This is a genomic window from Veillonella sp. CHU594 (genome assembly GCF_003992265.1).
Lineage (GTDB): Bacteria > Bacillota > Negativicutes > Veillonellales > Veillonellaceae > F0422.
Genome location: NZ_RQVB01000010.1, coordinates 1 through 57,671, shown reverse-complemented (window position 1 = coordinate 57,671; position 57,671 = coordinate 1). Strand labels below are relative to the sequence as shown.

54 protein-coding genes and 1 tRNA gene (1 of these 55 running past the window's edge) are annotated in these 57,671 nt (G+C 38.6%); 25 read left to right on the top strand and 30 right to left on the bottom strand.

The features are described 5' to 3' along the window. From EO111_RS07395 to EO111_RS07345, 11 genes are all read right to left on the bottom strand, one after another. A protein-coding gene (locus EO111_RS07395) for a hypothetical protein (protein ID WP_127011159.1) crosses the window boundary here: on the bottom strand, positions 1 to 16 show its 5' portion. The gene continues 413 nt to the left of window position 1, outside the view; the window shows 16 of its 429 coding nt (coding positions 1–16); it begins with the start codon at positions 14 to 16; its stop codon lies beyond the left edge, outside the window. 7 nt (positions 17 to 23) lie between these two features. After that, complete coding sequence (locus EO111_RS07390; protein ID WP_127011158.1) at positions 24 to 371, bottom strand: hypothetical protein; 348 nt, start codon at positions 369 to 371, stop codon at positions 24 to 26. A 114-nt stretch (positions 372 to 485) separates the two neighbouring features. Then, the gene (locus EO111_RS07385) at positions 486 to 941 is read right to left on the bottom strand and encodes an OmpH family outer membrane protein (RefSeq protein ID WP_009353765.1); all 456 of its coding nucleotides are present in this window, start codon (positions 939 to 941) and stop codon (positions 486 to 488) included. Positions 942 to 1,093: 152 nt separating this feature from the next. Beyond that, positions 1,094 to 1,444, bottom strand: coding sequence for a GerW family sporulation protein (locus EO111_RS07380; protein ID WP_009353763.1), 351 nt, complete (start codon positions 1,442 to 1,444; stop codon positions 1,094 to 1,096). Positions 1,445 to 1,480: 36 nt separating this feature from the next. Beyond that, the gene (locus EO111_RS07375; protein WP_126940985.1) at positions 1,481 to 2,335 is read right to left on the bottom strand and encodes a hypothetical protein; all 855 of its coding nucleotides are present in this window, start codon (positions 2,333 to 2,335) and stop codon (positions 1,481 to 1,483) included. Positions 2,336 to 2,398: 63 nt separating this feature from the next. Next, positions 2,399 to 2,977 carry a cob(I)yrinic acid a,c-diamide adenosyltransferase gene (locus EO111_RS07370; protein ID WP_126940986.1) on the bottom strand — a complete coding sequence of 193 codons (579 nt, stop codon included), beginning with the start codon at positions 2,975 to 2,977 and terminating at the stop codon, positions 2,399 to 2,401. Between the two features lie 9 nt (positions 2,978 to 2,986). Next, entirely contained in the window at positions 2,987 to 3,937 is a 951-nt protein-coding gene (locus EO111_RS07365) for a M23 family metallopeptidase (RefSeq protein ID WP_009353584.1), read from the bottom strand. A 12-nt stretch (positions 3,938 to 3,949) separates the two neighbouring features. After that, entirely contained in the window at positions 3,950 to 4,471 is a 522-nt protein-coding gene (locus tag EO111_RS07360; RefSeq protein WP_009353585.1) for a DUF4446 family protein, read from the bottom strand. An 11-nt stretch (positions 4,472 to 4,482) separates the two neighbouring features. Beyond that, the gene (hydF, locus tag EO111_RS07355; protein WP_127011157.1) at positions 4,483 to 5,700 is read right to left on the bottom strand and encodes a [FeFe] hydrogenase H-cluster maturation GTPase HydF; all 1,218 of its coding nucleotides are present in this window, start codon (positions 5,698 to 5,700) and stop codon (positions 4,483 to 4,485) included. A gap of 11 nt (positions 5,701 to 5,711) precedes the next feature. Next, positions 5,712 to 6,581, bottom strand: coding sequence for a ParB/RepB/Spo0J family partition protein (locus tag EO111_RS07350; protein WP_164725687.1), 870 nt, complete (start codon positions 6,579 to 6,581; stop codon positions 5,712 to 5,714). Further along, positions 6,571 to 7,335 (bottom strand): ParA family protein, encoded by a 765-nt coding sequence (locus EO111_RS07345; protein ID WP_127011156.1) that lies wholly within the window; start codon positions 7,333 to 7,335, stop codon positions 6,571 to 6,573. The genes EO111_RS07350 and EO111_RS07345 overlap by 11 nt, the downstream gene beginning before the upstream one ends. Before the next feature lie 258 nt (positions 7,336 to 7,593). Here EO111_RS07345 and EO111_RS07340 point away from each other — a divergent pair, with 258 nt between their 5' ends. After that, positions 7,594 to 8,088 carry a hypothetical protein gene (locus EO111_RS07340; RefSeq protein WP_009353590.1) on the top strand — a complete coding sequence of 165 codons (495 nt, stop codon included), beginning with the start codon at positions 7,594 to 7,596 and terminating at the stop codon, positions 8,086 to 8,088. 226 nt (positions 8,089 to 8,314) lie between these two features. Here EO111_RS07340 and EO111_RS07335 read toward each other — a convergent pair whose 3' ends face one another. The 11 genes from EO111_RS07335 to EO111_RS07285 all read right to left on the bottom strand — a co-directional run bounded on the left by EO111_RS07335 (position 8,315) and on the right by EO111_RS07285 (position 24,473). Then, positions 8,315 to 10,741 (bottom strand): homocysteine S-methyltransferase family protein, encoded by a 2,427-nt coding sequence (locus EO111_RS07335; protein WP_127011154.1) that lies wholly within the window; start codon positions 10,739 to 10,741, stop codon positions 8,315 to 8,317. 202 nt (positions 10,742 to 10,943) lie between these two features. Then, entirely contained in the window at positions 10,944 to 11,639 is a 696-nt protein-coding gene (locus EO111_RS07330; protein ID WP_009353589.1) for a vitamin B12 dependent-methionine synthase activation domain-containing protein, read from the bottom strand. Positions 11,640 to 11,781: 142 nt separating this feature from the next. Beyond that, positions 11,782 to 12,495, bottom strand: a complete 714-nt coding sequence (gene rsmG, locus EO111_RS07325; protein ID WP_127011153.1) for a 16S rRNA (guanine(527)-N(7))-methyltransferase RsmG — start codon at positions 12,493 to 12,495, stop codon at positions 11,782 to 11,784. 1 nt (position 12,496) lies between these two features. After that, on the bottom strand, positions 12,497 to 14,371 hold the full coding sequence (gene mnmG, locus EO111_RS07320; RefSeq protein ID WP_127011152.1) for a tRNA uridine-5-carboxymethylaminomethyl(34) synthesis enzyme MnmG: 1,875 nt from the start codon (positions 14,369 to 14,371) through the stop codon (positions 12,497 to 12,499). Between the two features lie 8 nt (positions 14,372 to 14,379). After that, complete coding sequence (gene mnmE / locus EO111_RS07315) at positions 14,380 to 15,765, bottom strand: tRNA uridine-5-carboxymethylaminomethyl(34) synthesis GTPase MnmE (RefSeq protein ID WP_127011151.1); 1,386 nt, start codon at positions 15,763 to 15,765, stop codon at positions 14,380 to 14,382. Positions 15,766 to 16,195: 430 nt separating this feature from the next. Further along, the gene (locus EO111_RS07310; RefSeq protein WP_127011183.1) at positions 16,196 to 16,804 is read right to left on the bottom strand and encodes a hypothetical protein; all 609 of its coding nucleotides are present in this window, start codon (positions 16,802 to 16,804) and stop codon (positions 16,196 to 16,198) included. Positions 16,805 to 17,430: 626 nt separating this feature from the next. Beyond that, a complete protein-coding gene (narI, locus tag EO111_RS07305; RefSeq protein ID WP_127011150.1) occupies positions 17,431 to 18,102 on the bottom strand; it encodes a respiratory nitrate reductase subunit gamma in 672 nt (223 codons plus the stop codon). After that, positions 18,099 to 18,623, bottom strand: a complete 525-nt coding sequence (narJ, locus tag EO111_RS07300; protein ID WP_127011149.1) for a nitrate reductase molybdenum cofactor assembly chaperone — start codon at positions 18,621 to 18,623, stop codon at positions 18,099 to 18,101. Before narJ ends, narI begins: the two co-directional genes overlap by 4 nt. Positions 18,624 to 18,625: 2 nt before the next feature. Continuing rightward, the gene (gene narH / locus EO111_RS07295) at positions 18,626 to 20,050 is read right to left on the bottom strand and encodes a nitrate reductase subunit beta (protein WP_127011148.1); all 1,425 of its coding nucleotides are present in this window, start codon (positions 20,048 to 20,050) and stop codon (positions 18,626 to 18,628) included. Then, positions 20,040 to 23,714, bottom strand: coding sequence for a nitrate reductase subunit alpha (locus EO111_RS07290; RefSeq protein WP_127011147.1), 3,675 nt, complete (start codon positions 23,712 to 23,714; stop codon positions 20,040 to 20,042). Before EO111_RS07290 ends, narH begins: the two co-directional genes overlap by 11 nt. 72 nt (positions 23,715 to 23,786) lie before the next feature. Continuing rightward, on the bottom strand, positions 23,787 to 24,473 hold the full coding sequence (locus EO111_RS07285; protein ID WP_371413133.1) for a Crp/Fnr family transcriptional regulator: 687 nt from the start codon (positions 24,471 to 24,473) through the stop codon (positions 23,787 to 23,789). 314 nt (positions 24,474 to 24,787) lie between these two features. Here EO111_RS07285 and EO111_RS07280 point away from each other — a divergent pair, with 314 nt between their 5' ends. The 3 genes from EO111_RS07280 to EO111_RS07265 all read left to right on the top strand — a co-directional run bounded on the left by EO111_RS07280 (position 24,788) and on the right by EO111_RS07265 (position 27,284). Continuing rightward, a complete protein-coding gene (locus EO111_RS07280; RefSeq protein WP_009353948.1) occupies positions 24,788 to 26,125 on the top strand; it encodes an MFS transporter in 1,338 nt (445 codons plus the stop codon). Positions 26,126 to 26,303: 178 nt separating this feature from the next. Then, on the top strand, positions 26,304 to 26,492 hold the full coding sequence (locus tag EO111_RS07275; protein WP_127011145.1) for a hypothetical protein: 189 nt from the start codon (positions 26,304 to 26,306) through the stop codon (positions 26,490 to 26,492). A gap of 420 nt (positions 26,493 to 26,912) precedes the next feature. Then, positions 26,913 to 27,284 carry a cupin domain-containing protein gene (locus EO111_RS07265; RefSeq protein WP_038145013.1) on the top strand — a complete coding sequence of 124 codons (372 nt, stop codon included), beginning with the start codon at positions 26,913 to 26,915 and terminating at the stop codon, positions 27,282 to 27,284. Between the two features lie 365 nt (positions 27,285 to 27,649). Here EO111_RS07265 and jag read toward each other — a convergent pair whose 3' ends face one another. The 5 genes from jag to rpmH form a co-directional block, all read right to left on the bottom strand. Continuing rightward, positions 27,650 to 28,414, bottom strand: a complete 765-nt coding sequence (gene jag, locus EO111_RS07260) for an RNA-binding cell elongation regulator Jag/EloR (RefSeq protein ID WP_127011144.1) — start codon at positions 28,412 to 28,414, stop codon at positions 27,650 to 27,652. A gap of 10 nt (positions 28,415 to 28,424) precedes the next feature. Continuing rightward, complete coding sequence (locus EO111_RS07255) at positions 28,425 to 29,066, bottom strand: membrane protein insertase YidC (protein WP_127011143.1); 642 nt, start codon at positions 29,064 to 29,066, stop codon at positions 28,425 to 28,427. 109 nt (positions 29,067 to 29,175) lie between these two features. Continuing rightward, positions 29,176 to 29,403, bottom strand: coding sequence for a membrane protein insertion efficiency factor YidD (gene yidD, locus EO111_RS07250; RefSeq protein ID WP_009353977.1), 228 nt, complete (start codon positions 29,401 to 29,403; stop codon positions 29,176 to 29,178). Beyond that, positions 29,403 to 29,756 carry a ribonuclease P protein component gene (rnpA, locus tag EO111_RS07245; RefSeq protein ID WP_009353996.1) on the bottom strand — a complete coding sequence of 118 codons (354 nt, stop codon included), beginning with the start codon at positions 29,754 to 29,756 and terminating at the stop codon, positions 29,403 to 29,405. Before rnpA ends, yidD begins: the two co-directional genes overlap by 1 nt. Positions 29,757 to 29,826: 70 nt before the next feature. Beyond that, entirely contained in the window at positions 29,827 to 29,961 is a 135-nt protein-coding gene (gene rpmH, locus EO111_RS07240) for a 50S ribosomal protein L34 (protein WP_004692946.1), read from the bottom strand. A 523-nt stretch (positions 29,962 to 30,484) separates the two neighbouring features. Between rpmH and dnaA the strand changes: the two genes are divergently transcribed. The 11 genes from dnaA to EO111_RS07185 all read left to right on the top strand — a co-directional run bounded on the left by dnaA (position 30,485) and on the right by EO111_RS07185 (position 42,504). Continuing rightward, complete coding sequence (gene dnaA / locus EO111_RS07235) at positions 30,485 to 32,134, top strand: chromosomal replication initiator protein DnaA (protein WP_164727622.1); 1,650 nt, start codon at positions 30,485 to 30,487, stop codon at positions 32,132 to 32,134. 267 nt (positions 32,135 to 32,401) lie between these two features. Next, positions 32,402 to 33,514 (top strand): DNA polymerase III subunit beta, encoded by a 1,113-nt coding sequence (gene dnaN, locus EO111_RS07230; protein WP_062402241.1) that lies wholly within the window; start codon positions 32,402 to 32,404, stop codon positions 33,512 to 33,514. Between the two features lie 16 nt (positions 33,515 to 33,530). Next, positions 33,531 to 33,755 carry an RNA-binding S4 domain-containing protein gene (locus EO111_RS07225; RefSeq protein ID WP_126941295.1) on the top strand — a complete coding sequence of 75 codons (225 nt, stop codon included), beginning with the start codon at positions 33,531 to 33,533 and terminating at the stop codon, positions 33,753 to 33,755. Positions 33,756 to 33,757: 2 nt separating this feature from the next. After that, positions 33,758 to 34,849: a DNA replication/repair protein RecF gene (recF, locus tag EO111_RS07220; RefSeq protein ID WP_127011141.1), complete on the top strand. Its 1,092-nt coding sequence runs from the start codon at positions 33,758 to 33,760 to the stop codon at positions 34,847 to 34,849. Continuing rightward, on the top strand, positions 34,839 to 35,732 hold the full coding sequence (locus tag EO111_RS07215) for a DUF721 domain-containing protein (protein WP_127011140.1): 894 nt from the start codon (positions 34,839 to 34,841) through the stop codon (positions 35,730 to 35,732). Before recF ends, EO111_RS07215 begins: the two co-directional genes overlap by 11 nt. Before the next feature lie 108 nt (positions 35,733 to 35,840). Continuing rightward, positions 35,841 to 37,742, top strand: coding sequence for a DNA topoisomerase (ATP-hydrolyzing) subunit B (gene gyrB, locus EO111_RS07210; protein WP_127011139.1), 1,902 nt, complete (start codon positions 35,841 to 35,843; stop codon positions 37,740 to 37,742). 11 nt (positions 37,743 to 37,753) lie between these two features. Then, positions 37,754 to 39,196: an amino acid permease gene (locus EO111_RS07205; RefSeq protein WP_126941290.1), complete on the top strand. Its 1,443-nt coding sequence runs from the start codon at positions 37,754 to 37,756 to the stop codon at positions 39,194 to 39,196. Between the two features lie 306 nt (positions 39,197 to 39,502). Further along, positions 39,503 to 40,213, top strand: coding sequence for an AzlC family ABC transporter permease (locus EO111_RS07200; protein ID WP_127011138.1), 711 nt, complete (start codon positions 39,503 to 39,505; stop codon positions 40,211 to 40,213). Beyond that, on the top strand, positions 40,210 to 40,539 hold the full coding sequence (locus EO111_RS07195; protein WP_062402260.1) for a branched-chain amino acid transporter permease: 330 nt from the start codon (positions 40,210 to 40,212) through the stop codon (positions 40,537 to 40,539). The genes EO111_RS07200 and EO111_RS07195 overlap by 4 nt, the downstream gene beginning before the upstream one ends. Before the next feature lie 83 nt (positions 40,540 to 40,622). Next, entirely contained in the window at positions 40,623 to 40,940 is a 318-nt protein-coding gene (locus EO111_RS07190) for a YbjQ family protein (protein ID WP_062402264.1), read from the top strand. Positions 40,941 to 41,154: 214 nt separating this feature from the next. Further along, complete coding sequence (locus tag EO111_RS07185) at positions 41,155 to 42,504, top strand: hemolysin family protein (protein ID WP_127011137.1); 1,350 nt, start codon at positions 41,155 to 41,157, stop codon at positions 42,502 to 42,504. Positions 42,505 to 42,585: 81 nt separating this feature from the next. Here the strand turns inward: EO111_RS07185 and EO111_RS07180 are convergent, their stop codons facing one another. Together EO111_RS07180 and EO111_RS07175 are read right to left on the bottom strand one after the other, a co-directional pair. Then, complete coding sequence (locus tag EO111_RS07180) at positions 42,586 to 42,846, bottom strand: Txe/YoeB family addiction module toxin (protein ID WP_127011136.1); 261 nt, start codon at positions 42,844 to 42,846, stop codon at positions 42,586 to 42,588. Next, positions 42,846 to 43,094: a type II toxin-antitoxin system Phd/YefM family antitoxin gene (locus EO111_RS07175; protein WP_127011135.1), complete on the bottom strand. Its 249-nt coding sequence runs from the start codon at positions 43,092 to 43,094 to the stop codon at positions 42,846 to 42,848. The genes EO111_RS07180 and EO111_RS07175 overlap by 1 nt, the downstream gene beginning before the upstream one ends. Positions 43,095 to 43,312: 218 nt before the next feature. Between EO111_RS07175 and EO111_RS07170 the strand changes: the two genes are divergently transcribed. Then, the gene (locus EO111_RS07170; RefSeq protein WP_009353965.1) at positions 43,313 to 43,627 is read left to right on the top strand and encodes a hypothetical protein; all 315 of its coding nucleotides are present in this window, start codon (positions 43,313 to 43,315) and stop codon (positions 43,625 to 43,627) included. A 554-nt stretch (positions 43,628 to 44,181) separates the two neighbouring features. Further along, a tRNA-Arg gene (locus EO111_RS07165) sits at positions 44,182 to 44,258 on the top strand. Positions 44,259 to 44,341: 83 nt separating this feature from the next. Here the strand turns inward: EO111_RS07165 and EO111_RS07160 are convergent. Beyond that, positions 44,342 to 45,685, bottom strand: a complete 1,344-nt coding sequence (locus EO111_RS07160) for a PepSY domain-containing protein (RefSeq protein ID WP_127011134.1) — start codon at positions 45,683 to 45,685, stop codon at positions 44,342 to 44,344. Between the two features lie 231 nt (positions 45,686 to 45,916). Here EO111_RS07160 and EO111_RS07155 point away from each other — a divergent pair, with 231 nt between their 5' ends. The 8 genes from EO111_RS07155 (at position 45,917) to ilvC (ending at position 56,649) form a co-directional block, all read left to right on the top strand. Then, the gene (locus EO111_RS07155; protein WP_062402273.1) at positions 45,917 to 46,720 is read left to right on the top strand and encodes a MetQ/NlpA family ABC transporter substrate-binding protein; all 804 of its coding nucleotides are present in this window, start codon (positions 45,917 to 45,919) and stop codon (positions 46,718 to 46,720) included. Positions 46,721 to 47,052: 332 nt separating this feature from the next. Next, positions 47,053 to 48,387: an NAD(P)-dependent oxidoreductase gene (locus EO111_RS07150; protein WP_126941370.1), complete on the top strand. Its 1,335-nt coding sequence runs from the start codon at positions 47,053 to 47,055 to the stop codon at positions 48,385 to 48,387. A gap of 1,064 nt (positions 48,388 to 49,451) precedes the next feature. Continuing rightward, positions 49,452 to 51,122 carry a dihydroxy-acid dehydratase gene (gene ilvD / locus EO111_RS07145; RefSeq protein WP_009353988.1) on the top strand — a complete coding sequence of 557 codons (1,671 nt, stop codon included), beginning with the start codon at positions 49,452 to 49,454 and terminating at the stop codon, positions 51,120 to 51,122. 81 nt (positions 51,123 to 51,203) lie between these two features. Then, positions 51,204 to 52,430 (top strand): threonine ammonia-lyase, encoded by a 1,227-nt coding sequence (gene ilvA / locus EO111_RS07140; protein WP_127011133.1) that lies wholly within the window; start codon positions 51,204 to 51,206, stop codon positions 52,428 to 52,430. Positions 52,431 to 52,462: 32 nt separating this feature from the next. Further along, positions 52,463 to 54,184 (top strand): biosynthetic-type acetolactate synthase large subunit, encoded by a 1,722-nt coding sequence (gene ilvB, locus EO111_RS07135; RefSeq protein WP_127011132.1) that lies wholly within the window; start codon positions 52,463 to 52,465, stop codon positions 54,182 to 54,184. Beyond that, positions 54,177 to 54,671 carry an acetolactate synthase small subunit gene (gene ilvN / locus EO111_RS07130; protein WP_009353959.1) on the top strand — a complete coding sequence of 165 codons (495 nt, stop codon included), beginning with the start codon at positions 54,177 to 54,179 and terminating at the stop codon, positions 54,669 to 54,671. Before ilvB ends, ilvN begins: the two co-directional genes overlap by 8 nt. After that, the gene (locus tag EO111_RS07125; protein ID WP_127011131.1) at positions 54,671 to 55,474 is read left to right on the top strand and encodes an ABC transporter ATP-binding protein; all 804 of its coding nucleotides are present in this window, start codon (positions 54,671 to 54,673) and stop codon (positions 55,472 to 55,474) included. Before ilvN ends, EO111_RS07125 begins: the two co-directional genes overlap by 1 nt. A 164-nt stretch (positions 55,475 to 55,638) precedes the next feature. Further along, positions 55,639 to 56,649: a ketol-acid reductoisomerase gene (gene ilvC / locus EO111_RS07120; protein WP_127011130.1), complete on the top strand. Its 1,011-nt coding sequence runs from the start codon at positions 55,639 to 55,641 to the stop codon at positions 56,647 to 56,649. Positions 56,650 to 57,671: the final 1,022 nt, after the last annotated feature.

Here is a 57,671-nt window from a genome sequence, read left to right as displayed (position 1 = left end):
ACATTAACTTTTTCATACTTCACCTACCAAATTAAATCAACAATTTTTTCTATTGGTGAATTAGGTACAATAGGTCGGAACTCTTCATGTGGATCTAATTTTTGCTCTCCACCATCTCCTCGTAGCTCTGTGATAGTATAAGCCTTTCCATAGCGACTAACTAAAATATGCCCCCATACTTCGCTACCTTCATTAGTAACTATCTTTACCCATGCATAGGCATTCGTACCATACTTCTGAACTGTGTTTTTATCAATATAATATGATGTCCCACCTATAGTTCCCATATAAGACAAGTGACTTGCTGCCAAAGACATAGCACTTCCTAATGAGATCAGCAACACAGCCAATAGTAACACTCTTTTTAACATATCTGTTCCTCCCTTACTACCACACTAGTCTCTTGAATCTATACCATAAGAATACCATACTATGTACAAAAAAATAACCCTCAGACCTTTCGATCTGAGGGTTTTCTTTATATCTTATTTGTTGATACGTGCTACTACATCTGGCGTTAAGTCGATAACTTGATTACCTTCTTTAACAGCGCCAGCAGATGTTGGATTAGCCACTAATACATCGATATTTTTTTCTTTTGCAATAGCTTGAATTGCTTCTGCTACTTTTTTATCCAATGGAGCTAATACACTTGCTTCTTCTTGATTATATTTTTCTTGGATGCCACGAACACTTTTATCAAAATATGCTTGTTTTTCTGCATCTGTTTTAAAGTTATTTAGTTTTTTGAATTCACCTTCTAATTTAGGACCGTATTCAGCACGTAATTTATCAATTTGCATTTGGATAGCACCAAAGCCATTATAGCCCGTGTAGATAGCTTCTTCGTTAATTACGCCTACATTAGCAGCGTTAGATACTGTGAAAGCACCAACTACAGCTAGTGCACCTAAAGTTGCAATCTTTTTAGTTAAGTTCATGTATAAGCCTCCCTGTGAGAAATATTTTCATCTATTTATCTAGTATAGCAAAGTTATTTCCAATTAGCAAATCACCTTGCCCCCTTACTATACTTTATATATATGAAATCTAAATGAAATATATTCTACACATCCATATGATAAGTTAATTATTATTTATCCTCACTTACATAGACATATTCTTCTTTTTTCAATTTACTGATAATTTCTGGAACCATACCGATTAAACGATCAAAGCCAGTATATTTAGCAGATCCTTTGATATTGAATAATTCAATGCGTTCCCCTTTGATTACAAGCACTGCTGTTGGCTCTACTTTCGCTCCGCCACCGCCAGCTTTTTGGCATCCCCCCAAACCAAGGGATACATCCACAAATGGTACAATCGTAGTATCCCCTAACTGCACAGGTTCACCCACTACAGTTTCCACACGAATCATTTCTTTAAATTGCTCAAATAAAGGCTCTAAATTGTCTTTTAAGTTTGTAAGTTTAGTATCCATCATGACCTCCTACTATTCTTCAACTTCTGAAAGTTTTTATTTTGCACTTTGCTTACGACGTCGATACTGTACAAATGCTTTTACGCTGTCCAGTAGACACTCTCTAACTGCTTTTTTTACTATAAATAGAGTTCCATAGAAAGCAAATACACCTAGCTGCATATGTCCTTTTACTTCTAAACTGCCTGTATAGGCAAATTCCGTATAAGTGAAATTAACTTGTTCCACTTGTTTGGGACACACTGTATAGGCTGTTGCAGTAATGAGACCCATTTCATAAGGTTTAGGAATTCCAAAATCCCCTTCTAATCGGAATACTCTAGGACTAGCATGACTAGCACATTGCTTACTAACTATAAACAGTGCTTCATAGAGTTTAGGATTTGATACATGTTTCCACCACCAAAATGTTGGTAAATCTTTTGTATCTTCTTTCTCTTCCGTCGTTTCTTCTTGTGGTGATGTAGAATCTACTGGATCCAAGACATGTCCATTCGCATCAAATCGTACAGATGTTACTGGCTCTGGGCCCGTATATCCAGATAATGGATACGGATCTCTTTCTTCTTCCACGTGTTTTGTGTCTACATCATCTTGCTCGTCGTCCGTCGCTAAGGGATCTAGCTCTTCTTTTACCCTACGATTTAACCAATCCTCGTAATCACGGGCAGAGCCGACTTTCATAGACCCTAATACATAAACTTCCTTAAACAAGGAATGGCCTTGCTTATAGGCGAGATGCACCTTTAACACTCGGTACATCCATTCTAATCGGAAGTCAAATTCATAGGGCTTGCGTGAACTTACTTTCAGACTATATGTGATAGGAATACATAGAATGGCTATGATGACAGCTATTACCAATAGCAATAGAATCATCCATAGTGACACGATACCACCTACCTTTCAGTATGTTATACGATGTTAATACTTAAATTATAACATTCTTTACCCTTAATGCTCAATACCAAGACGTGCTTCTACGCCTTGATCATAATAATGACGATATGACTCCATAACAGTGACTAAATCCGCTTCGTCAAGAAGCCATTGTGGGGCACCACGGCCTGTAAATACCACTTCTACATTTGGATTTCGAGCTGCTAGGAGCTCACGCCCCTCTTCTTCTTCAATTAATCCAAAAAACAAAGCCATATTGTATTCATCTAAGATAACAATATCGAAATCGCCTGTTGCCACAGCCTGTAGAGCTCTTTCTTGACCTATGTGAATCAAATCCTTATATTCTTGTGGCGGCTGCCCCTTAGGAAACACGACTACATCATCTCCCCATCGACGCAACTCTTCATCGCTTTTCATGCCTTCAGGAATAATAAAAAAAGGTTTTCCTACTGTTTCTACTGTGATAGGGTCTAATTGATCTAATACAGCATGTTCTGAGTACACCTTAGATTTCATAAATTGAAGTAGTAGCACTTTCTTTCCTACTCCTGCAGCACGCACTGCTAGACCGATGGCTGCTGTTGTTTTCCCTTTGCCATCACCTGTATAAACTTGTACATAGGATTTCATAATTGCCTCCTATTGAATGGGCAAAAATAATAATGGATCCGTAGCCACACCATTCACCCTCACTTCGTAGTGAACATGACTACCCGTACTTTTACCAGTGCTACCCATAAGTGCAATGGATTGTCCTTTTTTCACAGTCATTCCCGCTTGTACTAAGAGTGCTGAGTTATGCCCATATTTTGTAATAAATCCATTACCATGATCAATTTCTATTAAATTGCCATACCCTCCAGCATAGGCTGCATAAGTTACAGTACCTGCCGCCGTAGCTACTATTGTTGTTCCTGTATCATTAGCAATATCTAACCCCTCGTGGAAGGCACCACCACCATAAACAGGATCTTGTCGCGCCCCAAAGGTAGAACTGATGACGCCTTTAGCCGGCCAGATTGATGGCATGTGGCTATTAGCATCACTAGCATCTCCTTCCATGGCTAGCAAAGATTGTAATTCTCTAATATCTTTGCCTACACCTTCTCTTAGCACATTATATAAGGTATACATAGATACCATACGACGTTGTGCTTGACGATCTAAGCTAGATATACGTGCAGATAGTTGAGTTGTTGTGAAAGTCTTATTTGAGCTTTTGGGAGAAGGGTCCTCTTTCTCTTCTTTATTTTGGGTGTTTCCATCTGCTTTCTGCAGTGTACCAGACTCTGTGCCTTTGATCATATTTCTAATATTTTGATCTAGCTCATCAAGAGTTTTCATTTTTTTATCCAAGACTTCTACTTTTTGGTCTAATAATCGTAATTGCTCTTTTTGTAATTGATTTTCTTGGCGCAATTGCAACACTTCTACTTGTCGCGCTATCCCCCAGATACCAAATCCCAAAAAGATAACTAAAATGGCAATTAATATAATGGCTATCGTCTTTATTTGTTGTTTTGTAAACTGCAAATTCCAGTCATTACCATCTTGTTTCAGATGTGACTGCAACCACTTAGGTATTTGCATATAACATCCTTTCTATGCTGACACAGAAGAACTTGCTAACACATCTCCATTGCTTCGTTGTCCCATAGCAGATTGCAAGCTAGCTAACTCTTCTTGTGAAAGACTGGCTAAACTTTTACCATTTACAATTGGTTTTGTAAAAATACGTGATTCATTTCGTCCATATACACTAGAGATGACAATACCATTGAAATTTCCATCTAATAACGTTAAGGAAAAGGACAATTCATTGCCAATATTTTCAAAAGCATTATATTTCACAAATCCAATATGCTGAAATGTTTGTGCTTGTGTAGATTGAATCACTTTTTGTTCTGATAAAATGGTTTCCCAAGTACTTGCCATATCTCGTAATTCTTTCACTTCAATAGCAAGACGTCGCTCAATACTTTGTCCATTTTCTCCATCCATAAAATATCGATACCGTTTGGTAAGGCGACTTACTCGTATATGTAAACTGAACGCATGTAATACTAACAATAAAACAATACTTCCTAGTATCCATGGTAACCAAGGTAATAGTTGTTCTAACACAATAATCCTTTCTATTCTAATTCATGTTCAAATGGCTGTATAGCACGTTGTAAGATGCCATGTAAGGAGGCTATCAAAACACCATAGTTAACAATTGGCACCCCTTGAACAGTGGCTACATCAATACGTCGTAACACCTCTCGACGTGTCAACATACAACCCCCACAATGAATGATAACATCATACTTAGATACATCATGAGGAAAATGTCCACCACTGGTCCACTCTAACTGTAAGTCTGTGTAGCCTTTTGCTGTTAGCCATCTTGGAATTTTTACTGTTCCAATATCTTCACATTGTTGGCGGTGTGTACAGCCTTCACTGATTAATACATGTGAACCCGCTCGCAATTGCTCTATAGCATGTACACCTGCCACTAAATCTTTTAATTTTCCTTTAAATCGTGCCATCAAAATAGAAAAGCTTGTTAAAGCTATATCCTTTGGCACAATTTGACTCACCGCCTCAAAGGCTTGGGAATCAGTAATAACCAATTTAGGTGATTTCTGCAATTGCTGCAATGTAGTGGCCAGCTCCTCTACTTGGCACACCATAGCCATACCATGATGATCCAAAATTTCACGAATCATTTGCACTTGTGGCAAAATAATACGACCTTTAGGAGCTGATTCATCAATAGGGCATACTAAAACAAATACATCTTTTTCTTCAATGTAACCACCTAACAAAGATTGTACCTCTTCATCAACTGGTTTTAATTTACTTAATGCCTCTAATAACACCATTCGACTTGTACTATCACTCACGTCTGCTACTATGACCTGTGATGTATAAGGTTGTAATTCCCCATGGGATTTAATAAAAACAGATCCCTTGCATCCTTTTACTTCGTTAATCACTACTAAGGTAGGAATATGTCTACTTTCTAATTGTTGTAACCACTCTATATCTTCCGGAATCGGCTCAACATCAGTACGCATCATATACACTGCTAGATCTATCGTTGATAATACTTGTTTCGTTTTGTCTACCCGTAACAAACCTAGTTCCGATGTATCATCAATACCCGCTGTATCTACAATCATCACTGGACCCAAGGGCAATAATTCCATCCCTTTAGACACTGGATCTGTCGTAGTCCCCGCAATGGGAGATACCAAGGAAATCTGTTGCTCTGTCAGAGTATTAATCAGAGTAGATTTACCTGCATTGCAACGCCCAAAAAAGCCTATGTGCAAGCGATTCCCTTTAGTTGTTTCTAATACCATAGACTTCCTTTCTATTCACCTTCAATATAGCTAATTAAACGCATTAGTTCTTCTTCACTTTTAAAAGAAACTTCAATAGTACCTTGCACTTTTTTAGTGTTCTTTAAGCGAATATCTACAGGAGCACCTAAACTATGTTTGAGCCTCTGCATTAACTTTCGTAACTCCGCCGTTGCTTTTGGTTGTGTAGATGTTAAACGTTTCTTCCCAGATTGTAGTTCTTTCACAAGTTGTTCTATTTGACGAGCATTTAAGCCTTTTTCCTTAATGCGTTCCAGCGCTTGTAGTTGCAAATGTTCTTCAGCTAATGCCAATAAAGGTCTAGCCTGACCCACTGTTAGCGCCCCTACTTCCAATTCCTCTTGTAAAAACTCTGGTAATTGTAATAATCGCACAATATTGGCTACATAGGAACGACTGCGACCTACAATAGTAGCAATTTCTTCTTGTGTTTTTTTGAAAGTATCCATTAAATATTGATACCCAAAAGCTTCCTCGATAGGGTTTAGGTTCTGTCTCTGTAAATTTTCTACTAAAGCAATTTCACTTACTTCTTCTGTGGTGTAGTCTCGCACCACCACAGGAATTTTAGTAAGTCCCGCCTGCTGACAGGCACGCCACCGTCTTTCACCAGCTACAATTTCATAATAATCATCTACCTTGCGAACCGCAATAGGCGCAATCAATCCATGAGCCTGAATAGAAGCTACTAAAGTCTCCATATCTTCTTCTGAAAAGCGTTTACGAGGCTGATTGGGATTAGGTTTTATTTTAGTAATATCAATTTCATAGCCACTTTTATGTCCATCTTTAAAAGAACCAGACAATCCAAAAGACCCTAGCCCTTTACCAAGTCCACCTTTTGTTTTTTTAAGCACCACGTTCTATTACCTCCCGCGCTAAAGCACAATATACTTCAGCTCCTTTGGATCGTTTATCATAGATAACAACTGGTAAACCATGGCTAGGAGCCTCTCCTAATTTCACATTTCGTGGTATTGTTGTTGTATATACAGACTCTCCAAAGTAATTTGTTACTTCTTCTGCCACTTGTACGGCTAGTTTGGTGCGTCCATTGTACATAGTAAGAACCACACCTTCTAACTCTAAATCTTCATTTAATTCTTCTTGTACAAGTTCGATTGTTTTGATTAATTGGCTAACCCCTTCCAGAGCATAAAACTCTGTTTGTATAGGAATTAACACGCTATTAGAAGCGGTTAAGGCATTAATGGTTAGCATACCTAAAGATGGTGGGCAGTCTATAAGGATATAATCATAGTCCTCTACGATAGGTGCTATGCACTGTTTCAAAGTATAGCCTTTATCTTCCATAGCTACCAAATCCACCTCAGCCCCAGCTAGATCTATCGTTGTTGGCGCAATTTGCAAGGTATCTATTACTGTAGATTCTATGATATCTGTGATAGATACATCATCTACAAGCATTTCATATACGCCTTGTTCAATGTTTTCTTTATCTATTCCTAATCCACTTGTAGCATTTCCTTGAGGATCTAAATCTAATAAGAGTACTCGTTTTCCCTCTACGGCTAAAGATGCGCTTAAATTTACAGCAGTTGTCGTTTTACCAACGCCACCTTTTTGGTTAGCTACGGCAATAATTCTAGCCATTATTTCACCTCTTTCTTATAGTCTTATCACATTATAACATATATTTTTGTATTTTATATGAAAGCTATGAGTATTTCTCCATCTTTTTATATATTTTTATGTTTCACGTGAAATATTATGACCTCTATCTAATTAATTGTTTCACGTGAAACATTTTCTCTATGAACTCACTATATAGACACTTTTAAACATTGACAAATAGTTTTATATACAGTACGATTTTCATATGATTTATAGTAACTATGAAAGGATAGGCTCATGATGAAACAACTACGTCCTTGGATACTTGTTATCGCCTTTTTATTCTCTCTCTTTTCCACTTCACAATTGCAAGCGATGCATGTAAAAGGAAATGAACTACCAGCAACAGACTTAATAGTAGCAGGCATCCCTGCAGGATCTACTACCGATGCTATTTATAAAAGTTTGGGGGACCCTACTGCTCTTAAACCAAATAGAGTAATTTACGGAGGCATCACCTTCCACGTAAGTAACAAACACTTTCCGGAAACAACAATGACAACTATAGATAACCGAGATGCTGTCACTGCTAGAGGTATCGCTGTCGGAGATAGTATAGCAGACATTTATACAAAATATGGTCAACCTAGTATGGTATATAATAAAGAAGGCGTTCACGTTCTTTTTTATGGCGTATATATGCCAACTTACGATTATAGAAAAGGAATCGAGTTTATTACAAATGGAAATTCTATCATAAGAATTAAAATACTCAGCGGTATTTCTCAGTAATGTTTCACATGAAACATCCTACAGGTTAATCACAATACACGTGTGATGGAGTCCGTATTCAACGCATATCTACATACAAATAAAAAGGAACATGGCATGATTTTGCCATGTTCCTTTTTATATATTTTTTTATAAAGGATTTTAAGCCATCTAATCCTTCTAGATACCTCATCTCATGGAGTAACTCTTCTGGGAATTCTGCCTACTAAGTGTTATAGTATGCTAACTATTCATCACCTAATAAGCCTTTCACTATATTCACCGCGGAGATACCATCTTTGGCATAGGAGTCAGCCCCGGCTTCATCTGCGTAGGCTTGTGACAATACAGCTCCACCTACCAGTACCTTCGCATCCACACCTGATTCACGGATAGCTGCGATGGTTTCATTGATCATCGGCATCGTTGTAGTCATCAAAGAGGCAATCCCAATAATCGGGGCATTATGCTCTTTTGCCGCTGCTACAATTTCTTCTGGAGATACATCTTTTCCTAAGTCCACGATCTGGTACCCATTGTTTTCTAATAAAGCAGACACGATGTTTTTACCTAAGTCGTGAATGTCACCCTTTACCGTAGCTAAGATAATCGTCGCTTTCTTCTCTGCTGTTCCTTCTGGCAGCACTTCTTTGATCGTTGTGAAAGCCGCTTGCATCGTTTCTGCTGCTAGCATAACTTGTGGCAAGAACGCTTTACCAGAGCCGAACTTTTCACCAACTACTGCCATAGCATCGGATAAACCTCTACGAGTCACCTCTAGTGGATCTAGGCCTTGTGCTAAGGCTTCCTTTACCAATGGCACAACCGCCTCTTTTTCCCCTTGTTCTACGGCATGTTTAATGCATTCAATAGGATCATCACTATGGAAGGCTTCTGCTGTAGCTTTTACCTTTTTCGTCACCACTGCATTTTCATCGTCATCACCATATTCAGCAATAAAATCCGCTGCAGCTGGGTCAAAGCCCATAAATGTGCGGCCTGTAATGAAAGCTTTTCGTACGATTTCATTCATTGGGTTCATGATAGGGCATGTCAAACCACTGCTCAATGCCATCGTCAAGAATTGTGCATTCAAGTATGCCCGTTGTGGTAATCCAAAGGATATGTTGGACAAGCCCATCACCGTTGGGAACCCAAATGTTTCTGCATAGAGTTTCAATGTTTTTAATGTTTCTCTTGCTGCATGTTGGCTACTTGCTAAGGTCAATACTAATGGGTCAAGCAATAAGTCATTTGGTCGCAATCCATAGTTGTACGCTTCTAAGACAATTTCTTTTGCTAAAGACACACGCTCTTCTGCCGTTTCTGGTAATTCTTTTTTACCTAATGGCAAGCATAATAACGCTGCACCATAGCGTTTTGCCAATGGTAATACTGCTTCCAATTGCTCTGGCTCTGCGTTCACAGAGTTCAACAATGGACGACCTGGATAGGCTTTCAAGCCCGCTTCCATTGCCACTGGATCCAATGTATCGATGGATAAAGGAACCTCCACAAGCATCGTTAATTCTTCGATAGCTCGTTTCATCGTTTCCCCTGGATCAACACCTGTGACACCCATGTTAACATCCAGCACGTCTGCCCCAGCTTCTACTTGGGCTAAAGCATCTTTTTTCACCATTAAGAAGCTACCCTTGCGAATTTCTTCTGCTAACACTTTACGGCCTGTTGGATTAATACGTTCCCCAATGATGATTGGTTTTTCTTGCAAACCTACTTTCACTACGCTAGTACGACTTGTGAAAGCCGTAAACGGTTCTACATGTGGTCGTTCTGCTGGTGTATGTGCTCGTGCCGCTTTGGCAATAGATTCAATGTGTTTTGGAGTACTACCACAACAAGCACCTAAATACGTTGCCCCTGCGTCGAGGAAACGAGGTGCATATTCGCCCATCTCTTCTGGCCCTAATGGGAAGATAGTTTCTTTCCCTACGAGTTGTGGCATACCTGCATTCGGCTGAATACTAATTGGCAAGTTCGTTACTGCTGCCATGCGTTCTACCAACGGCAATAATTGTTCAGGTCCTAAGGAACAGTTAATACCTACGATATCTGCTTCCATAGCATCCATCAAGATAGCTGCTGCTTCTGGTGGTGTGCCTGTAATAGTACGTCCATCTTCGCTGAAAGAGAACTGACAGATGATTTTCACATCATCTTTTGTTTTTCCTAACTCGTCACGAGCATCTTTCGCGCCCAATAAGGCAGCACGCATTTCTTGGATATCGATGATCGTTTCAATAATCAGGTAATCTACCCCTGCATCGATAAGGGCTCTTGCTTGATCTCTGAAAGTCTCATAAATCTCATCAAATTGAGCCACTCCTAATGGCGCCATAAATCGACCACTAGGACCCATATCACCTGCGATTTTTGCATTCGGATTAATCTTATCACGAGCCGCTTGTGCTACTTTCACGGCAGCACGATTGATTTCATCCATACGATGACCCAATTGGTATTCATCCAGTTTTAACGCTGTCCCACCAAAGGTATTAGTCGTAATAATATCACTACCATGACGTAAATATTCTGCATGGATATGCTCCACCACGTCAGGATGTTCTACGTTAAATAATTCTGGACAAGCCCCGTCACCAAGACCTGCCGCTTGCAGCATGGTACCCATGCCACCATCTATAATATATACCATATGTCCCTCACTTATGTATCAGGCACATTGCTCGCCCAAGGCAATATACTTCGTATAACGATGACTATACTCTTCCCCAGTATCAGTACATCACGCTACTTATCTATACATCAATTTATTATTTAAAAAAAGTATAACTATAATAAGGATATCCCACATAGGATACCTTTTCAGTACTATCTATCACAAACGATACGTTTGTTTAAATGCACGACGTCGTCCCCTTCTCTGGCAACTTACGAGATGCGCACTCTACTTGGCTACAAGATGTGCAACCTCGTTGTGTTTTTGGTCCTTCTTCATCTACTGTTTGACAGCCCACAATAGCCGTTACTGATTTACGTGGAAATAGCATGCTTGTGTCTGTCACCGTCAATCCAATTTCTTCTGTCTTAATAATCTTAGCAAATTCTTGTTGTACTGTGACAGGCCAATTGCCATAGCCTGGGCTAAAGCGCCATGTCGTTTTAAAACCTTGTTTTTTTGCCTCTCTGTCGATGAGTTCATTTACCTGATCTGCCACTTGTTCTACAGCGGTTGTAGCCGCTGCATCCACAAGAAGACCTAGTGTAGATTTGCCTTCTTTAAATAAAGCAGAACTGCGTTCTTCTACGGCTTCTCCTACTGTGACAGCGAGAACATATACTTTTTTAGCATTCCCTAAATGACGAATGATGCCTGTGGCATCCAGTACCATAGGCGGGTTACTAAGGATTGTATGTGTCTCCGCATCGTAATCATAGCATTGGTACACACCACGAGGTTCTGCCACTAATTGTACTTCTAGGGCAGCTTCTTTCACATACTGCTCTGGAAATCCCTCCGCATGCTTTAATCCGGAGTATCGTTTTATTTCATCTTCATTGAGTTTTGGTAATCGTCCGTTATAGATTGCCATTGTCTCACCTCAATCTTGTATTGCAAATATAAAACATGTGCGAACACAACGTGACCGCACATGTAAAGAGTACTCATTAAGTATATCATAGATATAACTTATAAGCATTTTTCTATATTTTATTATGAGTTATAGTGCATAGCTATAAAGGTTTTATTTTAATCTCTTTTGGTTTTCGAGGGTATTTCTTAGCCGTAGGTTTTACCTTTTTGATATACACAATAGCTCGTTTATCCTCTAAGGTCGGTAACGTCACTTCTTTGACCTCTACAATTTCACCGCCCAAGATGGATACAGCACGTTTACTTTCCTCTAATTCTTCTTGCACGATAGAGCCTTTTAATGCCACCATGTAGCCCCCTACTTTCACATAGGGAAGTCCCCATTCCAATAAGATGGATAAGCGAGCCACCGCACGGCTAGTGAGAAGATTGAAAGATTCCCGGTACTCTTGATGTGCCAAATCTTCTGCACGACCATGTAAAGTTTGTAATCCTTGTAAGTCTAAGTCCTCAATAACACCATCTAAAAAGCGGAGTCGCTTTTGTAAAGAGTCAAATAAAGTAATTTGCAAGGATGGATCGTATATACCCAAGGGAACACCTGGAAAACCTGCACCAGTCCCTAAATCGATAACCCTTGCACCTTTTGTAAAATACTTAGGGTCATAACAAGATAGAGAGTCTACCACATGTTTTAAGGCAAACTCTTCTGGTTCTGTAATACCCGTTAAGTTCATGTGCTCATTAGTAGTTACCACTTGTTCGTAAAACCGTTGTAGTTGGTCAATTTGTGCATCTGTGAGGTCCAACCCATAGGTGTTGGTGTGGGCTTTCACATAGTTTGAAAATGTCATATTAACCTCTTTCACGGTAGTACTGCTCAATTTGCACTAAGAGCACAGAAATGTCCGCAGGGGACACCCCAGAAATACGGCTCGCTTGACCAATGGAATGGGGGCGTACAGCGTTCAATTTTTGAATGGCTTCTAAAGATATACCTTTCATCGCTGTATAATCCCAATCTTGAGGAATAATCTTAGCCTCTAATTTGCGAACCTTTTCTACTTGTTCCATTTGTTTTTTTATATATCCATCGTAAGTAATGGTAATATCGATTTCTTCTTCTACTGGCGCTTCGTAGCGAGGCAATCCGAATGCCTCTGCCACTACTCCATAGGATAGTTCGTTACGTTTCACCAAATCGTAAGCCTTGATGCCCGTTTTTATGCGAGGTGTACCAATACAATCTAAGATTTGTTGCGTTTCTTCGCTAGGGTTTACAGGTGTATCCGCTAGTAATTGAATGGCTGCTTCAATTTTACCTTGTTTCTCTTTGAAAGCTTTATATCGTTCTTCCTTAACAAGTCCGATTTCATAGCCTTTTTCTGTTAAGCGCATATCTGCATTGTCTTGACGAAGTAACAAGCGATATTCACTGCGGCTCGTCATCATGCGGTACGGTTCTTTCGTTCCTTTCGTTACCAAATCGTCGATAAGCACACCGATGTAGCCTTCGGAACGAGATAAGATAAATGGCTCTTTTCCTTCTAACCATAAGGCTGCATTGATACCTGCCATCAAGCCTTGTGCTGCCGCTTCTTCATAGCCAGATGTACCGTTCGCTTGACCTGCAGAATACAAACCTTGGATATGCTTCACTTGTAAAGCAGGTGTCAATTGCAATGGATCTAAGCAATCGTATTCAATGGCGTAAGCAGGACGCATGATTTCTACATCTTCCAAACCAGGGATAGTGCGTAGGAACGCGTATTGTACATCGATTGGTAAACTTGTACTCATACCTTGGACGTACATTTCGTTGGTGTGATTGCCTTCTGGTTCCACGAATAATTGATGGCGTTGTTTATCTTCAAAGCGAACCACTTTATCTTCGATGGATGGGCAATATCTTGGGCCCGTCCCTTCAATGACACCCGTGTACATAGGGGCACGATGTAAATTGCCACGAATGATATCATGTGTATTTTGATTTGTAAAAGTCAACCAACATACTTGCTCATTGCGGTCGATCCAATCAGACATAAAGGAGAAGGCTCTATGGTGAGAGTCACCAGGTTGCATTTCCATATTCTCTGTGTGCAAGGTTCGTTTATCGACACGAGCTGGTGTACCTGTTTTGAATCGCATTAACTTAATGCCATGGTTCAATAACGATTGAGACAACAATTCCGCTGTTCGCTGTCCATTAGGACCACCTGTGTACGCCAATTCACCAGTAATAATCTTGCCTTTTAAGTACGTACCCGTACATAAGATGATAGCCTTGGCTTGGTATACTTCTCCTAATTCAGACACAATACCTTTCACAACACCCTCTTCAATGAGCAACTCATTAACCATGATTTGCTTCACATTGAGGTTCTCTGTATTTTCTAAAACTTCTTTCATACGGCGTTGGTAGGCAACTTTATCGGATTGGGCTCGCAAGGAATGTACCGCAGGTCCTTTTCCCGTATTGAGCATGCGCATTTGAATGGCTGTCGCATCTGCATTAATGCCCATTTCACCGCCCAATGCATCTAGCTCGCACACTAGATGACTTTTACCAGGTCCCCCAATGGCTGGGTTACATGGCATAAGAGCAATGTTATCTAAATTCAATGTAGCCATCAAGGTACGGTGCCCCATACGAGCTGTGGCTAAAGCAGCCTCACAACCAGCATGACCACCGCCAATGACGATCACATCATACGTATCTACTAAATACATGTATTCTCCTATTTTCCTAAACAGAATCGTTTAAATAATTCATCCACCATGGATTCACGTAAACTTTCACCAGTAATATCGCCCAGTAGCTCCCAAGCAGCGCGAATGTCCGTGACGATTAAATCGATAGGCATACCGCTATCTATGGCAAGAATGGATTGGTCCAAGCTAATTTTCGCTTGTTCCATCAAGGTAATGTGGCGCACATTGCTGAGCATTGCCTCATGACTAGCCTGCACAGAACCTCCTTGCACCAAGGATGTAATGACTCTCGCCATCTCATCCATACCTTCCCCTTGGGCCGCGCTGATGGTGACAATCTCTGTGAAAGTCCCCAGTGCCGCAATTTCTTCTTTGCTAACACATTGCGCTTGGTCTGCTTTATTCAAGAAGATAATGCTTGGACGATTCGTAATGAGCTGTAGCAACTCTTGCTCTTCTGGCTCCAATGGTTTGGTTCCATCAATGACAAGGACCACCACATCTGCTTTATCTAAGTACTGACGTGCTTTTTCAACGCCCATACTTTCCACAATGTCTTCAGTCTCACGAATCCCTGCGGTATCAATTAAGCGCACAGGAATCCCTTGAATCGTCAAAAATTCTTCAATACTATCACGGGTCGTGCCTGGAATATTCGTCACAATGGCGCGATCCTCACGAAGTAAAGCGTTCATCAAGCTAGATTTCCCCGCATTCGGACGACCAATGATGGACACCATCACACCATCGCGCAATAATTTACCACGCTGTGCCGTCGCCAACAAGGTATCCATCTTCTCAAGGATGGGAGCTAACCCCGTCCGCACCTCTTGAGCTGACACCTCTTCAATATCTTCCTCTGGATAATCGATGGTTACCTCTAAGTGGGCAATCATAGCAATTAACTCATCCCGTAAAGAGCGAATATACTTGGACAAGGTGCCGTCTAGTTGATTCACTGCCACTTCCAAAGATTGCTCCGTCTTCGCATCAATAATGTCGATAATGGCTTCCGCTTGGGTTAAATCAATACGACCATTCAAAAACGCTCGCTTCGTAAACTCTCCTTCTTCTGCCTGACGTACCCCCTCTGAAAGAAGGACTTTCAGTATTTCACGGACTGACACAAAACCGCCATGACATTGAACCTCTACCACATCCTCTGCCGTATAGGAATGAGGGCCTTTCATCAACACTACAATAACCTCATCCAAGGTTTTACCCGTCTTAGGGTGAACAATATGTCCATAATGGATCGTTCGCGTCTGGCGCTCACCCAGTGGGATAGATTGTTTACTGTGAAAGATACGATTCACAACATCACACGCCTCAGGACCACTGACTCGGATAATACCAATACCGCCAATCCCCGGAGCCGTCGCAATCGCTGCAATCGTGTCATCTAAAAACATAGTATCTCCTGTCTACATCAATGCCGTTGTTTTAAGATATATCTAGTACATATCCTTTATAGGGATACCATATATACATAGTATCAGTAACATATCATTATGACACTTTCATGATACTCCTAAAAAACATATCTGACATCGAGTAATACCATTTCACATAAAAAGAAAAGGCCTTGTGGCCTTATATAAATTATATCACGCAACCAAAGTAACATCAATGATAGATAGGAGAAAACTCCCTGAGGAACGCCATTACGAGTAGTAGCCTTGTGGCGTTCCTTAACTACTCGAATCACACAAACATAAAAAGAGCACGGTGTGCCCCGAACAAACATTATGAAATACCGTTTGTGAGGGGTATGCCGTGCTCTTTCCTTTTGCTATATCCAGTTAAGAACGCCACAGACTGCATAGCGGAACAAGTGACGACTTAGTTTCTTTTCTTGAACATCCAATAGATATAATAGATCACTAATCCATATGTAAGGATATCAAAGACTGGCATAAATGGAACCATAGCTGCTAGTCGTTTAAATCCATGTACATGGATATCCACAGCAACTAACGCCACTAAATTCAATCTATGAATCCATACAGCTGCTTTACGAGGCATCGCAGTAGCCAAACTTTTAAACCATGGTGTTAAGAAGAAAATACCTACCGCAAATGCAATAAACATTGCAATTAAGGATGTATAGCCTCCCCACCAGCCTAACGGACTTTTTAAGGCTTTACCAAAATATACATACCAATGAACACCTACCAAGGCAGTAGCCACAACACCTACAATGCGATGCACTTTATACATTTCACCTACATTATAACGTGCAGTGAACCATTTTGGTTTTGTTGCAAGATAGGTCAACACTATCCAAGCTGCATATGGAAATAATCCTAAATAAATCTGCCATTTGAATGGAGGTCTATTTTGCAAGAAATAACCATATTCAACCATACCAATCAAAGCTAATGCTAACAGAGTAATCCACACTAAAATATGACACTTACTCTTAAACTGTTTTTGTCCTGAACTTTCCATCGTCACATGACACTCCTTATCCAATAATACCAAAATAAAAATTTATACTGTTAAAGTATAACAATATCAATTATCATTGTAAAGAATCTAAGAGTATGAATTTCTCATAATATACAGACCTTTTACGCATTCATATTAGATAAGACATATCATTTACATATTAGTACCCCTGAGGAGTGCCGTTAGGCGTAGTAGCCTTTGTGGCGGGTCTTACTGACAAAATTGAACAAACACAAGAAGAGCATGGCGTGCCCCGAACAAACATTATGAAATACCGTTTGAGAGGGGTATGCCGTGCTCTTTCCTTTGCACTATTCAGTTACAAACGCCACAGACCACATAGTGGAACAAGTGACAACTCTAAGGAGCGCCCCTTTATCGTAGAAATCCTTGTGGCGTTCCCTTACTATCTAAATGACATAAACACAGAATCCCCTGAGGAGTGCCGTTAGGCGTAGTAGCCTTTGTGGCGGATCTTACTGACAAAATTGAACAAACACAAGAAGAGCACGGCGTGCCCCGAACAAACATTATGAAATACCGTTTGAGAGGGGGTATGCCGTGCTCTTCCCTTTATCATATTCAGTTACAAACGCCACAGGCTACATAGCGGAACAAGTGACGACCTAGCGACGGTCTCTTTTTCTATACACGATAAATGGTCGTGCTAAGTAGTTAAATGGTACGCTTAAGCAATGTACTAAACGGCTGAATGGGAATACGATAGCCACAATCATCCAGGATAGCATATGGAACTTAAAGATACCAGGAACGTTTTCCATTAAGGATGGATCTGGCATAGCCATCAATACGCTACGGAACCAAGGTCCAATAGACACACGATAGTCAAAGAATCCAGACGCATTCAATAATGTACCAGCCATACCACTAAAGATAGCTAGTGTAAAGAATACATATAACCATACATCCATTTTAGATGTGTTCGCACGTAATGTAGGTGTTGTGAAACGACGTTTCATTAACATCAAGAAACCTACGATAAATAGGAAACCAGCTACAGCACCCATATATAAAGCACCAGCGTGATACATGTGGTCATCCACACCGATCATAGCAGTCCAAGTTTTAGGAATCAATACCCCTACCACGTGACCGCCGATCACGCAAAGCAAACCAAAATGGAACAATGGGTTAGCAATACGCAATTGTTTCTTTTCTAAAAATTGACTTGATTTAGTAGTCCAATTTCTTTCAAAGTAAAAGAAACGAACAAGAGTCCCTACGACAAAGAAGGTGAAAGCGATATAAGGCAGGGCGCCCCATAAGAATAAATTCATCGTACACCGTCCTCCAATCCATTTGCAACAGATAAAATAATATCAAATAAGAATGCATACGGCAGTTTCGCCTCGATGAAACGTTCCCGAATATATTCTAATTTTGGTTTACAGTATTCATAAATTTCTTGTGCTTTATCTTCTTCGATAAGTGCACATAACTCAAGAATAGCTGGGACAAAGTCTGGCATTTCTTTTGGTAAGTCATAGCCATTTTCAAGGAAAAATGCTTTGTATTTAACAAGTTCTTCTGCTTGTTCCCCTGTACCTTGTAATTCATAGGTAGATAAATACATATTTGTATTTTGACTAAAGTCAAAGGTACGTACATATTGATCTTCAAACTCTTTACGAGGTGTTTCTTCTACATAGTCGAAGAATTCTACCAAGGCTTGGCGGAGTTGAGGGTGCGCAACAGATGTTGCGTCCCCCTTCCATTCTTGTAATTCATCGTACCAAGTAGCATCAGGATAACGAAGCAGAAATGACGCGATAAGCGCTATTTTCTGAGCATCATTCATTATTAACATCCCCCTGTAGGACAGGCAAAACCACGTTTATGTTGCATATCTGCGCGACCTTCACGAGACGCTTTGATATCTGTAGGAATTACGAAACGATCATTGTATTTAGACAACGCTAATAATTTGTACATGTCATACATTTGATCTTCTGTTAAGTCTACTGGATGTTGAGGAGCATCTCCACCTACATCACGACGACGCATGTATTCACGCATATCTAATACACGTTGTAACACACGAGCTAAGGCATCTGCATTACCTGCTGTGAATAGATTTGCAAGATATTGTACCGGTACACGCATTTCATTTGCATCTGGTAAGTATACTTCAGATGTAATACGTTGTACGATTGGGCTCAATGGTGGTACATACCAAACCATTGGCAATGTACGATATTCTGGATGTAGTGGTAAACCCACTTTCCATTCTTTGATCAATTTGTAGACTGGAGATTTTTGTGCAGCTTTAATCCAAGCTTCACCAATACCTTCTGCACGAGCAGCTTTCACTACTTCTGGATCATGAGGGTCTAAGATCAAATCTACTGTATTTTCATAGATATTCGCATCATCTTTTGTAGCCGCAGCTGCTTCTACTTTATCCATATCATAGAAGACAACGCCTACATAACGCATTCTACCTACGCAAGTTTCCGCACAGATTTGTGGTAAACCATTTTCCAAACGTGGATAACAGAATACACATTTTTCAGCTTTATTTGTTTCCCAGTTGTAGAAGATTTTTTTGTATGGACAAGATGGTACGCAATGGCGCCAGCCACGACATACATCTTGAGATACAAGAACTACACCGTCTTCATCACGTTTATAAATCGCACCAGATGGGCAAGCTGCCACACAGGCTGGATTCAAGCAGTGATTACATAGACGAGGTAAATAGCGCATGAATACTTTTTCGTAGTCGAACACGATATCTTCGCCCATTTTTGCTAAGTTCACATCAGAACGAGCGTGTTCACCACCAGCCAAATCGTCATCCCAGTTAGGACCCCATTTGATTTCCATGCGTTCTTTAGTCACTAAAGAACGAGGACGTGCTACTGGTTGGTTATTTTTACGACCAGAGTGAATCAATGTTTCATAGTCATATGTCCATGGTTCAAAGTAATCTTTCAACTCAGGCTGTTCTGGATGGTAGAACAATTTCATCAAGCGATTTGTCTTGGAACCTGTCGCTAATGCTAATTTTCCATCGCTATCAACAGTCCAACCGCCTTTCCATTTTTCTTGGTCTTCCCAATGACGTGGATAACCAACACCTGGACGAGTTTCTACGTTATTAAAGTACATATATTCCGCACCTTCGCGGTTTGTCCATGTATTTTTACAAGTGACAGAACATGTGTGACAGCCTAGACACTTGTCTAAATTTAGGACCATAGATACTTGAGCCTTAATCTTCAAGCCAATCTACCTCCTTCATTTTACGAGCCACAATAGTCATATCCCGTTGATTGCCAGTTGGGCCATAATAATTGAATCCATAACTTAATTGACCATAACCACCAATCATATGCGTTGGTTTCAAATGAATGTGAGTTGGTGCATTGTGTGTACCACCGCGTTGTTTTTTGATTTGCGCAGCAGGTACGTTGATGTGACGGTCTTGGGCATGGTGCATGTAAGAAATACCACGAGGAATACGTGGGGATACTACTGCACGAGCTGCAACGATACCGTTTTTATTGAAAGCTTCTACCCAATCATTATCTTGGACATTGATTTCCTTCGCATCATCTTCGTTCAACCAAATTGTTTGTCCACCACGGAACAATGTTAATAATTGTTGGCTATCGAAGTACATACTATGAGTAGACCATTTATTATGTGGTGTTAAGTATTTCAATGTAATTTGAGGAACACCTTCTTGTGCGTAATCACCTTTCACTGGTGCGTAAGACAAGACTGGTTTATAAAGAGCCATAGCCTCGCCATAATCACGCATCATTTCATGGTCACAATAGAAGGATTGACGACCTGTGATAGTACGGAATGGAACTTTATCCTCAGTAGATGTTGTAAATGGAGAGTAACGACGGTCTTTATTATTTTTACCTGTACTTGTTACAGATGGAATAATAAAGCGTGGTTGACGAACCATATCTTCAAAGGTAATGCGTTCTTCTTCACGACCTTTTGCATTCTTTTGAAGATCTGTTAAGCCTGTTTTTTCTTCCATTGCTTGCCAGGAACGAACTGCCAATTTACCATTCGTACAAGAAGACAATGTTAATACAACATTACAAGCTTCACGCGCTTCATAGATGCTTGGACGACCATGAGATACGAAACCTGGTTGGTTGATAGTACCATTTTGTTCATATAAGGATTGGTAAGCATCAGATACATCCCATGATAAACCATGAGCGCCCACTTTATTTTCAATATTAGGACCTAAGCCAATGAATTTTTCAAAGATTTTACTGTAGTCACGTTTTACGTGTACAAGATTTGGCATTGTTTTACCTGGAATAGGTTCACATTCACCTTTGCTCCAATCTAATACTTTACCCAATGGTTGAGCCACTTCGCCTGGGCTGTCATGACCCAATGGTTGCGCTACGATATCTTCATATTCAGTGAAGCCGGATTCTTTTGCTACGCGAGATACTGTTTCTGCTAACGTACGGAATGTATCCCAGTCAGATTTAGTGTCCCATGCGCAATCTACAGCCGCTTGGAATACGTGCACGTATGGATGCATATCTGTGGAAGATAAGTCTTGTTTTTCGTACCATGTTGCTGCAGGGAATACGATATCGGAATATAACGCAGTGGAAGCCATACGGAAATCGATATCGATTAATAGATCTAATTTACCTGTTTCTGGAGCTTCACGCCAGTTGATTTCTTCTGGGCGTACTGGTGCATCTTCATCTTCAATCACACCATTTTTAGTACCCAATAAGTATTTCAAGAAATACTCATGACCTTTAGAGGAGGAACCAATCAAGTTAGAACGCCATACGAACAAGTTGCGAGGATGGTTTTCTTTTGCAGAAGGATCTTCCACGCAGAATTTCAACTCTTTGTTTTTCAAAGCTTGTACGATGTATTGGTTAATTTCTGCCTCAGTACCTGCGCCTGTAGCACGAGCATCGTTGATTAAATCTTGATAGTTACGGTTGAAAGTAGGGTAAGACGGCAACCAACCTAAACGAGCTGCCAACACGTTATAGTCACCAGGGTGTCTGTAACGAGGTGTAGCCAATTTAGATACACGGTCTGCAAGGTCGATGCAGTCAGAACGATATTGTTCTGTAGCAAAGTAGAACCAAGATGTACCATTTTGTAAACGAGGTGCTTTACTCCAGTCGTTCGCTGTCATAATGCCAGCCCAACCTTCTACTGGACGTAATTTTTCTTGTCCTACATAGTGAGCCCAGCCACCGCCGTTAACGCCTTCTGTACCACAGAACATGATCAAGTTAAGGATGGTACGGTAAATTACGTCTGCATGATACCAGTGGTTGATACCAGCACCCATGATAATCATGGAACGACCTTTAGTTTGTTCTGCATTGTCAGCAAACTCACGAGCTGTACGAATCACTACGTCTGCTTTTACGCCAGTGATTTTTTCTTGCCATGCTGGAGTATATGGAGTGTCTTCTTCATAGCTAGTAGCCACTTCACCACCTAAACCACGATCGATACCGTAGTTAGCAAGAATCAAGTCGTAAACTGTTGTTACTTGTACAGGACCTTCTTTAGTTTGTACTGTCATAACAGGGATAGCACGTTCAATAATACCTTCATGAGCTTCGTCACCGAAGTATGGTAATTTAACTAATGCTACGGAATCACGTTGGTCGATGACAGATAAACGAGGAGAAATTTTTTCTCCTGTTGCACGGTTTTCAAGACGTAAATTCCATTTTTTAGGATTTGTATGACGATCACCTAATGTACCATTTGGTGCCACTACTGTATTCGTAATTTCATCGATAACGACAGTGTGGAAATCAGCGCCATCTTCTGTGCTACCTAAATCTTGATTGTTCAAGAAACGGCCCGCTTGTAAAGCACCATTGATTTCTTCTACACGTACTAAGAATGGTAAGTCAGTAAATTCTTTCGCATATTCTTTGAAATATGGAGTTTCTTTATCTACATAGTATTCTTTCAGAATGACATGACCCATTGCCATTGCCATCGCTGCATCTGTACCTGCTTTTACATTCAACCAAGTGTCGGAGAATGTAGTGGATTCTGCATAGTCAGGAGATACAGAGACTACTTTTGTACCTTTATAACGTACTTCTGCCAAGAAGTGAGCATCCGGTGTACGAGTCAATGGTACATTGGAACCCCATGTAATGATGTAACCTGCATTGTACCAGTCACCAGATTCTGGTGTATCAGTTTGTTCACCCCAAACTTGTGGGCTTGATGGCGGCAAATCAGCATACCAGTCATAGAAGGAAAGTGGAGTACCACCCATAAGGTTCAAGAAACGCGCACCACCTGCATAGGACAACATGGACATAGCTGGAATTACAGAGAATCCTGCGTTGCGGTCTGGACCATATGTTTTTGCTGTATATAATAAGGAAGCTGCTACGATTTCTGTAGATTCATCCCAAGTAGAACGTACAAAGCCACCCATACCACGAGCAGATTTATAACGTTTTGCTTTTTCAGGATCTTCTACAATAGATTTCCATGCTTCGATAGGATTTTTAGCAGTTTTCTTCGCTTCTCTCCAAAGCTCGATCAATTCACCACGTACATATGGATATTTTACGCGTAGTGGGCTGTATAAATACCAAGAGAAAGTAGATCCTCGAGGGCATCCACGTGGTTCGTAATCTGGCATATCATCTGGTGTTTTAGGATAATCAGTTGCTTGATTTTCCCACGCTACAACACCATTTTTTACGTAAATATTCCAGCTACAAGAACCAGTACAGTTTACGCCATGTGTGGTGCGGACTACTTTATCGTAGGACCAACGGTCACGATAAAAATTTTCCCATTCACGACCACCTTCTTCTGTGATTTGATGGCCTGTTGGAGATACGTCCTTCTTGCGAAGAAACTTAAATTTTTGAGATAAAAGACTCATCTCATGTCCTCCTTAAAAATACAAAAAAACCCTTGCCTTCGTAGTGCTCACAGCAAGGGGGGATAACCTTAATCATTCGATATTGCTAATATTAGGATCGATAGTTTCTATATCTAAATCTAGCAAATCGATTAATGCATCAAAGTCACAGATTACCAGATGGTGTTTATCATAGGCTACATAGCCTAACTTTCGTAACTCACTTAGCATGCGGTTTAAACCTTCCCGTGATGTGGCAGTAAATTCAGCTAACTCTTGGTTGCTTAATGCAATGTCGATATAAATACCGTCATCCCGCTTAACACCATAACTATTAGCTAAACGCAATAATGTAGAATAAAATGCACCTTTCTTACCGTATAATAATAAGTCTCTATACTTAGCTTGTTGTCGACGCATATGAAGCGTATAAATCTTCATCATCGCAATGGCTAAGGAATGATCCTTAGCAATGGCAGGTTCTAATACATCGTAACGTATACAATAGACTGAGCAATCTTCTCTTGCAATGGCATTAAATACATACGATCTCGTATTCGTCTCATACAAAGGAATTTCCCCAAGCACATTATTCTTACCTACTAATCGTAATGCAAAAATATGTCCTGTGGATTCAAATTTCTTAATACTGAGGCGCCCTCTCTGAACGATATAAAAATGTTCTGCCTTATCGCCTTCGTGAAATAAAAATTCTCCTTTTTTCAGATGAATTACTTCACCTGGCAATGCTAGCAATTTATTGATTAACTCCTGTTCCATACTGTCACCATACATCTTTCAGTAACATCCCATACTTATGAAGTTGATATAAACTTAGCTATATCAATTTCTCAATTACATTTTAAATTTTGCGCTATGTTACTATTATAACTTATTAATAATTATATAAGTTGTGCTTTTTATCACATTCACATTATATTATATCTTATATAATAAGTGTGTGATTTTAGGCACATATTATAATGAAAGTATGGCATAAGTCAATATTTTTTTATACTAATTTGTGTCTTCGATTTACTGTGATACAAAAAGTATCACAAGTTGTACGTTGAAAGGATTAAAGGAGTGTTCTCATGTCAGAGATGAAAATGCCTCAAGTGGGTGCGAGCCGCAAAGAAATTATTGCGAACTGGCAACCAGAAAATCCCGAATTTTGGGAAAAGTTTGGCAAAAAAATTGCTAAACAAAACTTGGTAGTTTCTACCATTGCATTAACGTTATCATTTTGCGTATGGTATTTATGGTCAACCATCGCAGCACAATTAAATGGAGCTGGATTCCATTTCACAACAGAACAGTTATTTACACTGGCTGCCTTCCCAGGTTTAGTAGGTGCTACATTCCGTTTTATTTATACTTACATGCCAGCTTTAATAGGTGGTAGAAACTGGACTTTTATTTCTACAATTATTTTATTAGTACCTGTAGTATGGTTAGGCTATGCTGTACAAGATACAACAACATCTTATGAAACATTCATGATCTTAACAGCTTTGATCGGTTTAGCCGGCGGTAACTTCTCCTCCTCCATGGCTTACATCGGTAACTTCTTCCCTAAATCTGAAAAAGGTACCGCTCTTGGCATTAATGGTGGTATTGGTAACCTTGGGATCTCCGTTATCTATTTCTTAGCTCCATTCGCTATGGGTTCTGCTACATTAGGTAATATCTTCGGTGTCACACCAGCTATCGTTAAAGGCAATGCAGTATACTTAGCCAACGCGGCGTTTATGTGGATTGTGCCTTTAGTAATTATCTTAGCGTGCATGACTCGTTACATGGATAACTTGCCACTAGCAAAACCTAATCCTAAAGCGCTGGCTCAAATTTTTAGCAACAAACACACATGGGCTATGACATTGTTATATACATGTTCCTTCGGTGCCTTCTCTGGATATGCAGCAGCACTTGGTCTACTTGTTAAAACAGAGTTCCCTGAAATTCCATTTGCTCACATCGCATTCGTGGGACCTTTAGTATCTGCCAGCCTTCGTCCAGTAGGTGGTTGGTTAGCTGACAAAATCAATAGCGGTACAAAAATTACTTTCATCGGTTTGATTGGTTTATGTATCACTACTGTATTAATCGCTGTAGGCGTGGATATGCATCACTTCGACTTTTTCTTTGGAATGACTGTATTAATGTTCGTATCCTGCGGTTTCGTAACAGGATCTACATTCCGTATGATTCCTCACATCTTCACAGATGGATTACAATCTTCCTTAATTGCTGGTTTCGTAGCAGCTGTAGCGGCGTACGGTGCCTTCATTACACCAAAAATCTTTGGCTATGTATACACAACATTTGGAAGTATCCACCCAGCATTTGCAGTATTACTTGCGTTCAACATCGTAACAGTATTTGTATGTTACTGGTTCTATGTTCGTAAAGCAGCTAACATGAATGTATAATTGAATCTTATAAAAAAGAGCACGGTTTATGCCGTGCTTTTTTTGTTTGCTTAACGATTCTATCGTGCAATATGAGTTGTATTGAAAGTTACTAGAATTTGCTATTGATTCGCCTATTATAATATTAAATCGCCTAAAAATATGGTATAATTAGGCGAATACAGAAAGGAGTAGGCAAATGAAAACCTTTAATTATTCACTCTATGAAAATACTCTATGGGATAGTGAAATTATTAATTTATTAGTACAGATCCATGAACACAAAGGAAAACAGGAACTATTTATACAACAAAAGCCTGCTGTGCTAAATACACTAGTGGAAATTGCAAAGATTCAAAGTATTGAATGCAGTTCCAATCCTAAGTAAATCCACCATAGAAAATATGTTGAAACAATTAGTAGAAGAAAAGTACATTGAACGACACGGAAAAGGGAAAGCCACCTTTTATGTGAAGAAATAATATACCAATGAATTTAATTATACTAAACTAGTAATGCCTCGCCAACTAGTTTTACCATTGGATTATGGCATGTTGATGATAAAAGAAACAGCTCCTATGCGGTTACTCGATGCTGTATTGAAGGAATTAGACTATAAAGAGTTACAGCATTTGTATTCTTCTAAAGAAAATTTGTCAACTGATCTTGACAATATCAAATCCCATTGTTGTCATAAGGATTGGTTTGTTGTAAAATGAAGTTGAATAGCGAAGGATATGACGATGATTACTTTAACTGAGCACCCTAAAACGATATAAAATACGAATTTTTGAAAGGAGCAAACATCATGGTAAATGAAATCACAAACGATTTTGCAACGCGACGTTTTCGCGTGGCAAATGTGGCAAAGGCGGGCAATGTCGCAACGCGCACGCCAATCTACAGCACGGAGTCAACGAGCGGTGTCGTCTGGGTCATAAAGCCTGGGCAGACGATTCAGCCGCACGGTCACGCCAATGCAGATGATATATGGATTTGCATTGAGGGAGAGGGCGTCTTTTACCCTACCCCCGGAGAGGAGCACCCCATCGCGAAGGGCGATGTCATCGTCTCAGCGAAGGGCATGTGCCACGGGATGAAAAATACAGGCACGAAGGACTTTGTCTTTGTTGGCATCCTTGCCCCCGTCCCTGCGGATTATTTCCCCATCGAGCCGTAAAGAGTCTGTAGACAGTAGGAACTGATCTTGACAATATCAGTATCACCCTATGGGAAATTAATAACCGTGGATATAACTGAACCACTAAATAGCTATATAAAACCTAATAACTATATTATTTCTTTTTAATATATACACCATATAAAAAGGGGCTGTAACAAAACAGCCCCTTAAACTAAAAAAGCTATGAGTTGATTTTATATATTCAACTCATAGCTTTTTTCTATATTTCTAAGAAAAAGGACCCCGAAGGGCCCTCTTCATAGTTATAGATAATCTGTTACTATATGCCACAAATCATCTATTGTCATCTCTACAGATATGCATATACATCAATATAAAAGTTGATGATATATAGTAGAAGTCTATCGTTTGTAATAAATCACAATATGACGATATGGTTCTTGTCCTTCGCTATCTGTTTTGATATGTTTTTCGTTTTGCAATGCTACGTGAATGATTTTTCGCTCGAAAGCATTCATTGGTTCTAAGGCAATTTTTTGACGTGTACGTCGTACTTTAGCGCCTAAGCGATGTGCCAATTGAATTAACGTTTCTTCACGACGGGAACGATAATTTTCCACGTCCACAACAATTTGGCAACGACGGTGAACTTCCTTATTAGCCACAAGGTTTGTTAAGTATTGGATGGCATCTAATGTTTGACCATGTTTACCAATCAAAATACCTAAATCTTCCCCATGTACTTGGAATGTGATTTTATCTTTTGTAGTCAATTTTTCAATTTGTACAGATAAACCCATCTTTCCAAACATGCCTAATAAAAATTCTTTACCTGTATCGGCAATGAAATCTTGTTCCGCTTTAGTAATACCATCTTCAACTACCACAGGAATTTCAGTTTCCACTGTTTCCACAGTGTCTACTGTTGTTTCTGTAATAATTTCCACAACTGGTACTACTTTTTCTGCAACAGCAATATGTTCTGCTGTACCTTCTTCAAAATATACGCGAACAAGAGCATCTTTTTTGCCAAAGCCTAAAAAACCTTTTGATGGCTCTTCTAACACTTTCACAGACGTAACAACACGACCTTGAGATTCAATTTGGGCTGTTGCTTGTGAAGTTGCCTCTTCAATCGTTTTTGCTGACACTTCAATGTAATCCATGCCTAGCCTCCTATTTGTTATTACGATAAATTAATGTTTGTTGTGCTAATTGGAATAGATTTGAAACTACCCAGTAAATTACCAATCCACTAGCAAAGTTTAAACTGATATAGCCAATGAATAATGGCATGAAAATATTCATAATCTTTGCTTGTTGATTATTACCACCGCTAGCAGATGTTTGTTTACTCATGATATAAGTAGACAAGGCAGATAACACTGGTAATACATAGATTGGATCTGGATCACTCAAATTTGGTAACCATAAGAATTGCGCATATTGAGGATCATATGGATATCCTTGCAATGCATAGAAAATAGCAATTAAGAATGGCATTTGCACAAGAAGTGGTAAACAACCAGCTAATGGATTGATACCCAAATCTTTGTACATTTTCATAATTTCTTGCTGTGCTTTTTGTGGATTGTCCTTATATTTGTCTTGGATGGCTTTCATTTTTGGTTGCAAATCAGCCATACCTTTCATAGACTGCACTTGTTTTTGTGTTAACGGTGCTAATATAAGTTTAATAACAATGGTAAGCAAAATAATCGCGATACCATAGCTTGGGAAGCCCATCGATTTTGTTGCCAAAAACGAATATTCCACAAGGCTTCTCATAAAATCTACTAAATATTGAAAGATTTCCATGTCTACTCCTTTTTTTGTTTTCTGTAGTATACACCTTTGTGTACCCATATACGTTATGGTATGGTCTATATTTCATCCATACAGGTACTCAGGTATTTCCAAAACTGTGCTACGGCAAAGGATCATATCCACCCTTATGAAAGGGATGGCATTTCAAAATCCGTTTTATGCCTAAATAGCTACCTTTTAAAGGTCCATACCGTCGCAATGCTTGCAACATGTACATCGAACAGGTGGGATAAAAACGACAAGTACTAGGCTTTAAAGGAGATAGAGCATATCGATAGAACTGAACTAATCCAATTAACAAGTAATTTACAAGTTTACTAATACCCATTAGTTTCTATCCTTTAATAATTTACATTTTTTGAATAGACGCATCATTTCACGTTCTGCTTGTTCATACGTAGCATTGGCTAAATAACCTCGACCTACAACTACAATATGATGACCTTCGCGCAATTCATGTTGATGCAGACGATACACTTCTTTCATCAAACGTCGTGCTCTGTTGCGCTGTACTGCGCCACCTACTTTTTTACCTGTGACGAAACCAATTTTACTTTTTTGCTTTGCCACTGGCATATGATAGACTACACAAAGACGTCCCACTTCATAGCGACCGTGCTTATACACTAATTGATATTCATTGTTTTTCCGTATTCTTCTATCTTTTGTTAAACTATTCATAGTTATCCTTTAATACCGTACATACAGAAAAACTTGGCTCTGCGGCCAAGTTCTCTAGCTGTATATTTGATTATGCAGATAAGCGTTTTCTGCCTTTAGCGCGTCGACGTTTTAATACTAGACGGCCACCGATGGTTTTCATACGTTCACGGAAACCATGAGTACGTTTTCTCCAAAGTGTATTTGGTTGGTAAGTACGTTTCATTACAACAACACCTCCTCATGATAGGTTTATTTTTTCGTATACCATAACATAGTAATTATATGTATAAACCCTAATTCTGTCAATATAAACCTTGTTTTTAATAGCATATATATAAACGATATGTAATATTGTTGTAATAGATATCTATATACATCTATAAATATCTCATATCGTTTATGATACTCTTTATTTCCTTATGCTAAATTCTTTACTTTCATTATAACTTTTATAGTAATAAGTAAAGATTTTTGGGAAGAACTATAGAAAAGTAAAAATGAATCCCAGAGAATGCATAGTAAAGCAAAAAAGTTTTTGGTATAATAATGATATACACCAACGAAGGGTTATAAACAAGTATTTTTATTTTTCACATGTTATCCACTGACTTATTCACATTATTGTGGATAGAAACAATTCTACTTATTATCTTGTTTATGAACTCTTTTTCTTTGTCTAATTTTTAGTTATCCACATTATGATGATGTGGACAAATAATTCTTATACACATGCAGGAAGGTTTATTATGAGTGACTTAGATCTTTACTCCCTATGGGACCAAGTGATGCAAAAAACAAAAACGAAAATGCCCCAGCAAATGTGGGATTCCTTGGTTGTTAATTCATTGATGCCCTATTCTATGACATCTACTATTTTGACCTTATTTGTTATGGATCCTAGCAAGCTAAAATATATTCAAACCCCATTAGTCCATAACCAAATCGTAGAGGCAGCAAAAAGTTTACTCCCTACCTTGCAGACCATCGACTATTTAACAGATACGGCAACGGTAAATGCATCTCCTGCGGAACAGATGAGTACACCTCCTACAGAGATTCCCCCTATGCCGCCTATCGATATGCCTTCTATTGAAGATACAACAATGGAAAGCTCTCCATCTCCTATCATCCCTCCTCCTTGGGATACAGAAGAGTATAATGAAGTATTACCAGAAGGAGTAAGCCGTCCTAGTTATGATTCTCCTGTCATCATTCAAAGAAATACTTCTCCTTCACAAGGCATTCAAAGACCAGTCCCTGCCGATTTATTTGCTTCTAAAACAACCTCTCCTATACCACCAGCACCACCTGTACAACGAAACATGAGTAGTTCTTCAAAATCACATCTAAATCGTGCTTTTACTTTTGATAATTACATCGAATCTAATTCTAACCGTATGGCTTTCAGTGCTGCGAAAGCAGTAGCTGAAAATCCAGGACTTCGTTACAATCCACTATATATTCACGGTCAATCTGGTCTTGGTAAAACCCATTTAATGCATGCTATTGGCAATGAAATTTTAGCCCTCAATCCATCTGCTAAAATTATGTCTATTACCAGTGAAGATTTTATGAATAGTTTCATTGAATCATTACGGACAAAAACACCGGATCAATTCCGTCGTAACTTCCGAGATATCGATGTACTCATCATTGACGATGTACAATTCTTAGAAGAAAAAAATAAGAAAACGACGCAAGAAGAGTTTTTTAATACCTTCAATCATTTATTGAGTCACAATAAAGCGGTTATCCTGTCTAGCGATAAACCACCAAAAGATTATAAAGAAATGGAAGAACGCTTAATCACACGATTCAACAGTGGTCTTACTGTAGAAATTGAAGCACCAAATCCTGAGATGATTGAAGCCATCATCCATGAGGAAATCGATCATCGTCGTAGTGAATACCCAACCTTATATGTTCCAAAAGAGGTTATCCACCTATTTGCACAGTATTTTAATAAGCGAAATATTCGTGAACTAAAAGGCGCCTTTGAAACATTAATTACACAAGCGGCTATTACAAATCGATTAGAAACAATTGATGTAGAATTTACAAATAAGGCAATTAAAGACTTTATCATCCATACAGAAAAAATTGTATTATCCATTAAGTATATTCAAGAATTTATAGCAGATTACTTTAAAATCAAGCTAGAACATTTAGTAAGTCAAAAACGAAATAAGCAATATGCTCATCCACGCCAAATTGCTATGTATTTAGCTCGTGAATTAATCAATGAAAGTTACCCTCAAATTTCCTTTGCTTTTGGTAAAAAAGACCATACTACCGCATTACATGCATATGAAAAAATTTCTAGAGAAATAGAAAAAGACCAAGATTTACGACATACTATCGATCGCATTCGCAAAGAATTAGAAGAAGCAAAGTAATATTAAATTTGTGTATAAGTATGTGTTTAACTTGTTTACATTTTGTGATTACATTGTTAACAAACATACACTTACACACAAGGTATTTATAGACCTGTTACTATGTGGATATATAAAATTTTCTAATCCCAATGTTGTAAACATGTGTAAAACATTGAAATTTATAAGTTTTATGGACCTATCCACTTATACACGCGTCCTACTACTACGTCTACTACTTTAAATAAAAAACTTTAACATAGTTATATTAGTCATAAGGAGTTAATAATGAAACTTCAATTTAACAAACATGAATTAGTGAAAGCCATGTCACTATTCCAACGTGTAGCAAGTAATAAAACAAGCTCTAATTTACCAGGATCTATCTACATTTCTACAAAAGATAACTACGTAGAATTACAAGCTAACGATTTTGAAATTGGAATGAGATCCCAAGTAGATGCTACTATTCTTGAACCTGGTACTATTGTAGTAGGTTCTAAATACTTTCAAGAAATTCTAAAAAAATTACCAGGTGAACAAGTAGAATTATATAAGCCAGACAATTCTAATCAATTACAGATTAAATCCGATCATTCTGAATTTAAACTTGTGACTATGCAAGTAGAAGATTTTTCCTTGGTGGAACAAATCCAAGATGATAATAGTATTATGATTGACGGAGAACAGCTAAAACAATTAATCGACTTAACTGTATATGCTACTTCTACGGATACAGATCGGCCTATCTTCTGTGGTACCTTAGTGGAAATTGAAGGCAATGAGCTTACTATGGTAGGCACTGATACACATCGTATGGCTGTTAAAAAAGTAACCTTAGATGCAGCTCTTGAAAACCCAATGCGTATTGTTATTCCAAAACGCACTGTAGAAGAAGTATCCAGAGTATTACCATCGGATCAACCTGTTATGGTTAAATTAATTTGGAATAGAAATCAAGTAGCTATTGTATTTGATACTGTGTATATTATTTCAAGATTAATTGAAGGTACATATCCTGATTATAAACGTGTTATTCCTGCTAAATTCGATGCTAGTGCTATTTTAAATCGTCGTGAATTTGCTAGTTCCTTAGATCGTGTCTATTTTATGGCGAAAGATATGAGTTATTCTGCCATTCGCTATGACTGGGAAGAGAATCAAGTTACATTAAGTTCTCAAAGTGCTGATATTGGTATGGTAAAAGATATTGTTTTATGTACCTTTGAAGGAAATCCTTTCACTATTAATTTTAACGGTAAATATATAGATGAATTATTGAAACATAGCACAGGTGAAAGAATTCATATGTACTTACAAGAACAAGGGGCTATGGTAATTCGTCAAGATAATAATGACCATTACACCTATGTGGTAACACCAGTTCATACACATAATTAAGAGAAAAGAGGAAATTATGAATCAAGAAACTGTATCCATTCATACAGAGTATATTCAATTAGATCAACTGTTAAAATATGCCAATGTATTATCAACAGGTGGTCAAGTTAAAGTGTTATTAGAAGAAAATAAAATCACTTTAAATGATGTAGTAGTTACAGAAAAACGTAAAAAAATCTATCCTAATGATGTAGTAACCATTGCTAATGAAATAAGAATTACTGTGGTGAAGGAGGCTTAATTGTGTATGTGACTGAATTGGAACTCATACATGTTCGCAATCATCGTCATAAAACTATTACTTTCACACCAGAAATAATTGTTATCCATGGTCCTAATGGAAAAGGGAAAACAAATATCCTAGAATCTGCTTATATTGCCACGATGGGACATAGTCATCGTACATCGGATATGAAAGATGTCATTTCTTGGAATGAGGATGAGGCTAGTATTATCGTTCACTTTATGAAAGCTGATACGCCTCATACGTTGCAGATTAAATGGGGGCGTCAAGGAAAAAAAGTCATTCGTTTGCATGATAATCCTCTATCGCAAAAAGAATTAGTAGGCACTTTGAATACAGTCATTTTTTCTCCAGAAGATTTAGATTTAATTAAGGGAACTCCTTCCTTACGTCGTCGTTTTTTAAATATGGAAATTAGTCAGACTAGTCCTCAATATTATCATCAGCTTACGATGTATCAGCGAGCTGTACAACAGAGAAATTGTATACTTAAAGAATATAGTCATACGAGTAAGGTACCAGTACAAGATTGGAATGAACAAATAGCTACATTAGGCTCACAAATTATTCAAAAACGATTGGAAAGTTTAAAAAAATTAAATCAATTAATGGATTTAATGAATCGGAAACTAACCAATGGTAAAGAAGATTTACGATTGCAATATACTCAACCTTATAGTGAGAAACAACTATTAGTAACAAAAGATGCTTTATTACAGGCTTTACAAGAAAATTTATCAGAGGATCGGCGACGGTTACAAACATCAGTGGGACCTCATCGTGATGATATTATCTTTTATTCAGGTTCTATGGATTTAAAACGATTTGGATCACAAGGACAACAACGGACAGCAATTTTATCAGTTAAGTTAAGTGAATTAGAATATATTAAATCGGAAGTAGGAGAATATCCTATTTTACTATTAGATGATGTACTCAGTGAATTAGATCAGGAACGTCGATCTAATTTAATCAAATTCATTCATAAACGTGTACAGACAATTATTACTACTACTGATACAACAGATACAATGGACTTAGACAAGGTGCAGTATATAGACTTGACGGAGGAAATGATACATGGAGAGTAATCTAGAATCTTTTACAGGAGTAATGGATCTTCGTGATGCTATGTTACAAGAACTAGGCATTTATGAAATGTATCGACTTATGAAACTCTATCATGATTGGGAATCTGTCGTAGGACCTATGGTGAATGGACAAGCAAAATTAGTGCACATAAAGCCACCTGTTATCGTAGTTGAAATTGGTCATACTGTATGGATGCAAGAGATGACTATGCGCAAACCACAGTTATTGGAAGCATTGCGTGAGTATTATGGAGAATCTATTATTACAGATATCAAAGTACAACTCCCACGACGTGCTTTACAAGATCAACTTGTATCAGGGGATGCCTTAGATATGACACCTGTTTATGAGGAAATCATAGACTTTCATCAAATTGTGTTGCCCTTTGAGATTGTACAAAGTATAGAAAAATCTGTTCTTGTGATTCGCCATGAGGAACTTCGACAAAAGGTGTTACAAACACGTATGGAGCAAGCGAAGAAAGAGTTTGTACTACAGCAAGAACATTTTCATCAATGTCCTACCTGTGGTCGTTGGCAATCGGAAGGTTCTGCGAAGGTATGCCCTCAGTGTGAATATAAAAAGTATAGACATATCATTCGTACGGTAAAAGGTTTATTGAAGGATTATCCCCATTATAAGTATGACCAAATGAAAGTGATTGCTCCCTGGTGCACCTATGAATGGTATGAAGTGGCAAAAGAAGAAAGTATTTATTATTATTTAACTCGCTTGTTCCAAGGATCTACGGATGCGAATGATATGTATTGGGCTACTATGTTAATTACATCGAAATCGCAAGAAGAATTGTCTTATGAACAAGTTGTAAATATTACAAATAAGTATCGTTGGAACGAAACAGATAAAATGCAAGTGAAATAAAGGCTTAGACTTTCACAGAGATAGTAAAGTATTGTATAATAGAATGTATTATATAGAATATGGTGACCAGTATGGGATGTCATTATATAAATAGTAGGAGGATGTCAGATGGCAGAACAAACAAATTATGATGCCGGTAATATACAGGTCCTCGAAGGCTTAGAAGCCGTTCGTATGCGACCTGGTATGTATATTGGTAGCACATCTGCCCGTGGATTACATCACTTGGTGTATGAAGTTGTAGATAATAGTGTGGATGAGGCCCTAGCGGGGTATGCAACGCATATTGAAGTGACCATTTGTGAAGATAATAGTATTGAAGTTATTGACGATGGTCGTGGGATTCCGACAGGAATGCATGAAAAAGGTATGCCTGCGGTAGAACTAGTATTATCCAAACTTCATGCAGGTGGTAAATTTGGCGGTGGTGGATACAAAGTGTCCGGTGGTCTTCATGGGGTAGGTATTTCCGTAGTAAATGCTTTAAGTGAGTGGACTATTGTCGATGTATACCAACATGGAAAAATTCAAGAAATTTCCTTTGAACGTGGTAATAAAACGTCTGATTTGAAAGAAATCGGTACGACGGATCGCACAGGTACGACAGTACGATTTAAACCAGATGCACAAATTTTTGAAACCACCATCTTTGAGTTTGATGTATTAAAAACTCGCTTACAAGAGTTGGCGTTCTTAAATAAAGGTTTACGTATTACTTTGTCTGATAAACGTGGAGAAGGTCGCAGTGAAAGTTTCCATTATGAAGGTGGCTTAGTACAATTCATTGAATATTTAAATGAAGCGAAAGAAGCTATCACACCAAGTGTTATTTCCATCGATAATACTCGTGACGATGTGGTAGTAGACGTGGCATTACAATATAACGATAGTTATAGCGAAACGATTTTGTCCTTCGTTAATAATATCAACACCATTGATGGTGGTACGCACTTGAGTGGTTTCCGTACAGCCTTAACACGTACCTTAAATGATTATGGTCGCAAGGCTGGCATTTTGAAAGAAAATGAAAGCAACTTGACTGGGGAAGACGTGCGTGAAGGCTTGACAGCTGTGGTAAGCGTAAAAGTATTGGAACCACAATTTGAAGGCCAAACAAAAGGTAAACTAGGTAATAGCGAAGTCAAAGGGATTACAGATACTATCGTGTCTGATGGATTGCGTGTCTTTTTAGAGGAGCATCCAGCAGAAGCGAAGAAAATCATCGAAAAAGCAACCAATGCGAGTCGTGCTCGTGAAGCAGCCCGTAAAGCTCGTGAATTGACACGCCGTAAAAATGCGTTAGAAGTGAGCTCCTTACCTGGTAAATTGGCAGATTGTTCTGAAAAAGATACAACTATGACAGAGATTTACCTTGTCGAAGGTGATTCTGCGGGTGGTACCGCAAAACAAGGTCGTGATCGCCGTTACCAAGCAATTTTACCATTGCGCGGTAAAATTCTAAATGTAGAAAAAGCTCGTCTCGATAAAATCTTAGCCAATGCAGAAATTCGTTCTATGATTACTGCTTTTGGTACAGGTATCGGACAAGACTTTGATATTACGAAGAGCCGTTACAATAAAATCATCATTATGACAGATGCGGACGTGGACGGCGCACACATTCGTACTTTATTATTGACATTCTTCTATCGCTATATGCGACCATTGATTGAAGAAGGTCATGTATTTATTGCACAACCACCGTTGTACCAAATTAAAAAAGGTCAAAAACAATGGTATGCCTACAGTGACCAAGAACTTTCAGATAGATTGGATGAAATTGGCCGTGAAGGCATTACGATCCAACGATATAAAGGTCTTGGTGAAATGAATGCAGAACAATTATGGGATACAACTATGAACCCTGAACATAGAACCATCCTACAAGTCAGCATGGAAGACAGTATTGCAGCAGATAAGATATTTAGCGTTTTGATGGGGGATAAGGTAGAGCCTCGTCGAAAATTTATCGAAGATAATGCAGAATATGTACGAAATCTTGACTTATAAGGAGAAGTCTCATGGAAAATAACAAATTAAAAAGAAGTTTGAAATCCCGCCACATGAATATGATTGCCTTAGGCGGTGCTATTGGTACAGGTTTATTCGTAGCCGGTGGTGAAGTAGTGAGTACAGCAGGTCCTGGTGGCGCGTTAATTGCTTATAGCTTCATCGGTATCATGGTATATTTCTTGATGACTAGTTTAGGGGAAATGACTACGTATTTGCCAGTATCTGGTTCTTTTGGTACTCATGCCTCTCGCTATGTAGATAAAGCTTTGGGCTTTGCCTTAGGTTGGAACTTTTGGTTTAACTGGGCTATTACATTAGCAGCTGAATTGGTAGCCAGTGCATTCATCATGAAATACTGGTTTCCTGATGTGCCAGCTATTGTTTGGTCTGCTTTGTTCTTATTGATTCTGTTTGTGTTGAATTATTTATCAGCTCGTTCTTTTGGTGAAAGTGAATATCTATTCTCTAGCATCAAGGTTATTACTGTTATTGTATTCTTATTATTAGGATCTTTATTGATTCTTGGGGTTGGTACTGAATCTCCAGGATTCCATAACTGGACTATCGAAGAGGCTCCATTTGTAGGGGGATTCTCCTCTATCTTAGCTATCTTTATGATTGCTGGTTTCTCTTTCCAAGGGGTAGAATTAATCGGTACTGCTGCTGGTGAGTCTGAGGATCCAGAAAAAAATATTCCTAAAGCTATTAACTCTATTTTCTGGCGTATTTTACTGTTCTATATTGGTTCTTTCACAGTCATCGGTTTTTTAATCCCTTACAATGATCCAAATTTATTGAACAGTTCTGTAGAAAATGTGTCCATTAGTCCATTTACATTGGTATTTGACCGTTTTGGATTTGACTGGGCGGCACATTTCATCAATGCTATTTTGTTGATCGCTGTATTGTCCGCTGGTAACTCTGGTTTATTCTCCTCTACACGTATGTTATACGCATTATCTAAATCAGGAGATGCACCAAAATTATTTAGTTCTATTAACCGACGTGGTGTGCCAATTCCAGCATTGTTAGCAACAGCAGCCTTTGGTTTGTTTGCTTTCTTAACATCTTTAATTGGGGAAGGTCAAGCCTATACTTGGTTGATTAATATCAGTGGTATGAGTGGATTCATCACATGGGTAGGGATTGCGATTGCACATTATCGTTTCCGACGTGCTTATGTGGCACAAGGTCATGATGTATCCAAATTGCCTTACAAAGCATCTTGGTTCCCATTTGGTCCATTGTTTGCCTTGGCATTGTGTTTGATCATTATTGCTGGTCAAAACTATACAGCCTTCATGGGTGAAAGTATTGACTGGTACGGAGTATCCGTTGCTTATATTGGTCTTCCAGTATTCTTCGCTGTATACTTATGGTATAAAGCAAAACATAAAACAAAAGTAGTTCCTCTAAAAGAAGTGGATTTATCTCGCGATTTTGAGGACTAATAGAAACAGCCTACGGGAAGAAGTTCCCATGGGCTGTTTTTCTGTTCATTAATTTTATAATTAAAATAGGATACTACAGGAAATAGGTTATAAAATAATCTTTTATTAACCTATTATATATTTTATAAATATATAAGTATTCTAGAATTTGATAGTATGTAAAAGTGGCACTAAGTTATTTGTATCCATGTACATATTTTGAATATATATGTATTTAATCATTTATATAAAATAATTGTCAGTATTTTATAAAATTTGATAATCTAGTAATACTAATGATACACGATGAAAGAAAGGATGGTATATATGGAACCTAAACCAACAAAAAATACAATAATATCTGCCTTTCGATATGGTTTTCTTAAAACAACACCGTTATTATTGGGATTTTTATTTTTAGGGCTATCCTATGGCATTTATATGCATTCTATGGGATTTTCTTGGGGCTATACACTAGCATTGAGTGCTCTCATTTATGCAGGATCTATGGAATTTGTAACAGTAGCTATGTTACTATCTCCTTTCGATCCAGTAGGTGCTTTTTTAATTACACTCATGGTCAATGGTCGTCATATATTTTATGGAATTTCTATGTTAACTATATATAGACATATGGGATGGTTAACACCATATCTCATATTTGGAATGATAGATGAAAGTTTTTCCATTAACTATACATCACAAATTCCTGCTGAAATTTCCAAGAAATGGTGTTATTTTTTTGTAACTCTATTGAATCAGTTATATTGGGTTGTGGGTTCTGTCATAGGTAATCTTTTTGCATCTGTATTATCTTTTAATGCGAAAGGATTAGAATTTGTACTAACTGCACTCTTTATTGTATTGGCTTTGGAGCAATATAAAATGCAACGAAATTTGATTAGCTCTGGCATAGGATTAGTGATTCCTGGCGTTGCCTTGATTGTATTTGGCAGTGAACACTTTATGATTCCTGCTATGATTGGAATCGTAGTCATATTAAGTCTGTTACGTAGAACAATGGAGGGAGAACAATGACTTTCACGGAACAAATCATAACCATTGCCATTGTTGTGCTAGGCACTATGGCAACACGGTTTTTACCATTTGTCATATTTAATTCGAAAACGAAAACACCTGCTTATGTGCAGTATTTAGGGAAAGTATTGCCGTCTGCAACGATGAGTTTGTTAGTAGTATTTTCCTTACGACATGTAGATTTATCTGGCGTATATCATGGTATGCCGGACATAATCGCAGTAGCTGTGACAGTATTACTACACCTATGGAAAGGAAATATGTTCCTATCCATTGGGGGTGGAACAATTCTGTATATGGTACTGATTCAACAAGTATTTATATAGTGTTATATGGAAGTATTCTAAATATGATATAATACGAATAATAAGGTTTAAATCATATCAATATGAGAATAAAGGAGACACCTATGATTATTACAACAACGATGCAAATTGAAGGACAACCAATTAAAGAATATAAAGGAATCGTCTTTGGAGAAGTTGTAGAAGGTCGTAACTTTGTGAAAGACTTTTTCTCTTCTATTCGAGATGTTGTAGGGGGTCGTAGTAATAGTTATGAATCATCTTTATCTAGCGCTCGTGAGGCATCTTTAAAAGAAATGAGTAAACGTGCGAAAGATATGGGAGCTAATGCGATCGTAGGTGTATCTGTGAGTTATGAAACATTAGGTGAAACGAATGGTATGCTCATGGTAACATGCACAGGAACAGCGGTTGTTATTTAGTATGTATTAGAGTTACTTTTACAAATAGCAAACAAGTATTATATAAGAATGCAGAAGTATTTCAATATATTTTTTAAGTATTGAAATATAATTTAGTAAAAATAGACAGTAAGTATTGTACTAGAATACATAACTATTCAAAGTTAGTAGATGATTAGTTAGATACATATAGTATAGTTTTATAGATAGGAATCGATAAGGAGAGATAGAATCAGTGGGCAGTGACATAGGTATAGAAATTTTAATTGTAGTCATACTCATCATTTTAAATGGTTTATTTTCCATGACGGAATTAGCCATTATTAATGCTCGTAAAGGATTATTAGAAGAAAAGGCAGAAGCTGGTAATCGTGGAGCCCGCATGGCCATCGAGCTAGCGGAAGATCCGAATGAAATGTTTTCCACTATACAAATTGGTATTACTTTAATTAGTATCGTCACTGGTTTGTATTCAGGGGCTACTTTTTCCGATCCTATGGCGACCTATATCAAAGAACATATCTTGTGGTTAGCTGATTATGCCGATACAGTGAGCCCTATTTTCATCGTATCTTTAACAACCTATTTATCCTTAGTCATAGGGGAATTAGTACCAAAACGGTTGGCATACAATTCTCCAGAATCCATTGCCATCATGATGGCAATCCCTATGAAATACTTTGCCACCATCACAAAACCATTTGTGGCACTTCTCAGTATGTCTACAACGGTGCTACTGAAAGTATTAGGCGTTAAACACAAGGAAGAAGCACCGGTAACGGAATCGGAAATTAATAAAATGCTTGTACAAGGTGTGGAACTAGGCGCTTATGAAGAGGAAGAGCCAGTGTTAGTAGAAAATATTTTCCGCTTAGCTGACCTCGATGCCAGCGATATTATGACACCTCGTACGCAGTTGACGTGGATTGATATTAACGCTAGTGATGAGGACATCCTAGAAACCATTATGGAATGCAACGAACATCGTATTCCAGTAGGTGATGATTCCTTAGATGAGTTGAAAGGCTTAGTCTCTTCTGTAGATGTGTTGGCACAACAGATGAAAGAAAGTCATCGTCCGATGAAAGATATTCTAGCTTATTGCATGCGTAAACCAGTGCTCGTACCAGAATCCTTGTCCTTAATGAAAGTATTATCTACTTTCAGAGAAGAAGGTACTCATGAAGCCATTGTGCTAGACGAATATGGTGGTATGAGTGGGATGATTACATTCCACGATATTATGGAAGAAATCGTGGGATTGATGCCATCTGGGGAAGAGGAAAAGAAAGAAGAAGAAAATCGCATCGTCCAACGAGAAGATGGTACGTATCTTGTGGATGGTCTTATCAGCATTGAAGAACTGAAAGAATATTTTGAAGTGGATGAATTATTACCAGGTGAAGAAGAGGATCTGTATAAAACATTAGGGGGATTCGTGACCTACTTAATCGGTCGTATTCCTAAAGAAGCTAATCGCTGTCACTATGGGCCATTGCAATTTGAGGTCATGGATATGGATAACACGCGGGTGGATAAAGTAATGGTGACACGGAAAGTAGCGGTGGAGAGTAGTTCAGACTAGTATAATTATTGAATACAAACAATGAATATAAATAAAACAGAGGAAAGTTGATGATATAGTACAACTTTCCTCCGTTTTATTCTATTCATAATGTGTCCATAAACTAATTATTTTAACAACTTTTTCTTCCTCAAAAATCTCATACACAAGTCGATGTTGGATATTAATGCGACGTGAATATAGACCTTTTAAATCGCCCGCCAATTTTTCATACCTTGGCGGTGTTTGGTAAGGAGTTACTTTAATAATCTCTAGTAATGCCTTTGCTTTTGTATCAAGTTTTGCAGATTTTAACTTAGGTATATCTTTTATAGCAGATTTTGTATAAGTTAACGTATACATTACCAAATAACCTCTTCTTCTGAAATACATTCGGATAATGGAGTGTTTTTTCCTTCTAGTAAAATTTCTTTCATACTAGGTTTGGATGTTAAATATAAAGTTTCTAACAAGGATAAATAATCATCTTCGCTTAATAGGACGGCATTACCATCTTTAGTGCTGATGCTGAGTGGTTCATTGTATTTAATAGTCTGTGTTAAATACTCAAAAATATTTTTTCTAAAATTTGTAATATTAATAATTGCCATGTGTATCACCTCTTTATGTACATTATAATGTACGTAAAAATAAAAAGCAATGGTATGGATATTGAAAGTATTGTAATCATTTGGAGTAAACTGCAATAGAATTAGAAGTATCTATATTGCCACTACTTGGAAAGATACGATATAATAGAAACAGAATACATCAAAGTATGAGTATAGTATACATCATAACTTATGTTAGTCATGAAAGAGGGTACACCATGGAATGGGTATATTTAGCAATTCATTATGGAGATAATGAGCGAGGTCATATTGCGTATAACAAAGAAACAAAAGAATGCCAAGTGGTATTAGAGGATGTAACTTGGAAAGAGAAAGTAGAATCCTATTTGCAAGCAGAACAAACAGTAATGCATGCCACAGGATTAAACACATATGATGAGTTGACAGTGCAACCATTGGATTCCTACGATAACTTAAAATTAGCCTTAACTCGCATGTGGAACAAAAATGGCGTGCAAGTTGATTGGGGCATTCCAGTAGAAGTGAATGGTCAATTACACTTTGCTGAATAAGTGAGAGCAGTCAGTACTTGCAAGATACGATGCGGTGCATACTGAAAGTATCCTGATAAGAGAAAATCTGATATATACCATGTATATGATAAAGCCTATAGAACAGGTTAGCTATGTTCTATAGGCTTATTGTGTATGTAGTAGATGATGAGATATAGCTTTGTTTTATCGTATATGTAAGCAATAGTACATCTATGTCATGGGTAGATAGACAATACTAGTGGATATAGTGTAAAAATAGAACAAAAAAGATACTTTTATCGTACATATGAAATAGTTATCCACCTAAATGTGGATAACTCAGTGTATAACTATGGGTATAGACTGTGAGTAGGATGTTAATACCTTGTGAATTTAGTGTTAATAACTCTATAGTTATCCACAATTTATACACAAAAAGTGAATAACCCTTGTAAAATAAGGCTTTATTGAATCTTAAAAGGTTAGAAAAAATGTTCTGTATTGTGGATATGCACATAGGATACAGATCGAATCTTATTTTAGATTTCATATTGCTAGGTATAGTACAGTTAGACTATAATAGATGTATACTTGCGTTCATAGCTCAGTAGGATAGAGCGACAGTTTCCTAAACTGCAGGTCGGGGGTTCAATTCCCTCTGGGCGCACCATAGATAAAAACCGATGTCATAGAAAGATATATCTGTGACATCGGTTTTTTCATGGGTTTATAAGAAAGACTACCATGAATATATTATAGAGTTTCTCGTATTCGAGTATAGTGTTGATATAAAGAGTATATAAATAGTACTAAAGGAATCAATAAGCAAATAGCACCAATTGTTTCTGTCATAGAATTAGGCCACATTGGAATGATAAGACCACAAGCGATGAATACACTAGATATAGCAGGAATTCTCCAAATATGAGTAGGAGATAAGGTAGATTTTATAGATGTAGTTTTCATAGGGATATGATATCGTTTCATAATCGTTAGGATAATACCTAATAACATACCAATGATGATAATAGTATCCCATATGGCCCATAATATTTTTAATACCATGGAATTATGATTATGAATATGTAAGTTTATCATAGTTTTCATTCCGGTGAAATACCAAGGAATTTCTTTTGTTGCATATTGATCGAGAGTTGAATCACTATATAAATTGGCATATACAGGCTGACCTAAAAACATGGCAGGATCGTCATCATTTTGGCTACCTAAATAAAAGGCATAGTGATAATTATTAAATTTTGATGGATAATCCATAGAAATAAGTTGACGATTAGGATAGGTTGATAGAATTCGTTGAATCGCTTTAGAAGGAGATAAAATTTCTGATGTATGATTAGCTAATTCTTGCTTTGCTATAGAGGCTACATTTTTTGTGTAATAATCATTAGCAATAAAAAAACCACCAATCCATACACCAGTTAGAGATAATACAAGTCCCCAAACAGAAGCAATCATAGAAAATTCACGATGCAGAGCGCTGATTTGTAATCGATTTGATGTTTGTGTACTTCGTTTATAGGCGGAACTGAAAGGGCCGTATAAAAAGATACCACTAAGGATGGATAAGAAGCATATCATAGATAGAATAGTTACAAGATAAATACCAAATTTTCCTAAGGCTAATCGAGTATGTAATTCATGAATTGTGTGTAGTGCACTTCGTACCCATGGATGCGTAGGGGTGACACGATGAGATTCAACAAGTGTATTAGAATTTGGATTATATAAGGTATAGTCTCCTCCCATACCCATTCGTGCAGGTGGGGCAGATGTGGCTGATGAATCAATAATTCTATAGCGTAATAGGTTAGATCTATTCATGGTTGGAGAAATATTCAAAATATCTTTGGATGGATATTGTTGTTTTACTAATGCAGCACCCGCATCTGCTGCATCAAATATAGAGGATGAGTATGGACTCATTGTCATAGTAGATGTACTATGAGAGGGTTGTCCTAAAGACCAAGCATTTAATTCATTTCTAAATAATAATAATAAACCGGTAATGCAAAACATAAGAAAAAATATAATAGAAAAGATAGATATTCTCTTATGCCATTTGTAAAAAGTTGACATATAGTTACTCCTTTCATATAAAAACATAGTTATAATAGCTTAAATAGGCTAGAAATTCAATCATCTATGACTATGAAAAAAAGTTTTAATGTATATAATTTATAGTTTTTACCTATTAATAGTGTAATAAAATTTATATTGGGCAAGAGAAGATTCTTATGATATTCTGTATACTCAGAATTGAAATATAAATTTTATTAGTAGTTTTTGTAGTTATGAAAGGATAGAATTATGAAATTAAAATCACTATTCACACCACTATTGGTGGGTATATTGGCGTTAGGTATTGCGGGCTGTAGTACATCGACAACAACGCAAGAAATTAAAATTGGCGCTACGGCAGGTCCTCATGCACAAGTGGCTGAGGCGGTAGCGAAAGAAGCACAAAAGCAAGGCATCCAGTTGAAAGTAGTAGAATTTTCCGACTATATCACACCAGATAAAGCCTTGGCAGACGGAGATATCCAATTGAACGCATATCAACATGTGCCGTTCTTGGAAAACTTTAACAAGCAAAATAATTCTAAACTAGTGCCAATCGGCAAAACCATTTTAATGCCAATGGGTATCTACAGTAATTCTGTAAAATCTCCTATCGATGTGAAAGACGGCGACACAGTAGCAATTCCAAATGATCCAACGAATGGTGGACGTGCCTTAGCCTTGTTACAACGAGCAGGTCTTATTAAATTGAAAGAAGGCGTTGGTTTTAAAGCTACAGTAGCAGACATTGTGGAAAATCCTAAGAACCTAAAAATTCAAGAGCTAGAGGCAGCACAATTACCTCGTAGCTTAGATGATGTGACATTAGCGACGATTCCGATGAACTACGTGCAAAGCGCAGGTATCAACGTAGGTGAAAAAGGATTGTACTTAGAACCAAAAGATGAGCCATTAGCAGTGATGATCTTGGCTACACGTGAACAAGATAAAGACAACGCAACATACAAAAAAATTGCAGAGATTTATCAGTCTGAGGCCATTAAACAATTCATTGCAGAAACTTTCAAAGGAACCATTACATCTGCAAACTAATCACTATGAATATAGAGGTCTACCCATGAGGTGGACCTCTTTTTTGCATCGTTGCAAGGATAGTGAAACGATAGGCGTATCGTTTCATAATATATAAAAATACATAGTTACACACAGTGCGCACATATGATATACTATAGAATATATCTTTTAGTACTTTCACTAAGAAAAGGAGCACTTATAGTCATAGATATAGCAAGGGTGTAGCCATTGTTACAGTGAAGTATAGTTGCCTATGGTATACTATAGATATGATATCGGAATCAATAAGAACCTATACATAGAGTATATAAAGGAAAAGTGTGTCACCAGAGTGGTGCAAGGAGGTCTTTATGGAGTTAAGACATGAACTAGAATTTGATAAAGATTATACGATGGAAGAGGCCTTTGCAGAGGCAAAGCGTTGTTTGAACTGTGCGAAGCCATTGTGCCGTACAGGTTGTCCTATTGAAAATGAAATTCCTCGTTTCATCCAAGCTATTGCACATGGTAATTTTGGATTAGCCAACGATATTATTGCAGAGCGTAGCAGCTTGCCAGCGGTGTGCGGCCGTGTGTGTGCTCGTGAAAAACAATGTGAAGGGGCATGTATTTTAAATCGTGCGAACAAACCCATTAATATCGGTAAATTGGAGCGCTTTGCTGCAGATTTTGAAAGCAATAATAATCTTCGCAAGATAAAACCAAATCGTAAAGACCAAGGTAAAATCGCTATTATTGGTTCTGGCCCTGCTGGATTAACAGTGGCTGGAGATATGGCAAAATTAGGCTATGATGTGACAGTATTTGAACGCCAAGATGAGCCAGGTGGTATCCTATTGTTTGGGATTCCGGAGTTCCGTTTAGGCAAAGAAATTGTACGTCGTGAAGTGAAGCGTTTAGAAACATTAGGTGTTACTTTTGAATGTAATGTCACTATCGGTCCAGATCGTAACTTAGATGCTCTGTTTGAAGAAGGTTTTGATGCTATCTTTATTGCTACCGGTACTCATGTGCCAATGGAAATTTCTTTACCAGGTGATGACAAAGCAGGTATGTTACAGGCGATGGCATTATTGACATCTGTACAATTAGTACAAAATGGTAGAGCTGAAGAATCATTAATTCCTGTATATAAAGGTGATAAAGTTCTCATCATCGGTGCTGGTAATGTGGCGATGGATGCGGCTCGTACTTGTGTTCGTCTTGGTGCTGAAAGTGTAACAGTGACGTATCGCCGTGGAGAAGAACAAATGCCAGCAAACCCATCTGAATTTGAAGAAGCAAAAGAAGAAGGCGTTCATTTTGAATTCTTAGCCGCTCCAAAAGAAGTAACTGGTTCAGATATCGTGGAAGGGTTGACATTTACACGACAAGAATTACAAGAAGATGGATCTGTGAAAAGCACTGGCGAAGACTTTACGTTACCAGCGGATAAAATCATCGTGGCCATCGGTCACAAACCAAACACACGCTTAGTGGGTCCTGGTAATGGTATTGAAGTGAATGAGTCTGGCTATGTGGTGACACGAGATATGCCATATGGTATGACAAGCCGTCAAGGTGTATTCGCAGGCGGTGACGTAGTGCATAAACCAGCTACCGTAGTATTGGCTATGCGTGAAGCTAAAAAAGTAGTAGAAGGTATCGTAAACTACTGCGAGGCAAAACGCTTTTTAGGGGAATAGGGTTTTATTCTTTACTTAACTATGCTATAATAAAGACAAGCGAAAAAGAGTAATGGTGATTCCATAAAGCTCACCAAAAAAAACACCCAGGTGGCGAGACTTGGGTGTTTCTTATATACTAGAAAATATACTAGGAAAGTGATATAATGGATTTGGATAAATTTGAGGATTTTCTAATTGCAAACAAAAGAAACCCCACGGTCTGCCAACCGTGGGGTTTTAATTTTTTTGTAATTATGATATAATGTTGGCAAGCGAAAAAAGTGTGAAAATAGTTAACATTAGGTTCACAAAAAACACCCAGGTGGCGAGACCTGGGTGTTTTTATTTGTCTATATAGCTGACAAGGCTAGGCTAGTTACTTCTTATATACTCGATCTAACCATTTACAAATGTAATAAGCGAGAACATTTGCCGTAATCGAGATAAAAAGTGTAATAATTAATGTTAACACTAGGTTCACCCCCTTTCTGTTACCAGTATAGGGGAAGTAACACTTATAGTATAACAAATTGTGGAAAATAATACATCTGAAAGAGTAAAAAAATATAGATATCTACTTGCGCACAGTGGACAAAGGTGTTACAATAGTAGACAGTTATTTTATTTTTAAAGTATTACACTTATAGTTAAGATTCGTACGCATATCGTACAGAAAGGAGATTATCATGGCATTGTTAGCAATTCTCGTGCTCGTCCTGTTCATTTTAGTGAACGTCATTAGAACTAACAATTCCATAGAGGTCGCCTTTTCTTCGGTAGAGCTACCATCTTAGGTTTCTTTGTGTACAACATAAGGAATCTAGGTTGTTGTAGTCTATTTGATTAACGTGCATACATATATATGAAAAGGCGATTCCTTAGGGATCGCCCTTTTTTATGTCTAATATAGTATGTCAGAATACTAGATGTAGATTGGGAACCTGTTGGATATAAAATCATAGAACTATCCAATAGAAATCCCATTCAATTATTTCAGTGTTATGCACATAGTATATAGACAACAATATATAACTATAACAAGTGTTATAAATCATGTTTATATAAGTAGAAAGGATCATTATATGGTACGCAGTGATAGAGTAGCAAAAGGAGCAACAAGAGCTCCACATCGTTCATTATTAAAAGCATTAGGATTTATTAACGAGGAAATTGGAAAACCAATCATCGGGATTGCCAATTCTTTCAATGAAATTATTCCAGGTCATGTACATTTGAAAAATCTCGTTCAATCTGTAAAAGATGGTATCCGCGAAGCTGGCGGTATTCCTATGGAATTTAATACTATCGGTATTTGTGACGGATTGGCTATGAACCACATCGGTATGAAATATTCCTTGGTGACACGCAATATTATCGCTGACTCCATCGAGGCCTCTGCCATGGCCACACCATTCGATGCGATGGTATTTATTCCTAACTGTGATAAAGTCGTGCCAGGTATGTTGATTGCGGCGGCTCGTTTGAACTTACCATCTGTATTCGTCTCTGGTGGTGCGATGCTAGCAGGAGTGCACAATGGTAAAAAAATTGGTTTATCCGATGTATTTGAGGCAGTAGGTAAATTTGAAGCAGGCCTCATTTCCGAAGAAGAATTAGAACATATTGAAAACGTAGCATGCCCAACTTGCGGATCTTGCTCCGGTATGTATACAGCGAATACGATGAACTGCTTAACAGAAGCATTGGGTATGGCATTGCCAGGTAATGGTACAATCCCAGCGGTTTACTCCGAGCGTTTACGTCTAGCAAAACGTGCGGGTATGCAAGTGATGGAAGTGTTACAAGAAGGCTTACGTCCAAAAGATGTATTGACGAAAGAGGCTTTTGAAAATGCGGTAGCAGTTGACATGGCATTGGGTGGATCTTCCAATACGGCGCTACATTTACCAGCCATCGCTCATGAAGCGGGCGTATCCTTAACATTGGATGATTTCAACCGCATTGCAGGTGATACACCACAATTGGCTAAATTGTCTCCATCTGGTAAATATTTCATCGAGGATTTACATGCCGCAGGCGGTGTGTATGCGGTAATGCATCGTTTACAAGAACAAGGACATTTACATGAAAGTGCAAAATCTGTGAGCCTGGTGGATCAAGGTACGATTGCTAAAACTATGAAAGTCCTAGACGAAGATGTGATCCATCCTTGGAGTGACCCAGTGTACACCACAGGTGGTATCGCTGTACTGAAAGGTAACTTAGCTCCGGACGGTTCCGTGGTCAAAGAAGGTGCTGTAGATCCAGAAATGCTCGTTCACTCTGGTCCAGCAAAAGTCTTCAACAGTGAAGAAGAAGCAGTAGAAGCAATCATGGGTCATAAAATTGTGAAAGGCGATGTAGTCATCATTCGCTACGAAGGTCCAAAAGGTGGTCCAGGTATGCGTGAAATGTTGACACCAACAGCGACGATCACAGGTATGGGTCTTGGTAAAGACGTAGCCTTGATTACAGATGGTCGTTTCTCTGGTGCTACTCGTGGCGCATCCATTGGTCACGTATCTCCAGAAGCAGCATCTGGTGGCACTATTGCCATCGTAGAAGATGGAGATATCATCGAAATCGACATTCCAAATCGTTCCTTGAATGTGAAACTTTCAGAGGAAGAAATTGCACGAAGAAAAGCAAACTTAGCACCGTACAAATCAGATGTCACAGGGTACTTGAAAAAATATGCTATGCATGTATCCTCTGCTGCACAAGGTGCCATCGAAATCCTAGATGAAGCATAAGAGGGAATGTAGTCAGGATACATATCTATGAGGGAAGTACAGGTCCGTAGATAGAATACATACTTAGGAAAGGACATTTATATGCATAAATTATACGATTTCATGGAGGCTAGGGAGCGATTGGCTACTATCGCCGTGAAAACAAAATTAATTCATAGCTCTGTATACTCGCAAGAAACAGGCAATCATGTATATATAAAACCGGAAAATTTACAGCGCACAGGGTCTTTCAAATTACGGGGCGCATACAATAAAATTTCCAAATTAACAGAAGCAGAAAAAGCCTGTGGCGTTATCGCCGCCTCTGCAGGTAACCATGCGCAAGGTGTGGCGCTAGCAGCACAACGATTGGGCATTAAAGCAGTTATCGTTATGCCACGCCATACACCGCTCATTAAAGTAGAGGCGACGCGCCAATACGGAGCAGAAGTAGTGCTCGCTGGCGAAGTCTATGACGAAGCTTATGAAAAGGCTTGTGAACTACAAGAGAAGCACGGCTATGTGTTCGTCCATCCTTTCGATGATGAAGATGTCATTGAAGGGCAAGGGACCATTGCCTTAGAAATTTTAGAAGAATTACCAAATGCAGATATTATTTTAGTACCAGTTGGTGGTGGCGGATTGATCTCCGGCGTGGCAGCAGCAGCTAAGCTAAAAAATCCACAAGTAAAGATTATAGGCGTAGAACCAGAGGGCGCAGCCAGTGCGAAAGCAGCCGTAGCAGAAGGAAAACCTGTGAATTTACCATCTGTAAGCACTATTGCCGATGGGGCAGCTGTGAAATTAATTGGTACAAGAGACTTAGAATACATTCAAACCTATGTGGATGAAATCGTCACTGTATCGGACTATGAATTAATGGAAGCTTTCCTATTATTGGCGGAAAAACATAAAATCATCGGTGAAAATGCTGGCTTACTTTCAGTGGCAGGTTTGAAAAAATTAAGGGTACGAGGCAAAACAGTGGTTAGTATTTTGAGCGGTGGTAACATCGACGTATTGACCATTGCGTCCATGATTACGAAAGGCTTAGTCGTACGAGGTCGTATTTTTACATTTGCTGTGAATTTATCAGATAAACCAGGTCAATTAGTGGCAGTGTCTGAAATCTTAGCAGAACAAAATGCGAATGTCATCAAACTGGAACATAATCAGTTTAAGAACCTAGATCGCTTCCATGAAGTGGAGTTGGTGGTGACTGTAGAAACGAATGGGGAAGATCATATAAAAAAAATTACGGCTGCTATGGCGGACCGTGGATATACGATTCACCGTATCAGTTCTAATGAATTTAATGAACATGACTAATGGATGAGATGGATATAGAAAGAGGACAAACTATGAGTGAACAGAAGATGATTCGAGGAGCTCGCATACTCCTAGAAACATTGAAGCGCTTGGGAGTGACAGACATATTTGGTTATCCCGGCGGCGCCGTAATTCCTATATACAATGAAATTTATGATTTTGAGGGAATCAACCATTACTTAGCACGCCATGAACAAGGGGCGGCTCATGAGGCAGACGGCTATGCTCGTGCTTCTGGCAAATGTGGTGTGTGCTTAGCTACCTCTGGCCCAGGGGCGACGAACCTCGTGACAGGCATTATGACGGCGCATATGGATTCTATTCCTCTCTTGGCCATAACAGGTCAGGTGGCTAGCCACTTGCTAGGAAAAGATGCGTTCCAAGAATCCGATATCATTGGGATTACCATGCCAGTGACGAAAAATAATTACTTGGTACAAGATATCCGAGATATTGCGAGAACGGTGAAAGAAGCTTACTATTTGGCCACAACTGGTCGTCCAGGCCCTGTGCTAGTAGATATCACACGAGATGCGCAACTAGCAGAAATCTCTTATGAAGAATTTGAAGCAATCTTTAATGAACCGATTTCCCTAGAAGGCTATGATCCAAACTATATTGGACATAAAAAGCAAATCAAAAAGGCTATCGAAATTGTAAAAGCAGCGAAACGACCGTTGATTATCGCTGGCCATGGGGTGTTATTATCAGGGGCTACAGAAGAGCTATATAAATTAGCCACTACCTGTCAAATTCCAGTCACAAATACCTTACTAGGATTGGGGTCTTTCCCGGGAGAACATCAATTATCCTTGGGGATGCTAGGTATGCATGGCACCGTATATGCGAACTATGCCACTAATGAAGCGGATGTAATTTTGGCATTGGGTATACGATTTGATGATCGTATTGCAGGAGTGCCAAAAGAATTTTGCCCACAGGCAACAATTGTACATGTAGACATTGACCCAGCAGAAATTGAAAAAAATAAATTAATTGACGTACCTATCGTAGGGGACTTGAAACATGTGTTGAATGAAATGAATCATGAGCTAACACCACAAACCCATGAAGATTGGTTGGAACGCATCCGTGAATGGCGTGAGGAATACCCAATTCGCGTTCGTCCTCATGAGGGAGAGTCTTTATTGCCGCAAAAAGTAATTCAAGAAATCGATAATATTGTGAAGGGCAATGCCATCGTGGTCACAGACGTAGGGCAACATCAAATGTGGGCATCTCAATTCATCACCTATTCGAAACCGAATACCATCATTACATCTGGTGGAGCTGGTACGATGGGCTTTGGTTTGCCAGCAGCTATCGGTGCGCAAGTGGCACAACCAGATACAAAAGTAGTGCTCATCACAGGGGATGGGGGCCTACAGATGAATAGCCAAGAATTGCTCCTATTAAAAGCTTACAATATCCCTGTGAAAGTGGTCATCATCAACAATGGTTTCTTGGGCATGGTTCGCCAATGGCAAGAACTCTTTAATAACCATCGCTATTCCTTCGTGGATTTATCCATTAGTCCAGACTTTGAAGTGTTGGCACAAGCGTATGGCGTGCGAGGGGTGACACTGTCCACCATCGAAGACTTGCGTAGTCAATTACGAGACCTTATCTTATCCGATGAGCCAGTGGTGATTAACTGCATTGTGGAAAAAGAAGAAAATGTGTTCCCAATGATTCCAGCAGGTTGCAGTGCCAAAGATATGATTGGATTGAAAGGAGGCCCTGACAATGAGTAAAGTACGACAACACCAAGTGCTAGTCATTACAAAAAATAAACCAGGTATCGGGGCTCGTATCCTGTCCCTCTTTAATCGTCGTGGGTACTCCGTTACACAAATGACATCTGGCATATCTATTCCTAATCATCATGCACGGATCACATTGACCGTAGAAACAGACGAAGTGCAATTAGACCAAATTCAAAAACAAATCTATAAATTGATTGACGTCATTAAGGTCAAAATTTTCTCTCCAGAACAAGTGGTGCGCCGTGAATTGATGCTTATTAAGGTGAAAGCAGATGTGTCTGTGCGACCGCAGATTATCCAATTAGCAGATGTGTATCGTGGTAATGTACTCGATGTAGGTCCTAACTCCATCATGATGGAAATTACAGGAGAAACGCAGAAACTAGATGCTTTCATAGAAATTATGAAAGAATATGGCATTCTGGAAATTGCAAAAACAGGTTGCACCGCTATGAGTCGTGGAGAAAAAATGTAATGGCTATACCAAAGCAAGGTGAGTTGTTACATTACGAAGGAGTTACCTTTGTCCGCAATGGGGAAGCGATTTTGCAAGGTGTGGACTGGCATGTGAACACAGGGGAAAACTGGGCATTACTCGGCCTTAATGGAGCAGGCAAGTCCACCTTGCTAGGCATGATTATGGCCTACACCTGTGCCACCCGTGGTGAGGTGCGTGTCCTAGGGCATACCTTTGGACAATGCGTATGGAAAGATGTGAAAAATCGTATTGGATTTGTCAGCTCTACCTTGGGGCAATTTGAACGTACTATGCGAGATGAAACGGTGCGACAAATTTTGCTATCTGGAGCGCATGGCACCATCGGTGTGTATCGAGAAGTGATAGAGGAAGAAGAACAACGCTGTGATATGGTCCTAGCAAGTATGGGATTACAACATTTACAACATCGCCACTTTGGGGTACTTTCCACAGGGGAGCAACGTCGTGTTTTAATCGGTCGTGCTTTGATGACGAGACCAGATTTGCTCATCTTAGACGAACCATGCAATGGGTTAGACGTACCGAGCCGAGAACAATTGCTCCGTCATCTCAATCAACGTGGGACTCAGGACAGTCCTTATCCGTTTATCTATGTGACGCACCAAATCGAGGAAATCCTTCCCACAGTGACCCATGTGGCACTATTAAAAGAAGGCAAAATCTTTCAATCGGGGCCGAAATATGAGGTCATTACCGATGATATTTTATCGGCGCTCTATGGTTTGTCTGTGAAAGTGACTTGGGTCCAAGATCGACCTTGGCTGCAAGTACTTTCATAAAATGTTTTTATAGAGTGTACAAAGATATTTTTAATCATACCAATTTATCATACTAAGTATGGTAAATCCGTAAGCCGAAAGGCTGAAAATCAGTTGAATTTCACTAGAAAATCTAGTAAATTATAAACATTAACACATGTATTACAAAGTAGGAGGTTATCACAATGGCAGGTAACATTTTAGGCACACAAGTATTTTATGATGCAGATTGCAATCTACAAGCATTAGTAGGTAAAAAAATTACAGTTCTTGGCTACGGTTCTCAAGGTCATGCGCATGCATTGAACTTGAAAGAAAGCGGCATGGACGTACAAATCGGTCTTCGTGAAGGTTCCAAATCTTGGAAAGAAGCAGAAGAAGCTGGTTTCGTAGTAAAAGAAACAGGCGAGGCTGTAAAAGGTGCAGATGTTGTGATGATCTTGATTCCAGATGAATTACAAGCAGAAACTTATGAAAAATCCATCGCTCCTAACCTTAAACAAGGTGCGTACTTGGCATTTGCTCATGGCTTCAACATTCATTTCGGTAAAATTAAACCATCTGCTGACGTAAACGTATTCATGGTAGCTCCTAAAGGTCCTGGTCACTTAGTACGTCGTACATTCCAAGAAGGTTCTGGCGTTCCTTGCTTGTACGCTGTATACGCAGATCCAAGCGGAGACACTAAAGAAGTGGCATTAGCATGGGCATCTGGTGTAGGCGGTGGCCGTTCCGGTATTTTGGAAACTGACTTCCGTCAAGAAACTGAAACTGACTTATTCGGTGAACAAGCAGTACTTTGTGGTGGTGTATGTGCATTGATGCAAACTGGTTTTGAAGTATTGGTAGAAGCTGGTTACAACCCAGTTAATGCATACTTTGAATGTGTTCATGAAATGAAATTAATCATCGACTTGATCTACGAAGGTGGTTTCGAAACAATGCGTAAATCCATCTCCAACACAGCTGAATTCGGTGACTATATTACAGGACCAAAAGTAATCCCAGCAGCAGCGAAAGAAGCTATGCGTGGTGTATTGAAAGATATCCAAGACGGCAAATTCGCTGATCAATTCCTTGGTGACTATGCAGCAGGTTACCCATACCTTAACGAACAACGTAAACAATCTGCAGCACATCAAGTAGAAGAAGTGGGCGGCGAATTACGTAAATTGATGCCTTGGATCAAAAAGTAAAAAGTAAATAGCCTTCATATAAATCATGAAGTAGTATAAGGAAAGCACGCAACACACTCCTTCACAAACGGTATTTCATAATGTTTGCTCAGGAGCATGTTGCGTGCTTTTTGCTTACAGGATACTTAGAGGAAAAGAAGGCTATTTACTTTTGGGGGCTTTTTGTGAGGGAACTTGTGACGCTATACAGTCTGTGGCGTTCGTAACTAAATAGAAGCAAAGGGAAGAGCACGGTATACCCTTCACAAACGGTATTTCATAATGTATCGTCACTTGTGATGCTATTCAGTCTGTGGCGTTCGTAACTAAATAAGATAAAGGGAAGACCGCAACATACTCCTTCTCAAACTGATACAGTGGTTAGGTTTGTTCAGGAGCATGTTGCGGTCTTTTGCGTTTGTATGATTTAGGTAGTAGGAACGCCACAAAGGCTGCTACTCGTAACTGCGCTCCTCAGAGTATTTAGTTCATATAAACAGTACGAATAGATTGTGCTATAATTGAAATTGTAAGAGTCATTGACGTGTTGTTAGGCTCATCTCTTCCTATTATGGGAGGAGGTGATTTCTATGAGAAATTTTAGAAAGTTATCTTTATTGATAAAGTTTTTTAAGTTGATTATAGATATTTATCGTTTCTTTCAATAGAAATGAAAAAGCCTAACGTAACAATAAGTATTCGCAGTACTTATACACGTTAGGCCATTTCTCTTTATTCTTCTGAGATGAGCCTAACGCCAGCAGACGTCGATGGCTCTTCTTTTGTTGGTTTAATTATAGCACAGTTAATAGGAATATTACAAATGCCACAAAGGCTACTACGCGTAACGGCGTTCCTTAAGATGATATTCATAATATTGTTAATTCGCATAATGTATATCTAGGTGTATAATGGTGGTATGAGAGTCACTAATGTGAGTTAGGCTTGTCTCTTCCTAATTTAGGAGGAGGTGATACTATGAGAAAGTATGAAAAGTATACTTTATTGCTTTATCTAATTTCTGTAATAGTAAGTATCATTGA

Excerpts from the sequence above, each read along its gene's own strand:
- EO111_RS07390 (WP_127011158.1), bottom strand. The coding sequence starts at position 371 with ATGTTAAAAAGAGTGTTACTATTGGCTGTGTTGCTGATCTCATTAGGA.
- EO111_RS07385 (WP_009353765.1), bottom strand. The coding sequence starts at position 941 with ATGAACTTAACTAAAAAGATTGCAACTTTAGGTGCACTAGCTGTAGTT.
- EO111_RS07380 (WP_009353763.1), bottom strand. The coding sequence starts at position 1,444 with ATGGATACTAAACTTACAAACTTAAAAGACAATTTAGAGCCTTTATTT.
- EO111_RS07370 (WP_126940986.1), bottom strand. The coding sequence starts at position 2,977 with ATGAAATCCTATGTACAAGTTTATACAGGTGATGGCAAAGGGAAAACA.
- EO111_RS07365 (WP_009353584.1), bottom strand. The coding sequence starts at position 3,937 with ATGCAAATACCTAAGTGGTTGCAGTCACATCTGAAACAAGATGGTAAT.
- hydF (WP_127011157.1), bottom strand. The coding sequence starts at position 5,700 with ATGGTATTAGAAACAACTAAAGGGAATCGCTTGCACATAGGCTTTTTT.
- EO111_RS07345 (WP_127011156.1), bottom strand. The coding sequence starts at position 7,335 with ATGGCTAGAATTATTGCCGTAGCTAACCAAAAAGGTGGCGTTGGTAAA.
- EO111_RS07340 (WP_009353590.1), top strand. The coding sequence starts at position 7,594 with ATGATGAAACAACTACGTCCTTGGATACTTGTTATCGCCTTTTTATTC.
- EO111_RS07335 (WP_127011154.1), bottom strand. The coding sequence starts at position 10,741 with ATGGTATATATTATAGATGGTGGCATGGGTACCATGCTGCAAGCGGCA.
- EO111_RS07330 (WP_009353589.1), bottom strand. The coding sequence starts at position 11,639 with ATGGCAATCTATAACGGACGATTACCAAAACTCAATGAAGATGAAATA.
- rsmG (WP_127011153.1), bottom strand. The coding sequence starts at position 12,495 with ATGACATTTTCAAACTATGTGAAAGCCCACACCAACACCTATGGGTTG.
- mnmG (WP_127011152.1), bottom strand. The coding sequence starts at position 14,371 with ATGTATTTAGTAGATACGTATGATGTGATCGTCATTGGCGGTGGTCAT.
- mnmE (WP_127011151.1), bottom strand. The coding sequence starts at position 15,765 with ATGTTTTTAGATGACACGATTGCAGCGATTGCGACGGCTCCGGGGATT.
- EO111_RS07310 (WP_127011183.1), bottom strand. The coding sequence starts at position 16,804 with ATGGAAAGTTCAGGACAAAAACAGTTTAAGAGTAAGTGTCATATTTTA.
- narI (WP_127011150.1), bottom strand. The coding sequence starts at position 18,102 with ATGAATTTATTCTTATGGGGCGCCCTGCCTTATATCGCTTTCACCTTC.
- narJ (WP_127011149.1), bottom strand. The coding sequence starts at position 18,623 with ATGAATGATGCTCAGAAAATAGCGCTTATCGCGTCATTTCTGCTTCGT.
- EO111_RS07290 (WP_127011147.1), bottom strand. The coding sequence starts at position 23,714 with ATGAGTCTTTTATCTCAAAAATTTAAGTTTCTTCGCAAGAAGGACGTA.
- EO111_RS07285 (WP_371413133.1), bottom strand. The coding sequence starts at position 24,473 with ATGGAACAGGAGTTAATCAATAAATTGCTAGCATTGCCAGGTGAAGTA.
- EO111_RS07280 (WP_009353948.1), top strand. The coding sequence starts at position 24,788 with ATGTCAGAGATGAAAATGCCTCAAGTGGGTGCGAGCCGCAAAGAAATT.
- EO111_RS07275 (WP_127011145.1), top strand. The coding sequence starts at position 26,304 with ATGAAAACCTTTAATTATTCACTCTATGAAAATACTCTATGGGATAGT.
- EO111_RS07265 (WP_038145013.1), top strand. The coding sequence starts at position 26,913 with ATGGTAAATGAAATCACAAACGATTTTGCAACGCGACGTTTTCGCGTG.
- jag (WP_127011144.1), bottom strand. The coding sequence starts at position 28,414 with ATGGATTACATTGAAGTGTCAGCAAAAACGATTGAAGAGGCAACTTCA.
- EO111_RS07255 (WP_127011143.1), bottom strand. The coding sequence starts at position 29,066 with ATGGAAATCTTTCAATATTTAGTAGATTTTATGAGAAGCCTTGTGGAA.
- yidD (WP_009353977.1), bottom strand. The coding sequence starts at position 29,403 with ATGGGTATTAGTAAACTTGTAAATTACTTGTTAATTGGATTAGTTCAG.
- rnpA (WP_009353996.1), bottom strand. The coding sequence starts at position 29,756 with ATGAATAGTTTAACAAAAGATAGAAGAATACGGAAAAACAATGAATAT.
- rpmH (WP_004692946.1), bottom strand. The coding sequence starts at position 29,961 with ATGAAACGTACTTACCAACCAAATACACTTTGGAGAAAACGTACTCAT.
- dnaA (WP_164727622.1), top strand. The coding sequence starts at position 30,485 with ATGAGTGACTTAGATCTTTACTCCCTATGGGACCAAGTGATGCAAAAA.
- dnaN (WP_062402241.1), top strand. The coding sequence starts at position 32,402 with ATGAAACTTCAATTTAACAAACATGAATTAGTGAAAGCCATGTCACTA.
- EO111_RS07225 (WP_126941295.1), top strand. The coding sequence starts at position 33,531 with ATGAATCAAGAAACTGTATCCATTCATACAGAGTATATTCAATTAGAT.
- EO111_RS07215 (WP_127011140.1), top strand. The coding sequence starts at position 34,839 with ATGGAGAGTAATCTAGAATCTTTTACAGGAGTAATGGATCTTCGTGAT.
- gyrB (WP_127011139.1), top strand. The coding sequence starts at position 35,841 with ATGGCAGAACAAACAAATTATGATGCCGGTAATATACAGGTCCTCGAA.
- EO111_RS07205 (WP_126941290.1), top strand. The coding sequence starts at position 37,754 with ATGGAAAATAACAAATTAAAAAGAAGTTTGAAATCCCGCCACATGAAT.
- EO111_RS07200 (WP_127011138.1), top strand. The coding sequence starts at position 39,503 with ATGGAACCTAAACCAACAAAAAATACAATAATATCTGCCTTTCGATAT.
- EO111_RS07195 (WP_062402260.1), top strand. The coding sequence starts at position 40,210 with ATGACTTTCACGGAACAAATCATAACCATTGCCATTGTTGTGCTAGGC.
- EO111_RS07190 (WP_062402264.1), top strand. The coding sequence starts at position 40,623 with ATGATTATTACAACAACGATGCAAATTGAAGGACAACCAATTAAAGAA.
- EO111_RS07180 (WP_127011136.1), bottom strand. The coding sequence starts at position 42,846 with ATGTATACGTTAACTTATACAAAATCTGCTATAAAAGATATACCTAAG.
- EO111_RS07175 (WP_127011135.1), bottom strand. The coding sequence starts at position 43,094 with ATGGCAATTATTAATATTACAAATTTTAGAAAAAATATTTTTGAGTAT.
- EO111_RS07170 (WP_009353965.1), top strand. The coding sequence starts at position 43,313 with ATGGAATGGGTATATTTAGCAATTCATTATGGAGATAATGAGCGAGGT.
- EO111_RS07160 (WP_127011134.1), bottom strand. The coding sequence starts at position 45,685 with ATGTCAACTTTTTACAAATGGCATAAGAGAATATCTATCTTTTCTATT.
- EO111_RS07155 (WP_062402273.1), top strand. The coding sequence starts at position 45,917 with ATGAAATTAAAATCACTATTCACACCACTATTGGTGGGTATATTGGCG.
- EO111_RS07150 (WP_126941370.1), top strand. The coding sequence starts at position 47,053 with ATGGAGTTAAGACATGAACTAGAATTTGATAAAGATTATACGATGGAA.
- ilvD (WP_009353988.1), top strand. The coding sequence starts at position 49,452 with ATGGTACGCAGTGATAGAGTAGCAAAAGGAGCAACAAGAGCTCCACAT.
- ilvA (WP_127011133.1), top strand. The coding sequence starts at position 51,204 with ATGCATAAATTATACGATTTCATGGAGGCTAGGGAGCGATTGGCTACT.
- ilvB (WP_127011132.1), top strand. The coding sequence starts at position 52,463 with ATGAGTGAACAGAAGATGATTCGAGGAGCTCGCATACTCCTAGAAACA.
- ilvN (WP_009353959.1), top strand. The coding sequence starts at position 54,177 with ATGAGTAAAGTACGACAACACCAAGTGCTAGTCATTACAAAAAATAAA.
- EO111_RS07125 (WP_127011131.1), top strand. The coding sequence starts at position 54,671 with ATGGCTATACCAAAGCAAGGTGAGTTGTTACATTACGAAGGAGTTACC.
- ilvC (WP_127011130.1), top strand. The coding sequence starts at position 55,639 with ATGGCAGGTAACATTTTAGGCACACAAGTATTTTATGATGCAGATTGC.